The organism is Shewanella algae, assembly GCF_009183365.2.
GTDB classification, from domain to species: domain Bacteria; phylum Pseudomonadota; class Gammaproteobacteria; order Enterobacterales; family Shewanellaceae; genus Shewanella; species Shewanella algae.
The window spans coordinates 3,161,290-3,218,697 of record NZ_CP068230.1 but is presented as its reverse complement, the minus strand read 5'-3'; the positions used below and the strand labels follow the sequence as shown (position 1 = coordinate 3,218,697).

At 53.1% G+C, this 57,408-nt stretch carries 53 protein-coding genes and 10 tRNA genes (1 of these 63 only partly in view); 42 read left to right on the top strand and 21 right to left on the bottom strand.

Going from position 1 to position 57,408, the window contains the following annotated elements; genetic code table 11:
* The 4 genes from cysQ to E1N14_RS14465 all read left to right on the top strand — a co-directional run.
* Nucleotides 1-541, top strand: partial view of a 3'(2'),5'-bisphosphate nucleotidase CysQ gene (gene cysQ, locus E1N14_RS14480; RefSeq protein ID WP_081782955.1) — the 3' portion only. It extends 221 nt beyond the left edge of the window; 541 of the gene's 762 nt are visible here — the last part of the coding sequence; its start codon lies beyond the left edge, outside the window; the stop codon is at nt 539-541.
* Nucleotides 542-569: 28 nt separating this feature from the next.
* Nucleotides 570-1,472, top strand: a complete 903-nt coding sequence (gene mak / locus E1N14_RS14475) for a fructokinase (RefSeq protein ID WP_025010912.1) — start codon at nt 570-572, stop codon at nt 1,470-1,472.
* A gap of 196 nt (nt 1,473-1,668) precedes the next feature.
* On the top strand, nt 1,669-2,448 hold the full coding sequence (locus E1N14_RS14470) for a YdcF family protein (RefSeq protein WP_025010911.1): 780 nt from the start codon (nt 1,669-1,671) through the stop codon (nt 2,446-2,448).
* Nucleotides 2,449-2,516: 68 nt separating this feature from the next.
* Nucleotides 2,517-3,191, top strand: coding sequence for a DUF2982 domain-containing protein (locus E1N14_RS14465; protein ID WP_025010910.1), 675 nt, complete (start codon nt 2,517-2,519; stop codon nt 3,189-3,191).
* A 106-nt stretch (nt 3,192-3,297) separates the two neighbouring features.
* On the opposite strand, the gene E1N14_RS14460 is transcribed toward E1N14_RS14465, so the two are convergent.
* From E1N14_RS14460 to galU, 6 genes are all read right to left on the bottom strand, one after another.
* Nucleotides 3,298-5,565, bottom strand: a complete 2,268-nt coding sequence (locus tag E1N14_RS14460; RefSeq protein ID WP_025010909.1) for an OmcA/MtrC family decaheme c-type cytochrome — start codon at nt 5,563-5,565, stop codon at nt 3,298-3,300.
* 286 nt (nt 5,566-5,851) lie between these two features.
* Nucleotides 5,852-6,826, bottom strand: a complete 975-nt coding sequence (locus E1N14_RS14455; RefSeq protein ID WP_062793924.1) for a LysR family transcriptional regulator — start codon at nt 6,824-6,826, stop codon at nt 5,852-5,854.
* A 154-nt stretch (nt 6,827-6,980) separates the two neighbouring features.
* Nucleotides 6,981-7,385 (bottom strand): bactofilin family protein, encoded by a 405-nt coding sequence (locus E1N14_RS14450; protein WP_025010908.1) that lies wholly within the window; start codon nt 7,383-7,385, stop codon nt 6,981-6,983.
* Between the two features lie 117 nt (nt 7,386-7,502).
* On the bottom strand, nt 7,503-7,982 hold the full coding sequence (gene napF / locus E1N14_RS14445; protein ID WP_025010907.1) for a ferredoxin-type protein NapF: 480 nt from the start codon (nt 7,980-7,982) through the stop codon (nt 7,503-7,505).
* A gap of 2 nt (nt 7,983-7,984) precedes the next feature.
* A complete protein-coding gene (gene galE, locus E1N14_RS14440) occupies nt 7,985-8,998 on the bottom strand; it encodes a UDP-glucose 4-epimerase GalE (protein ID WP_025010906.1) in 1,014 nt (337 codons plus the stop codon).
* A complete protein-coding gene (gene galU, locus E1N14_RS14435) occupies nt 8,995-9,906 on the bottom strand; it encodes a UTP--glucose-1-phosphate uridylyltransferase GalU (protein WP_025010905.1) in 912 nt (303 codons plus the stop codon). Before galU ends, galE begins: the two co-directional genes overlap by 4 nt.
* A gap of 286 nt (nt 9,907-10,192) precedes the next feature.
* On the opposite strand from galU, the gene phhA reads away from it, so the two are divergent.
* The 8 genes from phhA (at nt 10,193) to E1N14_RS14395 (ending at nt 19,709) form a co-directional block, all read left to right on the top strand.
* Nucleotides 10,193-10,984 (top strand): phenylalanine 4-monooxygenase, encoded by a 792-nt coding sequence (phhA, locus tag E1N14_RS14430; RefSeq protein ID WP_025010904.1) that lies wholly within the window; start codon nt 10,193-10,195, stop codon nt 10,982-10,984.
* A 54-nt stretch (nt 10,985-11,038) separates the two neighbouring features.
* Nucleotides 11,039-11,377 (top strand): 4a-hydroxytetrahydrobiopterin dehydratase, encoded by a 339-nt coding sequence (locus E1N14_RS14425; RefSeq protein WP_025010903.1) that lies wholly within the window; start codon nt 11,039-11,041, stop codon nt 11,375-11,377.
* Between the two features lie 198 nt (nt 11,378-11,575).
* Complete coding sequence (gene tyrR, locus E1N14_RS14420; protein ID WP_025010902.1) at nt 11,576-13,114, top strand: transcriptional regulator TyrR; 1,539 nt, start codon at nt 11,576-11,578, stop codon at nt 13,112-13,114.
* A 261-nt stretch (nt 13,115-13,375) separates the two neighbouring features.
* Nucleotides 13,376-14,365, top strand: coding sequence for a fumarylacetoacetate hydrolase family protein (locus tag E1N14_RS14415; protein ID WP_025010901.1), 990 nt, complete (start codon nt 13,376-13,378; stop codon nt 14,363-14,365).
* A 165-nt stretch (nt 14,366-14,530) separates the two neighbouring features.
* A complete protein-coding gene (gene maiA / locus E1N14_RS14410) occupies nt 14,531-15,190 on the top strand; it encodes a maleylacetoacetate isomerase (protein WP_025010900.1) in 660 nt (219 codons plus the stop codon).
* A 461-nt stretch (nt 15,191-15,651) separates the two neighbouring features.
* On the top strand, nt 15,652-17,769 hold the full coding sequence (locus E1N14_RS14405; RefSeq protein ID WP_062793923.1) for a S8 family serine peptidase: 2,118 nt from the start codon (nt 15,652-15,654) through the stop codon (nt 17,767-17,769).
* A 10-nt stretch (nt 17,770-17,779) separates the two neighbouring features.
* Nucleotides 17,780-18,241, top strand: coding sequence for a hypothetical protein (locus E1N14_RS14400; RefSeq protein ID WP_025010899.1), 462 nt, complete (start codon nt 17,780-17,782; stop codon nt 18,239-18,241).
* Nucleotides 18,242-18,371: 130 nt separating this feature from the next.
* The gene (locus tag E1N14_RS14395; protein WP_062794030.1) at nt 18,372-19,709 is read left to right on the top strand and encodes an IS4 family transposase; all 1,338 of its coding nucleotides are present in this window, start codon (nt 18,372-18,374) and stop codon (nt 19,707-19,709) included.
* Nucleotides 19,710-19,736: 27 nt separating this feature from the next.
* Here the strand turns inward: E1N14_RS14395 and E1N14_RS14390 are convergent, their stop codons facing one another.
* Nucleotides 19,737-20,618: a LysR family transcriptional regulator gene (locus E1N14_RS14390; RefSeq protein ID WP_028781271.1), complete on the bottom strand. Its 882-nt coding sequence runs from the start codon at nt 20,616-20,618 to the stop codon at nt 19,737-19,739.
* Nucleotides 20,619-20,766: 148 nt separating this feature from the next.
* Between E1N14_RS14390 and E1N14_RS14385 the strand changes: the two genes are divergently transcribed.
* Nucleotides 20,767-22,029, top strand: coding sequence for an MFS transporter (locus E1N14_RS14385; RefSeq protein ID WP_025012076.1), 1,263 nt, complete (start codon nt 20,767-20,769; stop codon nt 22,027-22,029).
* Here the strand turns inward: E1N14_RS14385 and E1N14_RS14380 are convergent.
* The 6 genes from E1N14_RS14380 to E1N14_RS14355 form a co-directional block, all read right to left on the bottom strand.
* On the bottom strand, nt 22,008-23,375 hold the full coding sequence (locus E1N14_RS14380; RefSeq protein ID WP_062793991.1) for a sigma-54-dependent transcriptional regulator: 1,368 nt from the start codon (nt 23,373-23,375) through the stop codon (nt 22,008-22,010). The two genes, E1N14_RS14385 and E1N14_RS14380, sit on opposite strands and share 22 nt — an antisense overlap.
* On the bottom strand, nt 23,372-25,168 hold the full coding sequence (locus tag E1N14_RS14375; RefSeq protein WP_062793992.1) for a sensor histidine kinase: 1,797 nt from the start codon (nt 25,166-25,168) through the stop codon (nt 23,372-23,374). The genes E1N14_RS14380 and E1N14_RS14375 overlap by 4 nt, the downstream gene beginning before the upstream one ends.
* A gap of 87 nt (nt 25,169-25,255) precedes the next feature.
* Nucleotides 25,256-26,653: a TRAP transporter large permease gene (locus E1N14_RS14370; protein ID WP_025012077.1), complete on the bottom strand. Its 1,398-nt coding sequence runs from the start codon at nt 26,651-26,653 to the stop codon at nt 25,256-25,258.
* Nucleotides 26,654-26,661: 8 nt separating this feature from the next.
* Entirely contained in the window at nt 26,662-27,300 is a 639-nt protein-coding gene (locus E1N14_RS14365; RefSeq protein WP_025012078.1) for a TRAP transporter small permease, read from the bottom strand.
* 45 nt (nt 27,301-27,345) lie between these two features.
* Nucleotides 27,346-28,365: a TRAP transporter substrate-binding protein gene (locus E1N14_RS14360; protein WP_028781275.1), complete on the bottom strand. Its 1,020-nt coding sequence runs from the start codon at nt 28,363-28,365 to the stop codon at nt 27,346-27,348.
* 261 nt (nt 28,366-28,626) lie between these two features.
* Nucleotides 28,627-28,854, bottom strand: a complete 228-nt coding sequence (locus E1N14_RS14355; protein WP_025012079.1) for a hypothetical protein — start codon at nt 28,852-28,854, stop codon at nt 28,627-28,629.
* A gap of 265 nt (nt 28,855-29,119) precedes the next feature.
* On the opposite strand from E1N14_RS14355, the gene gltX reads away from it, so the two are divergent.
* From gltX to E1N14_RS14300, 11 genes are all read left to right on the top strand, one after another.
* Nucleotides 29,120-30,529, top strand: coding sequence for a glutamate--tRNA ligase (gene gltX / locus E1N14_RS14350; RefSeq protein ID WP_062793993.1), 1,410 nt, complete (start codon nt 29,120-29,122; stop codon nt 30,527-30,529).
* Nucleotides 30,530-30,635: 106 nt separating this feature from the next.
* A tRNA-Ala gene (locus E1N14_RS14345) sits at nt 30,636-30,711 on the top strand.
* A gap of 51 nt (nt 30,712-30,762) precedes the next feature.
* Nucleotides 30,763-30,838 (top strand) — tRNA-Glu (locus E1N14_RS14340).
* Between the two features lie 60 nt (nt 30,839-30,898).
* Nucleotides 30,899-30,974, top strand: a tRNA-Glu gene (locus tag E1N14_RS14335).
* A gap of 212 nt (nt 30,975-31,186) precedes the next feature.
* Nucleotides 31,187-31,262: transfer RNA gene (locus tag E1N14_RS14330), tRNA-Glu, on the top strand.
* A gap of 35 nt (nt 31,263-31,297) precedes the next feature.
* Nucleotides 31,298-31,373, top strand: a tRNA-Ala gene (locus E1N14_RS14325).
* A gap of 37 nt (nt 31,374-31,410) precedes the next feature.
* Nucleotides 31,411-31,486: transfer RNA gene (locus E1N14_RS14320), tRNA-Glu, on the top strand.
* A 61-nt stretch (nt 31,487-31,547) separates the two neighbouring features.
* Nucleotides 31,548-31,623, top strand: a tRNA-Glu gene (locus tag E1N14_RS14315).
* A gap of 35 nt (nt 31,624-31,658) precedes the next feature.
* Nucleotides 31,659-31,734 (top strand) — tRNA-Ala (locus E1N14_RS14310).
* Nucleotides 31,735-31,771: 37 nt separating this feature from the next.
* Nucleotides 31,772-31,847, top strand: a tRNA-Glu gene (locus E1N14_RS14305).
* A gap of 35 nt (nt 31,848-31,882) precedes the next feature.
* Nucleotides 31,883-31,958: transfer RNA gene (locus tag E1N14_RS14300), tRNA-Ala, on the top strand.
* A gap of 390 nt (nt 31,959-32,348) precedes the next feature.
* Here the strand turns inward: E1N14_RS14300 and E1N14_RS14295 are convergent.
* Nucleotides 32,349-34,178, bottom strand: a complete 1,830-nt coding sequence (locus tag E1N14_RS14295; protein ID WP_039033819.1) for an ABC transporter ATP-binding protein — start codon at nt 34,176-34,178, stop codon at nt 32,349-32,351.
* 278 nt (nt 34,179-34,456) lie between these two features.
* Here E1N14_RS14295 and E1N14_RS14290 point away from each other — a divergent pair, with 278 nt between their 5' ends.
* The 7 genes from E1N14_RS14290 to E1N14_RS14260 all read left to right on the top strand — a co-directional run bounded on the left by E1N14_RS14290 (nt 34,457) and on the right by E1N14_RS14260 (nt 42,192).
* Nucleotides 34,457-36,070, top strand: a complete 1,614-nt coding sequence (locus E1N14_RS14290; protein ID WP_025012085.1) for a DNA-3-methyladenine glycosylase 2 family protein — start codon at nt 34,457-34,459, stop codon at nt 36,068-36,070.
* 106 nt (nt 36,071-36,176) lie between these two features.
* Complete coding sequence (locus tag E1N14_RS14285; RefSeq protein ID WP_081737192.1) at nt 36,177-36,746, top strand: methylated-DNA--[protein]-cysteine S-methyltransferase; 570 nt, start codon at nt 36,177-36,179, stop codon at nt 36,744-36,746.
* An 87-nt stretch (nt 36,747-36,833) separates the two neighbouring features.
* On the top strand, nt 36,834-37,295 hold the full coding sequence (locus E1N14_RS14280) for a dual specificity protein phosphatase family protein (protein ID WP_025889437.1): 462 nt from the start codon (nt 36,834-36,836) through the stop codon (nt 37,293-37,295).
* Between the two features lie 84 nt (nt 37,296-37,379).
* A complete protein-coding gene (locus tag E1N14_RS14275) occupies nt 37,380-38,897 on the top strand; it encodes a phospholipase D family protein (protein ID WP_062794001.1) in 1,518 nt (505 codons plus the stop codon).
* A gap of 75 nt (nt 38,898-38,972) precedes the next feature.
* Nucleotides 38,973-39,869: a chemotaxis protein gene (locus E1N14_RS14270; RefSeq protein ID WP_025012086.1), complete on the top strand. Its 897-nt coding sequence runs from the start codon at nt 38,973-38,975 to the stop codon at nt 39,867-39,869.
* A gap of 141 nt (nt 39,870-40,010) precedes the next feature.
* Nucleotides 40,011-41,231, top strand: a complete 1,221-nt coding sequence (sstT, locus tag E1N14_RS14265; protein ID WP_025012087.1) for a serine/threonine transporter SstT — start codon at nt 40,011-40,013, stop codon at nt 41,229-41,231.
* Nucleotides 41,232-41,856: 625 nt separating this feature from the next.
* Entirely contained in the window at nt 41,857-42,192 is a 336-nt protein-coding gene (locus E1N14_RS14260; RefSeq protein ID WP_224866361.1) for a hypothetical protein, read from the top strand.
* Nucleotides 42,193-42,278: 86 nt separating this feature from the next.
* Here the strand turns inward: E1N14_RS14260 and E1N14_RS14255 are convergent, their stop codons facing one another.
* Together E1N14_RS14255 and E1N14_RS14250 are read right to left on the bottom strand one after the other, a co-directional pair.
* On the bottom strand, nt 42,279-42,932 hold the full coding sequence (locus E1N14_RS14255) for an RluA family pseudouridine synthase (RefSeq protein ID WP_044734802.1): 654 nt from the start codon (nt 42,930-42,932) through the stop codon (nt 42,279-42,281).
* 99 nt (nt 42,933-43,031) lie between these two features.
* Entirely contained in the window at nt 43,032-43,625 is a 594-nt protein-coding gene (locus E1N14_RS14250; RefSeq protein ID WP_028781043.1) for an acyl carrier protein phosphodiesterase, read from the bottom strand.
* Nucleotides 43,626-43,771: 146 nt separating this feature from the next.
* Here E1N14_RS14250 and E1N14_RS14245 point away from each other — a divergent pair, with 146 nt between their 5' ends.
* From E1N14_RS14245 to E1N14_RS14200, 10 genes are all read left to right on the top strand, one after another.
* Complete coding sequence (locus E1N14_RS14245) at nt 43,772-43,933, top strand: hypothetical protein (protein WP_156030645.1); 162 nt, start codon at nt 43,772-43,774, stop codon at nt 43,931-43,933.
* A gap of 58 nt (nt 43,934-43,991) precedes the next feature.
* On the top strand, nt 43,992-45,029 hold the full coding sequence (gene queA / locus E1N14_RS14240) for a tRNA preQ1(34) S-adenosylmethionine ribosyltransferase-isomerase QueA (RefSeq protein WP_025011472.1): 1,038 nt from the start codon (nt 43,992-43,994) through the stop codon (nt 45,027-45,029).
* Between the two features lie 149 nt (nt 45,030-45,178).
* Complete coding sequence (gene tgt / locus E1N14_RS14235) at nt 45,179-46,303, top strand: tRNA guanosine(34) transglycosylase Tgt (protein ID WP_028781041.1); 1,125 nt, start codon at nt 45,179-45,181, stop codon at nt 46,301-46,303.
* A gap of 28 nt (nt 46,304-46,331) precedes the next feature.
* A complete protein-coding gene (gene yajC, locus E1N14_RS14230) occupies nt 46,332-46,664 on the top strand; it encodes a preprotein translocase subunit YajC (RefSeq protein ID WP_025011473.1) in 333 nt (110 codons plus the stop codon).
* Between the two features lie 17 nt (nt 46,665-46,681).
* Nucleotides 46,682-48,532 carry a protein translocase subunit SecD gene (secD, locus tag E1N14_RS14225; protein WP_044734800.1) on the top strand — a complete coding sequence of 617 codons (1,851 nt, stop codon included), beginning with the start codon at nt 46,682-46,684 and terminating at the stop codon, nt 48,530-48,532.
* An 11-nt stretch (nt 48,533-48,543) separates the two neighbouring features.
* Nucleotides 48,544-49,491, top strand: a complete 948-nt coding sequence (gene secF, locus E1N14_RS14220; protein ID WP_028781039.1) for a protein translocase subunit SecF — start codon at nt 48,544-48,546, stop codon at nt 49,489-49,491.
* 249 nt (nt 49,492-49,740) lie between these two features.
* Nucleotides 49,741-50,058: a putative signal transducing protein gene (locus E1N14_RS14215; RefSeq protein WP_025011475.1), complete on the top strand. Its 318-nt coding sequence runs from the start codon at nt 49,741-49,743 to the stop codon at nt 50,056-50,058.
* A gap of 30 nt (nt 50,059-50,088) precedes the next feature.
* Complete coding sequence (locus E1N14_RS14210) at nt 50,089-50,448, top strand: rhodanese-like domain-containing protein (RefSeq protein WP_025011476.1); 360 nt, start codon at nt 50,089-50,091, stop codon at nt 50,446-50,448.
* Nucleotides 50,448-51,359 carry a precorrin-2 dehydrogenase/sirohydrochlorin ferrochelatase family protein gene (locus E1N14_RS14205; protein ID WP_025011477.1) on the top strand — a complete coding sequence of 304 codons (912 nt, stop codon included), beginning with the start codon at nt 50,448-50,450 and terminating at the stop codon, nt 51,357-51,359. Before E1N14_RS14210 ends, E1N14_RS14205 begins: the two co-directional genes overlap by 1 nt.
* 55 nt (nt 51,360-51,414) lie before the next feature.
* On the top strand, nt 51,415-51,963 hold the full coding sequence (locus E1N14_RS14200; protein ID WP_025011478.1) for a YaeQ family protein: 549 nt from the start codon (nt 51,415-51,417) through the stop codon (nt 51,961-51,963).
* Nucleotides 51,964-52,045: 82 nt separating this feature from the next.
* Here the strand turns inward: E1N14_RS14200 and E1N14_RS14195 are convergent, their stop codons facing one another.
* The 3 genes from E1N14_RS14195 to E1N14_RS14185 form a co-directional block, all read right to left on the bottom strand.
* Nucleotides 52,046-53,488, bottom strand: a complete 1,443-nt coding sequence (locus tag E1N14_RS14195) for a carbon starvation CstA family protein (protein WP_025011479.1) — start codon at nt 53,486-53,488, stop codon at nt 52,046-52,048.
* Between the two features lie 134 nt (nt 53,489-53,622).
* Entirely contained in the window at nt 53,623-54,333 is a 711-nt protein-coding gene (btsR, locus tag E1N14_RS14190) for a two-component system response regulator BtsR (RefSeq protein ID WP_025011480.1), read from the bottom strand.
* A complete protein-coding gene (locus tag E1N14_RS14185) occupies nt 54,330-56,006 on the bottom strand; it encodes a sensor histidine kinase (protein ID WP_025011481.1) in 1,677 nt (558 codons plus the stop codon). Before E1N14_RS14185 ends, btsR begins: the two co-directional genes overlap by 4 nt.
* A gap of 121 nt (nt 56,007-56,127) precedes the next feature.
* Here E1N14_RS14185 and E1N14_RS14180 point away from each other — a divergent pair, with 121 nt between their 5' ends.
* A complete protein-coding gene (locus E1N14_RS14180) occupies nt 56,128-56,370 on the top strand; it encodes a YecH family metal-binding protein (protein ID WP_025011482.1) in 243 nt (80 codons plus the stop codon).
* On the opposite strand, the gene E1N14_RS14175 is transcribed toward E1N14_RS14180, so the two are convergent.
* Together E1N14_RS14175 and E1N14_RS14170 are read right to left on the bottom strand one after the other, a co-directional pair.
* Nucleotides 56,364-56,714 (bottom strand): hypothetical protein, encoded by a 351-nt coding sequence (locus E1N14_RS14175; protein WP_025011483.1) that lies wholly within the window; start codon nt 56,712-56,714, stop codon nt 56,364-56,366. The genes E1N14_RS14180 and E1N14_RS14175 overlap by 7 nt on opposite strands.
* Entirely contained in the window at nt 56,701-57,369 is a 669-nt protein-coding gene (locus tag E1N14_RS14170) for an AAA family ATPase (RefSeq protein WP_025011484.1), read from the bottom strand. Before E1N14_RS14170 ends, E1N14_RS14175 begins: the two co-directional genes overlap by 14 nt.
* Nucleotides 57,370-57,408 lie beyond the last annotated feature (39 nt).

Here is a 57,408-nt window from a genome sequence, read left to right as displayed (position 1 = left end):
TATCGACCCTCTCGATGGCACCAAGGAGTTTATTAAGGGTAACGGCGAATTTACCGTCAACATTGCGCTTATTCACCGAGGCCAGGCGGTCGCCGGTGTTGTCTATGTGCCCGCCACAGCCGTGTGCTATTTGGGCGCGCTGGGACTCGGTGCCTGGCGTGAGACCCCAAATGCGACTGGGTACCAGCGTGTGGAATTGAATGCCAGGGCCGGGGTTAAGCGCCAGATCCCTGTGATTGTCGGCAGTCGCTCGCACTCGAGCCCGGGGCTTGGCGAGTATCTGCAGCAGTTTGGCGAGCACGAAATGAAGAGTGTCGGCTCATCACTCAAATTCTGCCTGCTCGCTGAGGGCAAGGCGGATATCTACCCCAGATTGGGCCCTACCAGTGAATGGGACACGGCGGCGGCTCAGGCCGTGCTTGAGAGTGCCGGTGGCCGAGTTTTGGAATATCCAGCCGGCAACAACTTAAAATATAACCAAAAAGAAACTATCCTCAATCCTTGGTTTATCGCATACAGTGCCGATTGGCCTTGCGATTGAAGCAGATATAAACACCGGAGTTGAAAGCATGATGCGTATCGGCGTTGATTTGGGCGGCACAAAGATTGAATTGGTGGCTCTGAGTGGCGAAGGGAGTGAGCTGTTTCGCAAGCGAATTGCCACCCCCAGAGACTATCAGGCGACCATTGAGGCCATCTGTGCCTTGGTCGATGAAGCCGAAACGCAGCTGGAAATGACAGGAACCATCGGCATTGGTATTCCCGGGGTGATCTCGCCCTTTTCCGGTTTGGTGAAAAACGCCAACTCCACTTGGTTAAATGGTCATCCGCTCGATAGAGAGCTCGAGCAGCACCTGGGGCGCAAAGTGCGGGTTGCCAATGACGCCAACTGTTTTGCGGTCTCCGAGGCGCTGGATGGCGCCGCCGCAGGCAAAGAGGTGGTGTTCGGGGTGATCATAGGCACAGGCTGCGGTGCCGGCATTGCCATCAATGGCAGGGTGCATCAGGGGGGCAATGGCATAGGTGGTGAGTGGGGCCATAATCCCTTGCCCTGGATACGCGCCGAGGAGTTCAACAGCACTGAGTGTTTTTGCGGCAAGCATGACTGCATCGAAACCTTTATTTCGGGAACAGGGTTTGTCCGCGACTATAACCAGGCCGCTGGGGCGCAGCTCAGCTCGGGCGCCGAGGTGATGGCATTGCTGGAGCAGGGGGATGCCGAGGCTAGCGCGGCCTTTGAGCGCTATCTTGACCGTCTGGCCCGCTCTCTGGCCCATGTGATCAATCTGCTGGATCCGGACGCCATAGTACTCGGCGGCGGTATGTCCAATGTGCAGGCCATCTATCCGGCATTGCCGGATAGACTCAAGCGCTATGTGGTCGGCGGCGAGTGCCGAACTCCTGTGTTGCCCAATCACTACGGCTGCTCCTCCGGGGTACGCGGCGCCGCTTGGCTGTGGGGCCAGGACTGAGTTTGGCGAGGTGCCCGGGCCGTGTTACAGGTATTCGACTGAGACACTTTAGACACTCTAGGCACTTTAGACAAAAGTGAAAAGCACTCGAACATGTATTGGGGCGAGTGAGCCTATAGCCCTTCGCCAATCACTGGTCAGCCGAGTAACGCTTCTGTAAGCTATGGCTACTTTTGCCAACCTTCGGATATCAAGCGTGTTCTGGCTGAAAAAAATCCTCTCTCAATTCTTTATGCCCATTCCTCTAACCTTGGTCACTCTGCTGCTGGCTTGCTTTTATATCCGTCGCAGGCCGGGAGTAGCGCGCGCCCTGGTGGTTTTTGCCATCACTTGGGTGCTGCTGCTTTCCAGCTCTATCGGCAGCAACACGCTGCTTGCGGGGCTTGAGCGTCAGTATCCACTTTATACCGCTGCACCGGCGCGCTCCTGTGTGGTGATGGTACTGGGTTCTGGCCATGATGATCAGGTTGGCGGACTCGCGCGACATATGTTGTCGGCAACGGCGCTTGAGCGTCTCAGTGAAGGGGTGGCGCAACTCAAGGCGGCCAACAGCAAAGATTGCCTGCTGGCGGTCAGTGGTTGGAGCGGCGGCCTTGAGCAGCAGAGTCATGCCCGGCGCATGGCCGAGGCCGCCATCGAGTTGGGGGCCGAGCCATCGCGAATTCTAATGCTGGAGTCGGCCCGCGATACCATAGAGGAAGCCCTGGCGTTGCGGCAGGCCTTCGGTGCCGGCACAGACGATAAAGGAATAGATGCCTTGGGTGGCAGACAACTGATCCTGGTCACTTCCGCCAGCCATATGCCAAGGGCGATGCGAATATTCCGCTCGACCGGGCTTGAGCCTCAGGCGGCACCGACCGACTTTCTGCTTAGGCGCGATCACTGGTGGCGCCTGACCACATCCAATCTGGATAAATCACAAAAGGCGCTGCACGAGTATCTGGGATTGGCCTGGTTGACTGTTACCGGCCGCTAATGGTTCTGAACCCTGGTCATGAAATGAATAAACGGCTGACAAGCCGCTGACAATAGAGCAAAAGCGTTATGGAAACTATCACAATAAGGCCGGGCAGCAAGCGCAATGGCATTACACTGACCCTGGCCGGAGGGCTGGGCGTTGTCCTGGGTTTGGTGCTGTTTATCGGTTGGCCCTGGATGTTTGCGCCCGGACTGGTTTGTTTCGCCCTCGGGGCCGTGTCATTGGTGCTGGGAATTGCCAAGCAGCTCGAGCCCCATGTCAGTCTTGAATTCAGCGCAGAAGGGCTGAGATTCTTTCATCGCCGCGGCAGCTTGTTTGTGGCCTGGGATAATATTCAGCGGCTGGATCAGCCCAGAGTCACCCAAGGTATGGAGCAACTGACGCTGCCCTATGTCGGGCTCAAGCTCAAACGTATCAATCCGCTGCTGGATGCCATTTCACCCAGGTTGGCGACCGGGCTCTTGTCGGAGCAGCGGCCCTTGCTGATGACAGCTGCCGCCCAGGATGAAGAGCTGCAAACACTGGAAGCGGCACTCAGCGCCGAGTTTGAAACCCTGACGGTCAATGATGAGCGTTACAGAGGCGTTTTGGCCATGTTTGGCCGCCGCTGCCTGACGCTGGACAAGTACTTGGGCTATCACCTCTATATTCCCGTGGATGCTTTGGATCAACCGCCGGAGAGCTTTGTTCGTAAACTGCGGCAACTGTGGCAGCAGAGGTTATCGGATACTGAGTTGTAATTTCTGGCTTGAGTAAGTTGAGAAAAGGCAAGGGGACCCGGTTGGGTCCCCTTGTTGTTGCAGAGTTGAGGGAGGGCCTTGCAGGGACAGCCCTCAAGGTACGGTACTAGTGAGCACCCCCTGCGTGTACCTTATCTACGCCATAGGTCTTGCCTTCGGCGTGACAGGTGGCACAGGACTCAACCGGCAGGTTGGCGTCTGTGGCAGCATCACCGGCAACGAAGGCACCATTGCTCTTGAAGTGGGCCAGAGCGGCCGCGTCAGAGTGAGCGTGACAGGTACGGCAGGATTCCGCAACCGGAGAGATATACTCGGTAGCCGAAATCTTGATTGCACGCTTGGCGGATGTCAGGCCACCATCGGCGGCGAACAGCGGTGTCTCGTCTTTGTGGCAGGCGGAACATTCGGTTTCCACACCTGGGTAGCCGTGCAGCTCGCCTGAAGCGTCACGGAAGATGGCGGCTTCACCCCAGTTACCACTGTGGAAGCGGTGGGCAACTGTCATCAGATCCCGGTTGGCATACAAGAGCTCGGGTACTTCAGCAAATATAGGATTGCCATCGGCATCCAGATTACCTGTGTTGTACTCGGAGGTGCCGTGATAGGAGCCGTAATAGCTGTTGTTATGGCAGTCCATACACTGATCGAAGGTGTAGGTGCCGTGGCGGGTACCCTTGATGTAGTCCAGGGTGCCGTGACAGGCATTACACTTGGCTTCACTGGCGCTCATCCGCTCAGCAATGGCAAAGCGGGCTGTTACTGCATCACCACCGTCAAGGTTATAGAACTTAACGCTTGAAGTGGCGCCAATCGGATTACCGGCATCGAAGGGCATGCCTTCGGCACAGGCGGCTATCTTACCTGAGTTATCGACACAGAAGTTGGCCTCGGTACCGACGTAAATGGTGCCCATCGCCTGAGTTTCCGGTACATCAGCAGTCAGGGTCAGCACGCCATTGGCGGCGCTGCCGCTGGCAAGACCGGGCCTGCTGCCCCAGCGGGTGACTTCACCCTTGGCATCCACATTACCCATCAGAGTGGCGTCTTTGTTGAGCACCGCCAGTTGAGCTGCGTCAGTCAGTGGTTGACCATTGAAGCTGACATTGGCTGTGATGGTGACCAGTTTATTGCCCGCCGTGGTAGAAGCCGCAGCAGTGGCAGAGGTGAACTCAACGGTCAACAGCTCGGCATATTCAGCTCGTTTACCCACCTTGTGAGCCTGCATAGGGCTGAGTGCTCCGCTGCCATGACAGGACTGACATTGACTGTCGTCGGTCTGGGCCAGGTTGAAGTCAGAGTGGCCTACGCCGGTTTCAAAGTTGACATTGATATGGCAGCCGACACAGGCTTCGCGGTAGATATTGGCGTTCCAGGAGTCACCGTTGTTGTGGCAACTGGCGCAGTTGTTGAGTTCTGCCGGGAAGCCGATTTCACCGAAGTACTCTTTGGCTTCACCGGAGAGGAAACTTGCGATGTGATGGCCGGCATGCAGCCTGTGAACCATGGGGCCGAAATCAAATACCCAACCTTCGGCTTTTTGGGCTTCGTCCGGTACCAGAGCCGGGTTGTGGCAGGCAACGCACTTCTCAGTGCTTTGGTAGTTGTGGTGTGCGTTTATCTTGGCGATACGGCCTTCGACTTCGCCGTGGCAGGCGATACAGGCGGCATCTGTTACCGTATCTTTACCTGTGGCTTCAACCAGCTCGCCGGATGCCGGAATATAATCCAGCGGCGTAGAGAGCACCTTGTCTGCAACCGCTGCGCCGCTGGCATCCTTGAGGTTATAGGCGCGCAGGAACAAGCGATGAGGTGCGCTGAGGTTGTCGTTGGCATTCATAATGGGGGCGACCCCGTCATGTTCCCAAGTGCCGGTATAGGTACCTGGCTCGGCCGGATCTTCAACTAGAAGACAGGCATCGCCAGTCTGACCTCTGGAGCTATAGGTGCCATCCAGGGTGCAATACATGGAGCTGCCCAGTTCCTGAGCCGTGGCATTATTGACCCATTGCAGCGGCGCACCGCTGCCCGAGTCATTGCTCATGGCGGTAATAGAGTAGAGGGCGACCTGATCCAGGCCCGTCAGAGGGACTCGCTCCCCTGAGCTGTTGGTGGCCGAGGCCTTGAACTTGAGGGCGAAGGCTTCGCCGCCTGCCAGTGTGTTGTCGGCCGGCACTATCTCGAAACTGACATCGCCGGCACTGATAATGGTGGAAGTACCTGAACCTGCGGGGGCTCCTGGCTGTCCGGGTTCGCCTGGTATGCCAGGTTCACCGGGGGCTCCGTCTTTTCCGTCCTCACCGTCCCCGCATGCGGTAAGGCACAATAGACTGGTCAGAGCCAGCGCCAGTAATGACTTATTATGGTTTTTCATCATAGCGTCCCTTTATTCAAATTATGGGTACTGCTTGTGCAGTAACTTGAATATACATACATCTAAAGTAGTAGTTTTGACTTATTGTTTTATTTGTGAATTGAGGGTTAAAAAATTGATAAAGAAATAACTGATGGTGAAATGGATAATTTCAGTTTTTGAAATTGCCGAATCTACAGGGCAGAAAACCCATACCAGGGACAAAGCGGTCAGCGGCTTTTGAGAGGTGGGCGAAGGGTGTCGGTGCTGGTGCGAGTAAAGGGGTCAGGCACAGGACCTGACTTAGTTTTCAATACTCGGCCTTGGGGTAGAGTTCTTGAGTGACCAGAGCCAGCAACTGCTTTCTTTGTTGCTCGGAGTAGCGGCGGTAGCTGGGGGCTTTTTCCACCAAGGAGTAGCTTGGCAGCGAAAATGCCCGGTGGAGTTTGGCCACCTCGGTTTCGGGCAGATGTTGCACCCGCAAACCCGGCATGCCCTTGATAAGCGCCATTTCGTTGGGAGTGCTGAAGGCTACACTGCCCATGGTAAGCAGGTGAGCGTGCCATTCTTCTCTGTCGTGTACGGCATACACCTGGGATAGGGGTATGCCTTCTTGCTGACAGAAGAGCTCCATGGGATCCATGCGTTCGTTGAAGCCCTTGATGGTCAAGTAAACGAAGGTGTATTGGCTGATATCTTCGAGGGTGATGGCCGGCGATCTCTGCCACAGGGGATGATCTTCTCGGCTGACCACACATACGCCCATGGTCTGCCCAAGTGAACTCAGAATGAGATCCAACTGCTCAGGGTGTTCGAGACAGATCCCCAAATCCAGTTGCCCACGGTGAATCTTCTCTGCCGAGTCGTCCTGCCAGGGGTAGAGCCTGACCTGACCCAACTGCTGTTGAATGTTTTTCAGCCCCAATTTCATCGCCAGTGCGGAAAGCAGTCCATGCGCCACGGCAATATGGATACAGATGTCGTTCGAGGGCTGACGGCTCTGATGAACCTGTTGCTCCAGCCGATGCACTGAGTGAATGAAATCACAGACGGGCTGATACAGGCTTTCGGCCAGTGGGGTAGGCTTGAGCTTTTGCTGGCGGCGATAGAAAAGCTCGTCATCAAAGGCCAGCCTGAGCGCGGCCAAACAGCGACTGACCTTGGGGGCGGAAACCGCCAAATCTCTAGCCGTACAGTTGGCATGCCCTGTCTCATAGATGTTCTTGAACACCATGAGAGTAAAGATATCCAATTCGCACAACTGCTTGAGTAATCGACTCGTCACTTACATCCATCCCGCGGCCTTATACCACTTAGGGGGTAGATGTTAGCTCTCCGAGCAGCGCATTACTGTGACTGAGCACCATTCTGTGCTGCTTTTGTATATTTTGTGAACAAAGTGTGATGGAGATCCTGTTGCAGGATCCCATACTTTAAACTCATTCCTGGGTTTGCAGCCTCAACTCGGTAGCCGTTTCGCTGTCATTACCCAGCTGTTTCAGCAGATTGACCTCTTCTTTGACTCTCATGCCGATAAATTGGCCACCTTCGAAGATCTCCATCGACTTACTGGCCACTTCACCTTCGACAGTCCCTGTGCCGCAGATGGTCAGTTTTTCACAGCAGAGCTTACCGCGAAACAGTCCGGAGACCTTGAGCTCCTGGCAGGTGAGTTCGCCATCAACCAAGCCGTTGGCTTCTATGGTCAGCTTGCTTTCGGCGTTGATTTTTCCATAAATGGCACCGCCAACCAGAGTCTCGCCATCGAAGTGACTCTCACCGGTGATTTTGCTGCCCTGGGCAATATATGTGAGCCCCGTCGTTTTTTTGCTTTTACCAAACATAATGCTTTTTAAGAGTTTTTTCTCAGGGAAGGCCCGATGTTACCCGTTATTGAAAAAGAACAAAACCACTAAAATTTGGCGCTGTGGGAGTCAGATTTTTGGCTCCCGGATGGGAAGTCAAGCGGGGTCTGGCTCTACCAGCTTGATGGCAGAGGCGGGGCAGGGGGCAACGCAGGCGCCGCAGCCGCTGCAGCGCTCAGCATCCAGTACAGGTAGAGCGGTAGCCCCTAAAAGGGGCGGAAAGCGGATCGCCCGCTCGTCGCAGGCATCCTTGCAGCTTTGGCAGACAATACCCTGGCGGGCGAGGCAGTTGTCGGCAAATTGGGCTATAAGCCGCCAAGGCGCTTCGCTAAGAGGCCTGAATACCGGCTCTGCACAGCTGGTGACACAGGCTTGGCAAAAGCTGCATTCGGCGCGCTGGAAGTTAAGCTCCGGAAAGCCGCCATCCCCCTTGATAAGCACTTGGGTCTCGCAGGCATCCACACAAGCGCCGCAGCGAGTACAGGCGTCGATAAATTCCGCTTCCGGTTTACTCCAGGGCGGCCTGACCACATTACTCTTGCGGCGACTGAACAGATGTCTGCGGGATAGATCCATGACTAACCCTTGTAACCGTTAGGATTGTTGGATTGCCAGTTCCAGCTGGAGTCGGCCATATCCTGCAGGCTGTGCTCAGCCTTCCAGCCCAGCTCTTTGGTAGCATGGGTAGGGTCGGCATAACAGGCGGCGATATCGCCGGGACGACGCGGGGCAAACTCGAAGGGGATCGCCTTGTTGCAGGCTTTCTCAAAGGCTTTGACCATCTCAAGTACGCTGTAGCCCTGGCCTGTTCCCAGATTATAGGTGACCAGGCCCGGATTGGTAGCGAGTTTATCCAGTGCCTTGAGGTGGCCTATGGCAAGGTCAACTACATGGATATAGTCACGCACACCTGTGCCGTCTACCGTGGGGTAGTCATTGCCGAATACGCTGAGTTTATCGCGCTTGCCGACGGCAACCTGGGCGATAAAGGGCATCAGATTGTTGGGGATATCGTTGGGATCTTCACCGATGCGGCCGCTCTTGTGGGCGCCGACCGGGTTGAAATAACGCAAGCGGGCGATGTTCCAGCTGGCATCGGCCGCGGCCAGATCCGCCAGAATATGTTCCACCATCAGTTTGGACTGACCATAAGGGTTGGTGGCGCCGGTGGGGAAGGCCTCGGTGATCGGCAGACTGGCGGGATCGCCGTAAACTGTGGCCGATGAGCTGAATACCAGGTTGCGAACGCCATATTCTTTCATCACCTGGCACAGAATAAGGGTGCCGGTGACATTATTTTCATAGTATCTGAGCGGCTGGGCGACGGATTCACCCACCGCCTTAAGGCCGGCGAAGTGAATAACGGCTTCGAAGCTGTGGTCACTGAAGACTTTCTGCAGGAATGCCTTGTTGAGAATATCGCCTTGATAAAAGAGCACGCTCTTGCCGCTGATCTCTTCGACTCTGGCCAAGGCTTCGACACTTGAATTGCTCAGGTTGTCTATCACCACAACCTCTTTGCCCGCGGCCAGAAGTTCAACCAGAGTGTGGGTGCCAATATACCCGGCTCCACCGGTGACCAAAATTGTCATGCTTTACTTCCTTTAACCAAATCGCCCAGATAGGCGGCAAATTCACGTCCAAGCTCGGGGTGGCGCAATGCATGTTCCACCGTTGCCTGCATATAACCCAACTTGTTGCCACAGTCATGGCTCTTGCCACGCATGTAGTAAGCGTTGACCTGCTGGCTTTGCATCAACATGGCAATGGCATCCGTGAGCTGGATTTCATCACCGGCACCGGCCGGCGTCTTGCCAAGCAAGGGCCAAATGGCGGCAGGTAGCACATAGCGGCCCACTACAGCCAAGTTAGAGGGGGCTTCGTCGACATCCGGTTTTTCAACCAGTTTGATAAGCGGCTGGGATTCGCCCGGCTTGAGATCGTGGCCGTTGACATCGGCTATTCCGTATTGGTCTACCTTCTCGTGAGGCACACCTTCCACCATTATCTGCCCGGTTCCTGTGCGGTCGAACAGGCTGACCATTTCGGCCAGATTATCGCGGGAAAGATCGCTGGCGGCATCGTCTATCAACACGTCCGGCAGCAGCACGGCGAACGGCTCATCACCTACTACCGGACGGGCACAGAGAATGGCGTGTCCCAGCCCTTTGGCCTGAGCCTGGCGGACGCTGATAACAGTGACATTTTGCGGACAGATAGACTGTACTTCATTGAGCAGTTGCCGCTTTACCCGGCGCTCAAGCTGGGCTTCCAGTTCAAAACTGGTATCGAAATGGTTTTCAATGGAGTTTTTACTGGCGTGGGTAACCAGCACGATTTCCTTGATGCCGGCGGCAATGGCTTCGCTGACAACATATTGGATCAAGGGTTTATCTACTACCGGCAGCATCTCTTTTGGAATGGCCTTGGTGGCCGGCAGCATTCGGGTGCCAAGACCCGCAACGGGAATTACCGCCTTGCGGATGGTGGTCGATTTTATCGGCATTCAGATACCTTGGGTGCTCGGGATAAAACAGCCCCTATTGTAATGCAGTGGCACCGAAAAGCCATTTGCAAAAAGGGCTAATTTCGCTGGGAATATGCAAAAAAGCCTGTTTGGAGCACAAAAATAAGCTTCTGAGCTCACAGAGTTAAATACCAATTTGTAACTCAATCTTTACAAATTTTCTTCACTGGTCGCCGGAAATAAAGTGTGACCTGGTTAACAAAAGTGCGGCCTTGAGTGAACATGAAATCAGAAACGATTCAGGCAGTGAGTATGGACTATGAGTAAAGCAACTCAATATGTGGCCCGTCACCCGGGCAGTGATGGCCGAATAGATTACCCGCAGGACGAGCACGCCATCTGGCAGGAGCTGTATGCCCGTCAGGAACACAACTTGCCGGGACGTGCCTGTGACGAATACATGCAGGGACTCAAGGCGTTGGACTTGCCCAAAGACAGGATCCCGCAACTGGGTGAGCTGGATACCGTGTTGCAGGACACCACGGGCTGGAAGACGGCGGCGGTACCGGCGCTTATCTCATTCGGGCGCTTCTTTGAACTCCTAGCCAACAAAGAGTTTCCGGTGGCAACTTTTATCCGCAGCAGGGAGGAGTTTGATTATCTGCAGGAGCCGGATATCTTCCATGAGATTTTCGGTCATTGTCCCTTGTTGACCAACCCGGCCTTTGCTCATTTCTCCCATATTTATGGTCAGCTGGGGCTTGATGCCAGCAAGGAAGACAGGGTCTTTTTGGCGCGTCTTTACTGGTTTACCGTGGAGTTTGGTTTGCTGCGTACCCAGACTGACGGCCTGAGAATTTACGGTGGCGGCATTTTGAGCTCGCCGGGCGAGACGCTGTACGCCTTCAGCGACACACCGGAGCGCAGACCCTTTGAATTGCTGGATGTGTTGCGCACTCCTTATCGGATAGACATTATGCAGCCCATCTATTACGAGATAGAACATATTGATTTTCTGGATGAAATCGCCCGCATGGACATTATGAAGGCGATTACCCAAGCCAAACGACTGGGACTCTTTACCCCCAAATTTCAACCCAAAGCCAGCTGATACTGGCGGTAATGGCCTGCGTGCAAGCATGCTGGCCACTTTCAAGGAGATGTTATGACTGAACTGGCCAATATGAAGTGCGAAGCATGCCGCGCCGATGCTCCCAAGGTGACAGATGCCGAGCTTGCCGAGCTTATTCGGATGATCCCGGATTGGGGCGTACAGGTGCGCGATGGCATCATGCAGCTGGAGCGGGTTTACAAGTTTAAAAATTTCCGGCAGGCAATGGCCTTTAGCAACAAGCTGGCGGACTTGGCTGAAGAAGAGTTTCACCACCCGGGGATCCTGACCGAATGGGGCAAGGTGACTGTGACCTGGTGGTCGCATTCCATTAAGGGGTTGCACCGTAACGACTTTATCATGGCTGCCAAGACAGACCAGTTGCTGGATTAATCTTTTCCTAATATATTCAGTGTGTTGATTGTCTCTTCACACTGAATCCTTTCCCTTTGTTACAAATCCGCTGTAAAGCGAGCTTGCCACTTGTGTCAGAACCTTCTAACGTATAGGGCGCATTTTTACATCGCCTGCCGACCTCTTCATGCAGGCGATAATCCCAAAGAATCTGAATTATAAAAGGGAATGACAGTTATGCGCTTGGAAGTCAGTTGTCAGGATCGCGTTGGTTTAGCCAAGGATATTTTAATGGTGCTGGAGCGATACGGGATTAACCTTATCGCTATCGACGCCAGCAACAAGGGATTCTTATATTTGCAGTTTGCCGAGGTCGGCTTTGAGACCTTGAGTGAGTTGATGCCCCAAATCCGTAAGGTGGAAGGGGTGCACGACGTCAGAACCGTTTCCTTTATGCCCTCGGAGCAGGAGCATTACGCCCTCAAAACCCTATTGAAAACCCTGCCGGATGCCGTGTTTTCCCTCGACGGTAAGGGACGTATTCGTATCGTCAACGAGTCGGCCTTGCTTATTCTGGAAATGGCCGAACATGAAGTAATAGATGAATCCCTCAATCACTGGGTGCAAGGCTTCAATTTTGGTCGCTGGCTCAGTGAGCCCAAGGTGTTGGCGCAGGCCACCCGGGTTGCTATTGGCAGCAACGAGTATCTGGCCGAGATGCTGCCCATTTATCTGCCGGATGAAAACGACAAGAGTATTCTCGCCGGCGCCGTGGTGGCACTCAAGTCACCTGCGCGGGTGGGCAAACAGTTCAACGCGCTGCAGAGCCAGAGCAGTGGCTTTGATTCCGTGCTGGCCGTCAGCGACAAGATGAAAGAGGTACTCAAGCAGGCCAAGCGTATGGCACAGCTGGATGCGCCTTTGCTGATCACCGGAGAAACCGGCACAGGCAAAGAGCTGATGGCCAGGGCTTGTCACGATGCCAGCATGCGGCGGGAGAAACCCTTTATTGCCATCAACTGCGCCGCCATGCCCGACAGTGCCGCAGAAGAGGAGCTGTTTGGTTATGTCAGTAAGGGGGAAGTGGTTAAGCGGGGTTTCTTCGAAGAAGCCAAGGGGGGCACCGTCTTCCTCGATGAAATTGCCGAGATGTCCAAGGCCGCTCAGGTTAAATTGTTGCGCTTGCTGCAGGATGGCAGTTTCCGCCGTATCGGCGGCGATGTAGAGGTGCGCGCCGATGTCCGTATCATCTGCTCGACCCAGAAGAATTTGGCGGAGCTTTGTCAGACCGGTGAGTTCCGTGAAGATCTCTACTACCGAATTCACGTACTGAGTTTCCATATGCCGGCGCTACGTGAACGCAGGGTCGATATTATCCCGCTGACGGAAATGTTCCTTGAACACTACAGCCAGCAGCTTTCCAGCCCGGTGCGGCGGATCTCTGCGTCCTGCCGCGATCACCTGTTGACCTATGCCTGGCCCGGTAACGTGCGGCAACTGAAAAACGCCGTGTTCAGAGCGGTATCCATGTGGGACGGTTCGGCCGAATTGACCATAGAACAGTTGAAGCTGCCTTCCTATGCCGAAGGTTTTGGCTATTTCGACAAGGAGTTTGAAGGCACCTTGGATCAGGCCATGAAACAGTTTGAAGCCGGTTTGCTGCGGCGTCTCTATCCGGCGTACCCCAGTACCCGCCAGTTGGCGAAAAAGTTGGGGGTATCCCACACCGCCATTGCCAATAAACTCAGGGAGTATGAGATCAGCAAGAAGCGCTGAAGCCCTGTAAAGCGGATTTGCCGCCGGAACGGCTGAAATTTAGGCTATCTTTGAGCGCAAAGCCTTTGCCGGCGCTTGCTGATGGCAAGCGTCAGTGAAAGTTTACAAACTCATTCCCGTGCGGGCTAAATGTGAAGTGAGTCACAGAGTTTTCATTGCCTGCGGCATGAGGTATTACTGGCGGGATAACAGAAACGGATTGAGCCGGGCACATAGCCTGATGAAAACCATTAATCCGGGCAGAGACAGGAAGGAGCAGGTATGAAATTAGCGACATATGACAATGGACGCCGCGATGGTCAACTCATGTTGGTCAGCCGGGATTTGAAGAAGACAGTGGCTGTCCCCGCCATAGCCCAGACCATGCAGCAATTGCTTGACAGTTGGTCACTGCTGGAACCTCAGCTCAGAGAGCTTTCCGATGCCCTGAATGCCGGCATGTTGGATAACACCCAGGACTTTGACGAGAGCCGTTGTTTGTCACCTTTTCCCCGCGCTTACCAGTGGGCCGACGGCAGCGCTTATGTCAATCATGTTGAGCTGGTACGTAAGGCCCGCGGCGCCGAAATGCCGGAGTCTTTCTGGACAGATCCCCTGGTCTATCAGGGCGGTTCAGACAGTTTTATCGCTCCCAGAGCCGATATCCCGCTGGCAAGCGAAGATTGGGGCATAGACTTCGAATCGGAAATTGCCGTGGTTACAGATGATGTACCCATGGGCGTGAGTGCTGAAAACGCCGCCTCTCACATCAAGCTGTTGATGCTGGTTAACGATGTGTCGCTGCGTAACCTGATCCCGGCCGAGTTGGCCAAGGGCTTTGGCTTTTTCCAGTCCAAACCTTCCAGCAGTTTTTCGCCGGTGGCAATCACACCGGATGAGCTGGGGGATAAATGGCAGGATACCAGGGTTCACCTGCCGCTGATCACCCATCTGAACAACGAACTGTTCGGCAAGCCCAATGCAGGGGTGGATATGACCTTCAACTTTGCCGAGCTGATCGCCCATGTCACCAAGACCCGCCCCCTGGGTGCCGGTGCCATCATAGGCTCGGGCACCATTTCCAACTATGACAGAAGCGCAGGTTCCAGCTGTTTGGCCGAAAAGCGCATGCTGGAAGTGATTGCCGAGGGCAAGGCGGTGACGCCATTTATGGGCTTTGGAGACAGGGTCAGAATCGAAATGCTGGATGATGCCGGGCACAGCATCTTCGGCACGATAGATCAGCAGGTAGTTGAGTATATAGCCGAGTAAAATAACTCGATAACAAAACGGGGCTCTCAATAAAGATGAAGCCCCGTTGGTTTTTATACCGGCTTGGTATTGCTTTCGAATGTGTCAGCGTTAAGGCTTTGGATAAAGCGTCACCAAGGCGGAGTCGCAATCTAAGGTTAGCGAGCTTTGGGAGAACAACTTATGTTGAAATTATATGGTTACTGGCGCTCCAGCGCCGCTTATCGGGTGCGAATTGCGCTCAACCTCAAGGGGCTTTGCGCCGAGCAGCTCTCGGTTCATCTGGTGCGCAATGGCGGCGAGCAGCATCAGGCTGCTTTCAAGGCGCTTAACCCGCAGGAGTTGGTACCGGCTTTGGTGGTGACGGATGAAACCGACGAGCGCGCCGAGTTGGTGTTGTCCCAATCGCTGGCGATCATTGAATATTTGGATGAAGCCTTTGGCGGTGAGGCGCTGTTGCCGGGTGATATTGAGCAGCGGGCGCTGGTCAGGGCCATGGCGATGGGGATTGCCTGTGAGATCCATCCTTTGAACAACTTGCGGGTGTTGCAGTATCTGACCGGGACGCTCAAGTTGGATGACGCGGCCAAGAATGATTGGTATCGCCACTGGGTCGAACAGGGCTTTGGTGCATTGGAGCAACAGCTGCAGCAGTACTCGGGCCGGTATTGTTTCGGCGACCAGGTCAGCCTGGTGGATATCTGTCTGGTTCCCCAAGTTTATAATGCTAAGCGTTTTAATATCGATTTGTCTCCTTATCCCAATATATGTCGTATTAATGATGAGTGCCTGACTCTGCCGGCCTTTATTGATGCAGCACCTGAAAATCAACCAGATGCCCAGTAGTTTTATTATTTTATAGTCATCTATGCGGTGACTATAAAATAACCTTAAAAATACCCCGCGCTTGAAAAACCTCTCTTATAAAATGATACCTTTCTGTTAATAACAGGCTTTTGAAAATAAAATCTGCTCAGCAATTTGTAACTAATTGTTTAAACAATATGCTGTTTTTATTACATTTGCGATCTGGCTTATATAGGAAATTGTTTTTAGATTTATAGGCTTACCATTTCTTTATTTAGTCTTTTATAAAATACCTCAAATAACGTATTTCGTATCATATGTAGGATTTTTCCTGCTTGTTGTTTTTCTCTTATTGAATTGGCTGTTACATGTGATACATATGTTAATGCTTGATTTTGACCAAGCTATAACAATAAAAAATACGCCATACCTATTAAACATTTGCTTCCGAAAACCTGTTTTCGGCGGTATGGCGTTTTATTATCAAAAGGAAAAGAAGTATGCATAAGTCGATTATTGCGCTGAGCATAGCCGCAGTCTTATTGGCGGGGTGTGGCAGTGACAACAAGAAGGCACCTGAGCCGGTTAATACAGCCCCTGAGAGTCAGGATGTGACCTATGACGTTCGTCAGTCGGTACGCCTGGATGGTCAACTGGAAGGAAGAGATGCCGAAGGAGGGATAACCTTTTCGTTAGTGGATCCCGGCGAAGTCAAGTTAGGGACTTTGACCATCAATGATGCGGCCAAGGGTAGCTTCAGCTACCAGACCGATGCGTTGGAAGGCACAGAAGTCGTGCGCTTCAAAGTCAGTGACGGCAAGAGCGAGTCTGTCTCAGCGCTGACATTGCGTATCGACGGTGGCGACCCTTTGTATCAGCATCAGTGGCACTTGAAAAACACAGGCCAAAATGCCTTTGCCAAGAATCGCGGTGTGGCCGGTGAAGACATGAATGTCAGTGATGCTATTGCCTCAGGTGTTACCGGTAAAGGCGTTATTGTTGCTGTGGTAGATGATGGTCTGGAGATTAGTCACCCAGATCTCAAGGCCAATGTTATTGAAGGCGGCTCCTATAACCTGATCACCGGCACTATCGATCCTACGCCATTTGCCGACAGTGCTTCGCACGGTACTTCTGTTGGTGGGATCATAGCCGCTGCCGGTTGGAATGGCCTTGGCGGCCGCGGTGTTGCCCCCGATGCCAACCTTATCGGCTTTAACTTCCTGGATAAGGATCCCAGCGGTAAGGTCAAGAGCGTACAAACCTTTGAGAACTTCGCCAAGTCCCACGGTGCCAGTGCTTACAGTGACAATGCCAGGGTGTTTAACCAGAGCTATGGTTATTCAGTGCCTTTCCCCCATGGATTTGATGAAGATGAAAATGAGGTCTATGGTGCTATTACCAAAGACAGTTTTGACGGCAAGGGCAGCATCTTTGTCAAGTCTGCCGGTAATGGCTACAAATATTACAAGGCGTTCAATACCTTCTGGATCCCCGGTGATTATTTCAGTGCGCCAAAAGAAGGCAAAGTGCCCAACCACGGTTTGCCCTTCCATAATGCCAACATGTCCTCCGACAATGCCAACGTATATAACCTCCTGGTATCGGCAATCAATGCAGCCGGTAAGCGCTCAAGTTATTCTTCTGTAGGTTCCAATGTGTTCGTTACTGCGCCGGGTGGGGAATATGGTGAGGATGATCCCGCCATTGTGACCACGGACAGAGCCGGCTGTGACAAGGGGAGTTCGGTTACCGAAGAGCGCCCATCAACGCCTTTTGACGGCGGCCTGCATCCACTCAATCTGGAATGTGACTATCGTTCTACCATGAACGGAACATCGTCAGCAGCGCCCAATACCAGTGGTGCAGTCGCCATGATTATGAGTGCCAACCCCTCTCTTTCCTGGCGTGATATTCGCCATATCTTGGCTTCGACTGCCACCAAGGTGGATGCCGATATACCCGCCAAGACGGTTGCTATCGGTGAGGGGGACAAGGCGCCTGTCTATGAGGCTATCTCAGCCTGGCAGGACAACGCCGCAGGATTTCATTTCCACAATGAGTATGGTTTTGGCAGGGTAGATGTCAGTGCGGCTGTAGCTATGGCCAAGGACTACAAGGCAGACTTGGGTGAGTATCTGTTGACTGACTGGATTGCCAGTGAAAAGGATCTTGATAAGGCGATTCCGGATGCCAGTCTTGCCGGGGTTTCAGACTCTCTTGAGGTTGCCGAGGATTTGGTGGTGGAAGCGGTGCAGATTGAGCTCAGCGCCGATCATCTGCGTCTTCCTGATCTGGCGGTTGAGTTGGTGTCTCCGGCAGGTACCCGCAGTGTGTTGATGACGCCTTTCAATGGCCTGGTGTATCAGGGCGTGATGGATCCCAACGATCCGGATGACCTGGTCAAAGGCTATGATAAGACGCCTATGCTCTCAAATGCTTTCTATGGTGAAAACACCAAAGGTGTGTGGACCATTAAGTTGATAGATGTGAACAGCGGTGAATATCAGTTCCTCAAATATGACAAGGGTTATATCAGTATTCCCAATGAGAGTAACGGTATGTTGAAGGGCTGGTCCATTCGTTTTCATGGCCACAAGGCCAAGGCAGCATCTTAAGGAGTAACAGATGAAGATTTCAACAGCAATGATGGCCATGGGGCTGACACTTTTGGCGGCTCCTGCAATGGCGCATGATAAAAATCCTTTTGAAGATAACGGCAAGCAGTATCAGCAACAGGGCGATAGAGCCGACTTCCTCGGACTGAAGGATACCTTTTATGTCAAGACAGACAAAGGTGTGCAGAAAGCCAGCAGGCTGAGCCAGGGAGAGCAACTGGTGACAGAGGCCGGCGAGCCTTTTGCGACAGTGACCGGAAAGCTGGTGGTCAAACTCAAGCCTGGTGTTGATGCCGCGGCCTTTGCTGCCGATTCAGGCCTGAGGTTGGATTGGCAAAATGACACTCAGCTGATGGTGTTGGCCGCCAGTGAAGGCAGCGATCTCCTGGCTGTGCTCGAAAAGCTGAAGCGGGATCCGCAAGTGATGAGAGTCAAGCTGGATAGGGCGGTACTTAAACACGAGCCTATGTGATCCACTGAGATGATCCACTCAGACGCAAAAAGGCCCGGGTTCCACCGCAACGTAGATCAGATAAGGATCGGTTGACCGATCCTCCTGATGAGAGACAATCGGAAACCTGTTTGTAGGTTTCCGATTTTTTATGTCTATTCAAAACTGCTTTGCCGACTTTCTTGAAGAGAGTCCTGTTGATGTCGCTCAGCTAACCACCTTCTCCGAGCATATTCCTGACGAGTGGATTGCTAAAGCGGTAACACTTTCCGATAAAGCGACGATTCGTCGACGTCGCTTACCGAGTGATATGGTTCTTTGGCTTATTGTTGGAATGGCGTTTTTCCGCAACGAACCGATTGCCGAAGTTGCACGGCGAATGAATGTCTGTGCCGAGGGGTTGGCTAATGAGGAGCTGTTAGCAAAAAGTGCTTTAACGCAAGCGAGGCAACGCCTTGGCAAAGCAGCCCCAGAATGGTTGTTTAGGCAATGCAGCCATAGGTGGGGGTTAGAGCGTTACCCTGAGGATACATGGCAAGGTTTGCAAGTCTTTGCTGTGGATGGTGCGCTTTTTCGAACCGCTGACACACCGGAGCTAAGAGACCATTTTGGATCGGGTAATACATCCAGCGACAGACAGACGCCTCATCCAGTATTAAGGGTGGTGACCATGATGAATGTTCGCTCTCATGTCATTGTCGATGCCGCTATAAGCCCTTATCGTCGAGGCGAAATTCCTCTTGCTATGCCCTTTATTGACTCCTTACCGGATAATTCCGTGACCTTATTGGATAAGGGTTTTTATGGAGCAGACTTGCTTCTTTCTCTCCAAAATAGTGGTGCTAACAGACATTGGTTGTTACCGGCGAAGAAAGGGGTGAAATACACCCTGCTGGACGATGAAGAGAGTGACGACATGCGAGTCGAAATGAAAGTCTCTCCACAAGCACGCAAGAAAAATCCTAACCTACCTGAAACATGGCAAGTGAGAGCCGTGACTTATCAGGTACAAGGTAAGCCAAAAACCGTATTTACGTCTCTTCCCAGAGAGCAGTACGATGCGGGAGCCGTCGCGGCGCTTTACCACGAGCGATGGGAAATTGAATTAGGGTATCGAGACATAAAAAGTTCGATGCAACACAATGCGTTAGTGCTGAGGAGTAAGACAGTCGAACTTGTCTATCAAGAGTTATGGGGGCTGCTGCTTGGTTATAACTTGGTGAGACGAGAAGCGAGCCAAGCGGCAGTAGAGCATGGTCGAATGCCCAATGAAATTAGCTTTAAGTACGCTTGTCAGTTCATCGCAAGTCAGCTCAAAGTCATGAGCAAAGCGGTGTCACCAGGTAATACGCCGAAGCGTCTAAACAGTCTGCGAGGAGACTTGTCCATCCTTTTTATAGACAAACGCCCTAAGCCAAATCGGCCCAGGGCGGTAAAAATATCAAAGACCCGATATCCTGTTAATCACAAGGCAGCTCCGCTTAAGTGAACTACGTTGCGGATCCCACCGGCCTTTTTACTTATTGGCCAGCAAAAACTCCACAAAGGCCCGGTCGGCCTGGCTTACCGGGCGCTGTTTCTTCCAGGCAATATGCAGGTCGAGATGTACAGGAGGTGCGAAGGGCAGGGCTATGATGTCATCTCTTTCATTGACCACCATTTCCAACACACTGGTGACGGCAAACCCTTGACTTACAATCTGTTTTATCAGGTTTATCAGGTTGGTTTCAAAGGCGATCCTAGGCTCGAGTTGCAGCTCTCTGGCTCGGCTCAGCATCCATTCACGATGAAAATAACCGGGTTTGAACATCACTAACTCATGGGCGAAAAACTGCTCCAGCGTTACGGCCTCATTTGTGGCCAAGGGGTGTTCAGGGCTTGAAGCTACCACCATCTGCTCTCTAATTAACAGACAGGACTCGAACTCAGGCTTGAGATCCTGGGCCGTGATAATCGCTATATCCACCTCTTCCTGCTCCAGCATCCTCAGGGCATCGCGGGTGCCTCCCTCAAACAGAGACAGCTTCAAATCCGGATACTGATGGCGAAAAGCCATCACCCGTGACGGCAGGTAGAAAGAGCCCAACATACCGGGCACGGCAATTCGCACTTCGCCCTTGGCCAGCTCGGCCATGGCCCGGATATGGGCCTCTGCCTGACTCAGCTGTTTGAGGATCAATACCGCATGTTGATGCAGCGCCAGCCCTTCGGCAGTGAGGCGAATGCCGCTTTCCTGGCGGCTGCCACTACGGTCGACCAGAGTGACGCCGAGAGATTGCTCCAGCCGCTTGATACTCTGACTGAGGGCGGGTTGGGCCAAATTCAGCTTCTCTGCAGCTCGGGTAAAACTGCCGTACTTAACCAGGTTATCCAGGTGTTTTAGTTGTCTGATGTCCACGTCTCGCCTTACTCTTGCGGATAATCTTGAGGAAGTTTTCCAAGCATAACAAAAATTGATGAAATCGATATTATTTATCTATTATTGTTATGTATTGCCCGGTGCTAACCTTGTTGTAGTGAATTCTTTGCTAATTTAAGAGGTCGGAGTGACTAAGGTCGAAGCCGTTGGCCGGCATGCGCGTGATACCCGTTTGATTTGGGCACTGTGCGTGGCATCAGTGGTGGTTTATATCAATCTGTATTTGATGCAGGGGATGCTGCCCTTGATTGCCGAGCATTTTCAGGTAACGGCGGCCAAGTCGACTCTGGTACTGTCTGTCACCAGCTTTACGCTGGCGTTTTCCTTGCTTGGCTATGCCATAGTCTCGGACAGGATTGGCCGTCACAAGCCGATAGTTATCAGCCTCTGGGCCCTGGCGCTGTCCAATATCTTGTTGGTATTTGTTAAAGATTTCAATGCACTGGTGGCGGTGAGGTTGCTTCAGGGGATATTGCTGGCGGCTGTACCGGCCATCGCCATGGCTTATTTCAAGGAGCAACTCAGACCTGAGACCATGCTCAAGGCCGCGGCGGTTTACATTACCGCCAACAGTTTCGGTGGCATTATCGGTCGGCTGTTTGGCGGGCTGATGTCGCAACATCTATTATGGCAGGATGCCATGTGGCTGCTGCTGGCGGTGAGTCTGTTTGGGGTGGCACTGGTCAGCTATTTACTGCCCAATGCCGTCAGCGCCGCCAAGCGAGAACGGCTGCCGAAACAGTGGCGTTTCTGGCGTGGTGGCAGTGAAGACCTACGGGGCTTTGTACATCACCTCAAGGATAGTCAGATGCGACTGGCTTACCTTATTGGTGGGCTGGCATTTATGATGATGGTCAACCAGTACAGCTTTATTCAGTTGCACTTGATGGCACCGCCTTATGATTGGAGCCGGTTTGAGGCGACACTGATTTTCCTCTGCTACTCAAGCGGCACACTGGCGTCTTATTACACCGCCAGGTGGATTGCCCGCCATGGGCAGTTGCCTCTGTTCAGAATTTCCTTGCTGCTGATGTTGTGCGGCAGTCTGCTGACTCTGCTGGATACCCAGGTGTGGATTTGCGTAGGCTTTTTGCTTACCTCCTGCGGTTTCTTTATTACCCACAGTTGCTGTAACTCCTTTGTGGCCATGCGCGCCAGCAGCCACAGGGCTAAGGCCACTTCATTGTATCTGTGCTGCTATTACCTTGGCGCCGCAATGGGAGGCCCTTTTTTGATGCTGTTCTGGCAGCGGGACGAGTGGCAGGGCGTGGTGATGGGCTCCATGGTTTTGCTGTTTTTGACATCGCTGGCGGTTTGGCGTCTTGGCTGGCGGCAAAAACAGCCGCTCAGCCAGGAGATGGATACGCCTCAGGGGGCATCGTTGAGGTAATCTTTACGCTCAAGACCATATTTGCGCATCTTGTCGTAGAGGGTCTTGCGCGGTAGCTCCAACTGTTCCATGGTCAGCTTGATGGAGCCCTTGTTGTGCGCCAGGGCTTCTTCAATCAGCAGTCTTTCGAAAAACTCCACCCTTTGAGTCAGTGACATGCCGCTTTGCAGGCTGTCACTGCTGCCTATGGCGCCGGCAAAGGCTGCCTCGGCGCCAAGCAGAACATAACGTTCCGCCAGATTTCTCAATTCGCGCACATTGCCGGGCCATTCATGGGTACTGAGACGGGCCTGCTGTTCACCGCCAAGGGCAATCAGCGCCTTGTGGTAGCGGGCCGAAGCAATACGGGCAAAGTGCAGAAACAGCAAGGGAATATCTTCCCGTCGCTCCCTCAGCGGCGGAATGGCTACAGTCACCAGATTGAGACGATAGAAGAGATCTTCGCGAAAGCTGCCCTGGCGGCACAGTTCTTTGAGGTCGACCTTGGTCGCGGCAATCACCCTGATATCCAGCGCTATGGATTTATTGGAGCCCAGACGCTCGACTCTCCTGTCTTCCAGTACACGCAGCAACTTGACCTGCAATGCCATAGGTGTGCTTTCAATTTCATCGAGGAACAGGGTACCGCCGTTGGCGTACTCAAATTTGCCAATCCGGGTCTTGTCGGCGCCGGTAAAGGCTCCTGCTTCTGCACCGAACAGCTCACTCTCTATGATGTTTTCCGGGATAGCGCCACAGTTGATGGCGACAAAGTTGGCGCCGTGTCTGGGGCTGTGATCGTGCAGGTAACGGGCAACCAACTCTTTGCCAGTGCCGGTTTCACCCTCGATCAGGATATCGGCCGGAGTATCCAGCACCTGGTGGATGAGATGGCGCATCTGACGGATGCCCGGACTGTTGCCGAGGATCCTGGGGCCTGGCAGGCTCTGGGATTCCAGCTCCTGCTTGAGCTTGCGGTTCTCCAGCGTCAGGCTGCGCTTGTCCAGTGCCCGCTTGACGACATCCAGAATATGCTCGTTGTTGAAGGGTTTTTCCAGAAAGTCATAGGCGCCCTGTTTAACGGCGCTGACCGCCATGGCGATATCGCCAAAGCCGGTGATCAGTATCACCGGTAGATCGGCATCCAGCTGTTTGATTTGCTGCATGACACTGATGCCGTCCATGCCGGGCATGTTGACATCGGTAATGACCACTCCCATCCATTCGCGGCTGAGGTGGCGCAAGATCTCTTTCGGTTGGGTCGATGCTTTGGCACTGATGCCTTCGAGTTCAAATAACTGGCTCAGCACTGTGCCTATATGGGGTTCGTCGTCCAGGATCAGGACTGTGTATTCTTGTTCGCTCATTGGGTTTCCTCGCCGTGGTACAGAGGCAACAGGATCTGAAATACAGCGCCACCTTCGGCGGCGTTGGCGACGCTGATGGAGCCCTGCATGGACTCGACAATTCGGCGGGAGATGGAGAGTCCCAGACCCAATCCCTGTCGTTGGCTGGTGGTAAAATAGGGTTCGAAAATTTTCTCCATCTGGCTTTCGTTGACGCCGGGGCCGGAATCCTGAATACGGATACACAGCATCTCTTCTACGCTGATGCTGATAGTCAACAAACGCTCATCGACTCGTTGCATGGCGACTATGGCGTTGCTGATAAGGTTCACCAGTACCTGTTGCAGGCGTATTTTATCGCCGTAGAAGCACCAGGGCTTACCCGGGAGCTGCAGTTCGAGCCGGACCCCCTGCTTGTCGATTTCCGGATGCACTATGGTCAGCGCCTCCTGCACGGTTTCATTGATACTGGTGGGCTTGTCCTGGCCCTGGCTCTTGCGGGTGAAGCTCTTGAACTGGGCAACTATTTCCGCCAAGCGGTCGGTCAGGCTGATGATGGTGACCAGGTTTTCCTGTGCCTTGTCATGCATGCCCCGACCAAGAAAGGTTTGAGTGTTTTGGGCATAACTGCGCAGCGCCGCCAATGGTTGATTGATTTCATGGTTGATGCTGGCAGACAGACTGCCGATGACAGTCAGCTTGGCGGCCTGGATCAGTTCATCCTGGGTTTGTTTCAGTTGGGTGTTGGCATCTTCCAACTCCCGGGTACGTTCTTTGACCCTATGTTCCAGCTGGCTCTGGGCTTGGCGCATGCGTCTTAGGTTACGGCGCCGCTCGAGACTGAACAGCAGCCCCAATGCCAGCAACAGAAAAATACTGGCGGACAGCAACATCACAGGGGGCAGTGAACGATACAAAGGTGCAACAGGTGTCAGCACATGCACATACCAGCCTACCTTGGTCATTTCATTGCGAGTATCCAGATATTGGGCCTGGCCCTGATCGTTTTCTATCCGATATAGTGTCCTGTGGGCGGGTGTTTCCTGCCGGTAGGGCGGATCTATCCTGAGTTCCTGCAGCTTACGGTCGGCATAACGGCGGCTAAGGGTTATCTGCTGTAACCTTTCCGCAGCCAAGGGTTGCAGTGACCTCAGGCGCCAATTGGCAATACTGGCCAGAAAGATGACTTCATCCTCACCGCTGATGGCCAGTTCATACTGGCCCGCCTTGGCCAGCCCCGTCATCTGCTCTTCAATATCGGCAATATCGACCTTGACCACTATGACACCGAGTACTCTACCCTGATCGTAAATCGGGTAGGAGAAATAAAACCCCCTGGTGTTGGACGAGGTGCCGACGGCGTAATAGCTGCCCAGCCTGCCGGCTATGGCTTCTGTGTAGTAGGGGCGAAAGGCATAATTCTGACCGATAAACGAATAGGCTTGCTGCCAGTTACTGGCGGCAATAGCATCCCCTTGGCTATTGAGCAGATAGATATCAGAGGCTTCGGTGACATGCTGTATCTCTTCAAAGTATTTGTTGATTTTGCTGATTTCGCTCTTGTCTGCGCTACTCTTGATTACCCGGGCCAGCATGGGGTTGGTGGACAGCACATGGGGAATACTCTCATAGCGAATGAGTGCGCCTTCAATAAAGCTTATGACTTCGCTGAGCTGTTTGTCTGCCAGGGCCTGGTATTGGGTGAATCCCTTATCCAGATGGTACCAGTAGGTCAGTTTGAGGGTAATAAACAGACCCGTCACCAGCATGGTGGTGATAAGCAGGCGCTTTCGGGTCTTGTTGTTGAGCGGCATCTTATTGTCCCGGCGTTATTCGGTGTAGTTCCGGCGTAAGAAATCGGCGAGTCTTAGACTCGCCGATAGCCCTGATGATTTCAAGGATTAAAAGCCCCGCAGCGAATCCAGATACTCAGGCAGGAACAGAGATACTTCAGGAACATAGGTGATCAGAATAAGGAACCCCAGTAACAGCAGCAGCCAAGGCAGGCAGGCATGGATTACCCAACCTATGCTCTTGCCTGTGATCCCCGAGGTCACAAACAGATTAAGCCCCACCGGCGGCGTCAGCATTCCTATCTCCATATTGACCACCATGATGATCCCAAGGTGAATGGGGTCGATCCCCAACTGGGTGGCGATGGGGAAGAGGATGGGCGCCATAATAAGCAAAATGGCTGATGGCTCCATAAAGTTACCTGCGGCCAGCAACAACAGGTTGACTATGATGAGAAAGCCCCAGGCCGGCAGGCCCATGCCGACTATGTTTTCGGCAATCATGTGAGGGATCCGCTCTGTGGTCAATACATGGGCGAACAGCATGGCGTTGCCTATGATAAACAGCAGCATAATGCTGACTTTGGCGCCATCCCTGACGACGGCGCGTATCTCTCTGTCGGCCGGTGTCTTGAGTAACCCCAGTAAGCTGTATCCCAGATTGCGGCCTATGGCTTTAACTATAGACTCACCAGGATTGCGCCAGGCGACATTTTTCAGTGGCCCGATATCGCGATAGCCGAAGACGGCAATGAAATAGGCATAGATACAGGCGACCGCCGAGGCTTCCGTGGGGCTGGCGACCCCGCCGTAAATGGAACCCAGCACTATGACAATCAGCATCAGGCCACCCAGCGCCTTGGCCGTTGAGATAGAGAGCTTGCGAATGCCGGGGAAGGGCAGGGAAGGTAGTCCCTTGATACGGGCCACTATATAGATGGCCAGCATGATCAGCATCCCCGCCAGTAACCCAGGGATCAGCCCGGCCATAAACATCCGCGCCGCGGACACTTCGGTAGCGGCCGAATAAACCAGCATCACAATCGATGGTGGGATCAGTATTCCCAGGGTACCTGAGGTGGTAATAACCCCGGCGGCAAATTTTTCCGGATATCCGGCGCGGATCATGCCGACGATAACTATGGAGCCGATAGCTGCCACTGTGGCCGGAGAAGAGCCGGAGACGGCGGCAAACAGCATACAGGCCATGACCGAGGCCATGGCCAAACCGCCGCGGATATGGCCGACACTGTCCATGGCGAAGTCGATGATCCGCCTGGCGACGCCGCCGGTGGAGAGAAAGGCCGAGGACAGAATAAAGAAAGGGATCGCCAGCAAAGTGTAGTGCTCTGAAGTGGACTCATAGAGTTTCAGGGCCACAGAGGCCAGCGAATCGTTGGAAAACAGTAAAATAGTCAGCATGCTGGAGAAACCCAGTGCAATGGCAATGGGCATGCCGAGCAGCATACAAACAAATAAGACGATAAAGAGGGTAGCTATTGTCATGGCGTTACCTACTCATGCTTGGAGTTGTTTTTGTCTTCGCCGGCTTCGTTTTCGTCTGCCAGGTGCATGCTTTCCTTGGCTTCATCGTGGAAGCTGAATCCTTGTGAGCGGTTGGTCAGAATGGCAAAAAACAGTTCAATGAAACGCCAGGTCAACATGGCAAAACCGATAATCAGAATGCTTTGGGAGATCCACAGCGGTACTGCCGGATCTTCCACATCTATGCGCAAGGTTTCCCAGGCAAAGTCGGGGTCCAGTTTGGCAACCAGGGCATGGGGGAAGTCGATATCTTCCATGGGTATCCCAATCTGATACATCTGGCTGAGATAATCCCAGCTGCCTTTAAGGAACAGGCCGCAATAGATCAAACAGATGACAGCAGCCAGCATGGCGGCGTATTTGCGGCCTGTCCTGGGAAGCTTTTTGACGAAGGCATCGACACCTATATGGGCACCGACTTTAACGCCGTATGACATGCCAAAGAGGACAAACCAACCACAGAGGGTCAAGGTCAGCTCCTGCATCCAGAGAAACCCTGTATTGAAAAAGAAGCGGGCAACGACTTCGACAAAGACAAGTACCGTCATCAGGGTGATCAATAAGTTGAGAAAGCCTTCCTCAAAGTAGCCCAAGGCGCGTGAAATCATATTGCTCTCCGCAGAAATTGCGGGGGCCGGAGCCCCCATACTGACTTACTGGTTGGCGGCCACGGCGGCATCTATCACGTCTTTGCCGATTTGGTCTTCAAATTTGGCCCATACCGGCTTCATTGCATCAACCCAGGCCTGGCGTTGCTCTGGGGTGAGCTCAACTACCAAAGAGCGTTTGGAGTCGATGATCAACTGGCGGTCCTGGTCATTCTTGTCACCGGCAATCTTGTTGCCATAGGCAATGGCTTCATCGAGCGCTTCCTTGATGATTTTCCGCTTATCGCCGGGCAGACTCTTCCAGAACGTGTTGGAGGTCACCACCATGTAGTCGAGCACACCATGGTTACTTTCGGTGATATGGCTCTGCACCTCGAAGAATTTTTTGGAGTAGATATTGGACCAGGTGTTTTCCTGACCATCTATGGCGCGGGTTTGCAACAAGGTGAACACCTCGGAGAAGGGCTTTTTCACTGCAGTTGCATCAACGGCGGCAAACTGGGCCGCCAGCACGTCAGAGGCCATAACCCGGAATTTTTTGCCGCTGGCGTCCTTGGGCAAAAGCAGCGGCTCATTGGCAGAGAACTGCTTCATACCATTGTGCAGATAACCGAGGCCAACAACGCCTTTTCGCTTCATGGAGTTCAGCAGCTTTTGCCCGGCTTCACTCTGCTGGAACTTGTCGACAGCGGCCATGTCTTTGAACAAAAACGGCAGATCGAACAGCTGCAGTTTTTTGGTGTAACGCTCGAACTTGGAAAGTGATGGCGCAACCAACTGCACATCGTTGAGCAGCAGTGCGGCCAGTTCATTGTTGTCTCCGAAGAGTTGTGAGTTGGGGAACACACTGACCTGATATTCACCCGGCAGGCGTTCTTCGACCAAGGCCTTGAACTTCAGTGCCATCTGGCCCTTGGGGGTGTTTTCTGCCACAACGTGGGAAAACTTAATCTCTACCGGTTCTGCCAGAACCGAGAAGCTCGCCAATGCGCCGGCCAAAGCTGTCACTTTGGCAAGGGTTTTCAGTGGCTGGGTAAAGAGTTTGGATGGATTGAATGCACTCATGATGTGTCCTTTTTATATGCTCTTGAGTTATTGAAAAATACGTACCCCAAAGTGCGTATCTCCAGCGGGAATACAGCCGACTTTCCCTAAGGTCTGTATTGGGTAAGGCAAGTAGTGCGCCAACTTGATTACTTTTTTGTAACTCATTGGTTGCTAAAGTGTAGTTTATTTGATGTCCGTCACGCCTTTTTGCTGTTTGGGTGAGATCTTGCTCACGGTGTTGTCGACTTTGGGTGGAAAACCGCCTATTGCGACTTTGATTTACTTGGGGGGATCTATGCGCTTGAGCACGGCGTCACTGGGCAGTAGCTCCAGGTGCCCCTGCTCGTCAAAGTACCAGCCGGTAATAAAGCCTTTCTGACGCATAGTCACCAGGTTATGCATCACTTCTCTGGCTTCTTTTTGCGCCGTTTGCTCGTCATAGTCGTTGGCGTGCTTCAAATAGGCCGCAATGCTGGCGAGGGAAGCCGATTGACTGATTCCTGTCATAGCCTCTGTTCCACAAAAAAGATGCTTTCCTGAAGCGTAGTTGAAAATTTAGCCAGCGTGAAAGAAGCGCTGGTATTACAGCCTGAGGCGCTATCCGGGTGTGTCTTACCCTGGATATGGCTCGGCAGGGCAATTCAGGGCCGCAATATCTATCTTGTGACTGTCGGCCAGAGCTCTTTTCCCCTGTAGGGTTAGGCTGCTAGAATATGCACACTTTTCATTTGCCTGCCTGGCAGGCGTTTATTCTTAAGGTTAGTGTTCAATTATGACCACCAAGACGCGTTTTGCTCCCAGCCCTACCGGCTTTCTTCATGTGGGCGGTGCCCGTACGGCTCTATACTCCTGGTTGCACGCTCGTGCCAATAATGGCGAGTTTGTGCTGCGTATCGAAGATACGGATCTTGAGCGTTCTACTCAGGAGGCGGTTGATGCCATTCTGGAAGGGATGGAATGGTTGGGCCTGAATTGGGACGAAGGTCCTTACTATCAGACCAAACGCTTCGATCGTTACAACGAGATCATCGCTCAGATGTTAAAAGAGGGCACGGCTTACAAGTGTTATTGCTCTCGTGAGCGCATTGAAGCTCTGCGTGAAGAGCAGGCCGCCAAGGGTGAACGCCAGAAGTATGATGGCTGCTGCCGTGATGCCGCTCCCCGTGATACAGATGAACCTTATGTAGTGCGTTTCAAAAACCCACAGGAAGGCAGCGTGGTTTTTGATGATCATGTTCGCGGCCGGATTGAAATTGCCAACGAAGAACTGGATGACCTAATCATTGCCCGCAGCGACGGTACTCCTACTTATAACTTCTGTGTGGTGGTTGATGACTGGGATATGGGTATCACTTGCGTGGTTCGCGGTGAAGACCATATCAATAACACCCCGAGACAGATCAACATTCTCAAGGCCCTGGGTGCACCTGTCCCTGAGTATGCCCACGTATCCATGATCCTGGGTGACGATGGTGCCAAGCTTTCCAAGCGTCACGGCGCAGTGAGCGTAATGCAGTATCGTGATGACGGTTATCTGCCGGAAGCCTTGCTGAACTATCTGGTGCGTTTGGGCTGGTCTCATGGCGATCAGGAGATCTTCTCTCTGGAGGAGATGAAGCAGTTCTTCAAATTGGACGATATCAACAAGGCGGCTTCGGCATTCAATACCGAAAAGCTGATTTGGTTGAACCAGCACTATATGAAGTCGCTGGATCCAGAATATGTGGCCGGTTTCCTCGAATGGCACATGCGTGATCAGCAGATAGATACCAGTAATGGCCCGGCACTGACTGAAATCGTTACTGCATTGGCAGAGCGTAGCAAGACACTCAAAGAGATGGCTACCTCCAGCCGTTACTTCTATGAAGACTTCGAGGCGTTTGATGAAGCACAGGCCAAGAAGCACTTGCGTGGGGTAGCATTGGAACCCTTGCAACTGGTGCAGCAGAAGTTGGCAGCTTTGCCTGAGTGGACCGTGGAAGCGATTCACAATGCCATTGAGTCAACTGCGGCCGAACTGGAGGTGGGAATGGGTAAAGTCGGCATGCCTTTGCGGGTTGCCGTGACAGGTGCGGGCCAATCTCCTGCTCTGGATTTAACCTTATTTCTCATTGGGAAAGCTCGTTGCGAGCAAAGAATCTCCAAAGCGGTTGAATTTGTAGCAGCCAGAATAAATTCCTAAAAAAGGCGTTGACACATTTGGGTGTGCTGCATAGAATGCGCCTCGCAGTTGAGACACAGGGCAGCAAGTTGCTGGCAGTACACTCAAATGTAATGAGAGATAGCTTGGGGCTATAGCTCAGCTGGGAGAGCGCTTGCATGGCATGCAAGAGGTCGACGGTTCGATCCCGTCTAGCTCCACCAACTTCTCTCAATAAGCTCTTTTTAAGCCGAGTTTAAATGCTTAAGTCCGGGGTCCCCTTCGTCTAGAGGCCTAGGACACCGCCCTTTCACGGCGGTAACAGGGGTTCGAATCCCCTAGGGGATGCCATTTTCGCAGTGTTTAGTAAAACCTGTACTCTTATCACAGAGGTTAAACAGTGAGTCCGGGGTCCCCTTCGTCTAGAGGCCTAGGACACCGCCCTTTCACGGCGGTAACAGGGGTTCGAATCCCCTAGGGGATGCCATTTTCGCAGTGTTTAGTAAAACCTGTACTCTTATCACAGAGGTTAAACAGTGAGTCCGGGGTTGGTTTAGCCTAGAGGCCTAGGACACCGCCCACTTTCCTTGGGGAGAGAATCGGCGGTAACCGTGGTTCGAATCCGCTAAGGGATGCCACATTTTGCAGTGTTTCGCAAAACCTGTACTCCTTTCACAGAGTCTAAAACGTGAGTCCGGGGTCCCCTTCGTCTAGAGGCCTAGGACACCGCCCTTTCACGGCGGTAACAGGGGTTCGAATCCCCTAGGGGATGCCACATTTTTCGAGAGATTTTGTTTTTGACAGAATTTCGGGGCTATAGCTCAGCTGGGAGAGCGCTTGCATGGCATGCAAGAGGTCGACGGTTCGATCCCGTCTAGCTCCACCAAATACTCTTATCACAGAGGTTAAACAGTGAGTCCAGGGTCCCCTTCGTCTAGAGGCCTAGGACACCGCCCTTTCACGGCGGTAACAGGGGTTCGAATCCCCTAGGGGATGCCACATTTTGCAGTGTTTCGCAAAACCTGTACTCCTTTCACAGAGTCTAAAACGTGAGTCCGGGGTCCCCTTCGTCTAGAGGCCTAGGACACCGCCCTTTCACGGCGGTAACAGGGGTTCGAATCCCCTAGGGGATGCCACATTTTCCGAGAGATTTTGTTTTTGACAGAATTTCGGGGCTATAGCTCAGCTGGGAGAGCGCTTGCATGGCATGCAAGAGGTCGACGGTTCGATCCCGTCTAGCTCCACCAAATACTCTTATCACAGAGGTTAAACAGTGAGTCCGGGGTCCCCTTCGTCTAGAGGCCTAGGACACCGCCCTTTCACGGCGGTAACAGGGGTTCGAATCCCCTAGGGGATGCCACATTTTCCAAGAGATTTTGTTTTTGACAGAATTTCGGGGCTATAGCTCAGCTGGGAGAGCGCTTGCATGGCATGCAAGAGGTCGACGGTTCGATCCCGTCTAGCTCCACCAAAGATTCTCCTTCAAGAGAAACACTAACCACCTCAGGGTGGTTTTTTGTTATCTGTCCTTTAACGTTTGCTTCCTATCAAAACAGCACGCTCTAACCCCGAATGGATTGATTGTTAGAGTATTTGTCCAACCATGTATCGAGACATGGCCCCAAAATGCAGATCTTATTAACTGCTCTTATCAGGCTCAGGCTTCACTACCGATACGCCAGATTGTTTTGCCCGGATACCCGCCGAGTTACTACTTGAGTAAAAAGTCGCTACTCGAGTAAGCAAGTCACTGTTAGTCAAGGTAAGTGTCTCTTTACATGGAAGGCTAAAAAAACAGGAAGCCGCGATGGCTTCCTGGAATGTTGTTCTATGCTGAAAAGCAGGGCGGTATATAGATATTTTAGTCTACACCAATAAAACCGCCTGTTTGGTGGGCCCACAGCTGGGCGTAAATCCCTTTGCTGCGGATCAGTTCCTGATGGCTGCCTTGTTCGACGACTTTGCCCTGATCCAGCACTATCAATCTATCCATAGCGGCTATGGTTGATAGCCTGTGAGCGATAGCGATAACGGTTTTTCCTTCCATCAGTTGATAGAGGCTTTCCTGAATTGCCGCTTCCACTTCCGAGTCGAGTGCCGAGGTGGCTTCATCCAGGATCAGGATTGGCGCATCTTTCAATAGCACTCTGGCGATGGCAATACGCTGCCTTTGACCGCCGGATAATTTGACACCCCGTTCACCCACCTGGGCATCCAGCCCGGTATTTCCCGACGGATCTGTCAAAGAGGCGATAAACTCACTGGCCTGGGCCTTAATGATAGCCTGCTCCAGTTCCTCTTCCGTGGCATCGGGACGACCATAAAGAATATTTTCTCTGATGGATCTGTGCAGCAAGGAGGTATCCTGAGTCACCATGCCTATCTGTGAGCGCAGCGAATCCTGGGTGACTTTACGTATATCCTGACCATCTATCAGAATTTTTCCCTTTTCCACATCATGAAAACGCATCAGCAGATTGACCAAGGTGGACTTACCGGCACCCGAGCGACCCACCAGTCCGACTTTTTCACCTGGCTTGATCTGTAAATCCAGGCCTTCCAGCACGCCGCTCTGTTCTCCATAGTGAAAGCTGACCTTATCGAAATCGATTTGCCCTTGCTCAACCAAAATGGCTTTGGCGTCTTCAGCATCCAGAATGCGGGTGGGTTTGGACAGGGTGCTCATACCATCGGCCACTGTCCCTATATTTTCAAACAGTGAGCTGATTTCCCACATTATCCATTGCGACATGCCGTTGAGGCGCAGAGCCAGGCTGACGGCAATCGCTATGGCGCCGACACTGATGGCACTGTCGCTCCAGAGCCAGATGGATACGGCTGCCACGCTAAAGGCCAGGAAATAGTTCAGTAGCTGCACACTGACGTTAATTCCGGTGACCAGACGCATCTGCCGGTGCACGGTATCCAGGAAGGTTTTCATGCTCGACTGAGCGTATTCGGCTTCCTGTTGGGTGTGGGAGAAGAGTTTGACCGTGGCAATATTGGTGTAGCTGTCGACGATTCGACCCGTCATGGTTGAGCGGGCATCGGCCTGCTCGGTAGACACGGCTTTCAGCTTGGGCACGAAATACCACTGCAGGCCGATATAGATGGCAAGCCATGCCAACATGGGCAGCATCAAGCGCATATCGGCACTGGCTATCATCACCAACATGGAGGTGAAATACACCATTATGTAGACCAGCACGTCCAAGAGTTTCATCACGGTTTCCCGCACCGCCAGAGAGGTTTGCATCACCTTGGTGGCAATGCGGCCGGCAAAGTCGTCCTGATAGAAGGAAACACTCTGTTTCAACAGGTATTTGTGCGCCAGCCAGCGGATAGCCATCGGATAGTTGCCCAGCAGACTTTGGTAGACAATCAAGGCGTGCAGCAAGATGAGTACAGGCAAGAGCACGAGTACCAGCAAGGTCATGCCGAGTAACTTGAGTCCTTCATCCTGCAGCAGGGTTTGTGGATCCTTGTCTACCAGCCAATCAACCAACTGCCCCATAAAGCCAAACAGCGACACTTCCAGCATGGCCAGAATTGCGGTCAATATTGACATCAATATCAGCGGTCGCTCGAAACCTTTGGTGTAGTGGCGGCAAAAAGCATAGAGCCCTTTGGGCGGCGGAGATGGTTCTATATCCGGCAGTGGATCCGTCCAGTGTTCAAAGCGGGAAAACAACGTCTTTATCATGGCCTTCTCTTGGCAAACTGTTATGGGCGATTTATCTCTTGGCAAAGAATGATTCTTGCCCGGTTATGCGGGCAGACATCGGGCCTTGCGGATCTGGAGTGATTTTTATTCAAGCCGTTCCAGCATACCCAATTTTTATCTGTAGGGCAGCTATTATTCCGGATCAATAGTTTGGGTTTGGTCTCGGGGTTCAGTTCCGTTTTCCGCTGGTTTCCCCCGTGTTCGCGGGGTAATCTGCATCCAGGTTATAGACGATAGCGAAACAGATGATGACGATTTTTACCGAGCTCAGCACCGACACCTGTCGCCGGGCGAGACTTAGTCGCGATCCCAGGTTTGATGGCCGCTTCTTTATCGGGGTGAAGACGACGGGGATCTATTGCCGGCCTATCTGCCCGGCGGTGGCGCCGAAAGAGGAAAATGTCGATTACTTTTTCTCGGCCGCCGCCGCGGCAAATCAAGGTTTGCGCCCCTGTTTGCGTTGCCGGCCGGAAAGCGCGCCCGGCTCCTGTGCCTGGAAAGGCACGAGAACCACGCTGGAGCGGGCGGTAACCCTGATAGAGCAGGGCGCCTTGAGCGGCGAGTCGGCGAAAGGTGTCGAGCACTTGGCACAGCGCCTCGGGATCAGCAGTCGTTATCTGCGCAAGCTGTTTGTCGAAGCGCTGGGCCTGTCTCCCAAGCAATACGCTGCGTTTCAGCAGTTGATGTTTGCCAAGCAGCTGCTGCACCAAACCCGGCTCCCTATCACGCAGGTGGCCTTGGCTGCGGGATACACGAGCATTCGCCGCTTCAACGAAGTGTTTCAGAGTCAGCTGCAGCTTACCCCGTCGGCGCTCAGACGCAGCGCTGATACGCAAATGGACGACAGTAACAGGCTGCAACTTTTTTTGAGTTACCGGCCGCCATATGCCTGGCAAGCGTTGCTTGATTTCTATCGCCTGCGGGCGGTAACAGGAATGGAGTGGTTTGAACTTGATGGCCGCCAGGGCTATGGTCGCAGCCTGTTACTCAACAGCGACAAAGGCGGGTTCAAAGCTTGGTTTTTTGCCGAGTTGCAGGCCTCGCAAAATAGAGTCGCAGTTACCCTGGCATTGGAAGAGGGCGCCGAGTTTAGCTTGTTACCGGTATTGGTCAATCGGATAAGAAGGATATTGGATCTCGACGCTGATATGCAGCAGGTTGAGCAAGTGTTGCAACCTCTCACACTGGCAGACTCCACCTTTGGTTGGGAGCCGGGGCTGAGGCTGCCGGCAGTAGGCTCTCTGTTTGAAGCCGGGGTGCGGGCTGTTCTGGGCCAGCAGGTCAGCGTTACCCAAGCCACAAAACTGTTGGGGCAGTTGGTGGCTGTCAGAGGTGAGAGGCGAGTTATCGCCGGGCGCGAAATCAGCTTCTTTCCCGAGCCAGAAAGCATGTTGGCGGCGGACTTTGACGAGTTGAAAATGCCCGGAAGCAGAAAGACGGCATTGGCTGAGTTGGCGCGTTTTCAGCTTGAGCATGGTGATACCGAGCCCGAGGCTTGGCTCAGTTTGAAAGGGATTGGCCCCTGGACCATAGCCTACGCCAGAATGCGCGGGTTGTCGGATCCTGATGTGTTGCTCGGCGGCGATTTGATAATCCGTAAACGTCTGCTGACGCTGTTTGGTAAAACGGCAATCTCGACCGGGGTAAACGGGAACTTGGCTCAACTCAACCCGGATTCGGCTAAACAAGGTGCAGTTGGTCAGCATAAAGGCAAGAAAAGTGCTGACAAGAAAAGTATGGACAACAAGAGTGACGCCAAGAAAAGTGCGGCCCATTACCAAGCGTTACTGCAAGGTGTCACTGAAGCGGCGTCGCCCTGGGGCAGTTATCTTACTCTACAACTTTGGCAGTCGGCATAGAACCCATTAATAGCAATGAATGAAGAGCTCTGAGATGGGTTGCAGAGGTGACAGGCATCAGGGTCAAACTCCTATTCAAAAGCCATAAAATCAAGGGATTAATCCTATGAATACACAAGATAAACCGAGCTTGGCCGTATCGCTGAGTAAAGAGTGGCCGGCAGCAGAATTGGTGCCGGTAGCGGAGCTTATCATGGATTCGGCTGTGGGCCGGCTATGGCTTGCTGCGGGGCCCCATGGGCTGTCACATCTGTCGGTTTTGACGGGGGATGACAGAGAGCGCCGGATCCCGCTGGCGAGCGCGAATGCGGCGCAAAAGGCGCGGGCTGAGGCGATATTGGCGCAGACCAAGAGCCAGCTATTGGAGTATTTTGCCGGTGCCAGACAGGTCTTCGAGTTGCCTTTGGCTCCCAAGGGGACACGCTTTCAACGCACCGTTTGGCAGGCGTTGGTGGGTTTGTCCTACGGCAGCTTCACCAGTTACGGCGAGCTGGCCATAAAGATTGATAACCCGAAAGCGGTCCGCGCAGTCGGCACTGCCAATGGCGCCAACCCGATAGCGATTATCGTGCCTTGTCACAGAGTCATAGGCAAGGATGGCAAGTTGACCGGTTATGCCTGGGGCCTGGCCATGAAGCAACAACTGCTTGACTTGGAAGCAGGTCGTCCAAGTTAATCTTTTGGCATAAATCAACGAAATCCTCTGGCGATTTGAGGTATTCTGAAGCCTGACTGAAGTCGCGTATTACTGAGGAAAACACAGATGCAACCACTCTTTTGGCTGGAAGAGGGAGAGTTGGCAGGAAGCCGGGGCCCAGCAGGCCAGAACTGGGATCTCGATGAGCTGCAGCGCTCCGGGATAGGCGCGATTCTTTCCCTGGCTGAAAATGTGGCGGCCGATTGGCCTCAGTCGCCATTTGAGTTTGCCTGTATCCCTTTGCCGAGTGGAGAAACCCCGCTGGATGCCGATTTACGGCTCTGTGTCGAGCAGTTGCCCAAGGCGCTCGACTTTATCAAGCGCCAGCGTGCAGCCGGGCTAGGGGTACTGGTTCATTGCGAGTCTGGGCAAAACCGTACCTGTCTGTTGCTGGCCTACTATCTGATGGAACATGGTGTGGCACCGCTGCATGCGGTTGCCCGTATTCGAGCGGTGGCCGATGCTGCCTTTGAATCCCATGGCTGGGATCAGTTTGTGTTCGATGTGCTCTATGCTTTACAGGAATAGCAAGCCAGAGCTGGAGGCGGGAATGCTGGATCCCGGAACGAATTAATGCTTGAATACTCTTCACTATTTCGAAGAATATTCAAAATGTTGCCACAGTTTGGAATACTGTTGATCCTCTTGTCCTTGCTGAGTGCCTGTAGCTCGGCACCGACACGAGATCCCGCTTACAGCGACTCCAGCTATCTGGCAACGCCGGAGAGTTCTGTCTTGCTGGATTATCTGGAACCTCAATTGTCCATCCACCCATCGCAGACGGGCGTGCTGCCGTTGGCCGAAGGTGTCGATGCCTTTATTGCCAGGTTGGCGCTTATCCGCAGTGCCCAGAGCAGTATCGATCTGCAGTACTACATTTATCGGGCCGATGAAACCGGCAAAACCTTGGTGTGGCAACTGTTGGAAGCCGCTGAGCGCGGTGTGCGGGTAAGGCTGCTGCTGGATGACACCACGAGTGCGCCGCTCGAATCCGGACTGGCGGCCTTGAATCATCATCCCAATATTCAGGTTCGCCTCTATAACCCGGTATATTCCCGCACCTTCAGAGGATTGTCTTGGCTGTTCAGTTTCGCCCGCTTGAACCACAGAATGCACAATAAGTCGCTGACGGTGGACAACATGGTTTCTGTGGTGGGAGGGCGCAACATAGGCAATGAGTACTTTTCTGCCAACGATGAACTTGAGTTCGGTGACTTTGACTTGCTCGCCATAGGAAAAGCCGTACCGGCTATCTCTGATCAGTTTGATCTTTACTGGAATGCGCCGCTGACCATTCCACTTGAGCAGCTGCTGCCCAAGCGTCTGACCCGGGAAAAACTGCTGCAGGCCGATGCCAAGATGCGGCTGGAGCAGCAGGCGATGCAGGATCACCCTTATTATCAGCGCCTGTTGCAGAGCCAGTTGATAACCAACATGGAGCAGCAGCAACTCGACTGGTATTGGGGCGAAGCCAAGGTGTTGTTTGACCCGCCCGATAAGCTGCGCAGCGCCGAGCCCGAGAGTTGGATGCTGGCCGATATTGGTCGTTTTCTGTCCCAGGTTGAAAACAACATACTGATCATCTCGCCCTATTTTGTGCCCACCGCCAAAGGGGCCGATGCCCTGGCACAGGCGGTAGCCAATGGCATTGAGGTTACTGTGGTGACCAATAGCCTGGCAGCCACAGATGTAGTGGCCGTGCATGCCGGCTACAAGAAGTATCGTAGGCAACTGCTGGAAGCCGGTGTCAGCCTCTATGAAGTCAAGGCCGACCCTGACCATAAGCCTTCTTCATGGCGCGGCAGCTCACGCACCAGTCTACATGCCAAAACTTTTGTGCTGGACGATAAAGATGTGTTCGTCGGCTCGTTCAATTTTGATCCCCGCTCTGCCTGGATCAATACTGAAATGGGAATTCTGCTACATCAGCCCAAGCTTGCCGAACACATGCAGCGGCAACTGGGCGGCGCCTTACTGCGCAATGCTTACCGATTGGCGCTGGAGGAGGATGAGCTTGTGTGGCACGACGATGCCAAACAAGAGGTGTTCTATAATGAGCCTGCCGCCGGTTTCTGGCGCCGTCTCAGTGCCGATATCCTCAGCCTTTTGCCTATTGAGTCGCAATTGTGAACTGCAGTAGGCCACCATAGGTTCAAGCCTGTGTTATCCTGAAGCGTTTAACTTATTGTCTGTTATGGTGTTGTTATGAAGAGTAAGGCCAATCAATCTCAGGGACTGCTGCTGTTTCATCTGTCGGCAAGCCAGCTGTTTGCCATCGGCACCTTGAAGATCCGTGAGTTGGTACCTTATATGCCACTAAACCAGATCCCCCAATCTCATTCAGCTGTGATGGGTGCGGTAAACTTCAGAGGACACACTATTCCCGTAGTGGATATGGCGGCGGCCGTTGGTTATCGCCCGGTCACCGCAGAGGAGCGCAAGAGCTGTTTTATCATCATCACAGATTGTCAGCGGATGGAGATAGGCTTTCTGGTTCGCGGCATAGACAAGATCCTCGAATGTAACTGGCGTGATATTGAATCACCACCGGATAATCTGGGACGCAATGCCTATCTGACCGGGGTGACCCGTTACGACAATAAGCTGGTGCAACTGCTGGATGTTGAGTTGCTGCTGTCGAAGATTTTCCCGATTGCGGCCCAGAGTGTGGCCATGCTGACCGATGTGCAAAGGGAAAGGTTGAAACCGCTGCGGATCTTGCTGGTAGACGACTCCAAGGTGGCCAGAAAGCAACTGTCCGATGCGCTGGACTCCATAAATATCCCCTATGAAGTTACCTCAAACGGTGCTCAGGCTTTGGCCATCATGGAAAAGGCCGCGGCCGAAAAGCGCCCTGTGGATCTCCTGGTGAGCGACATCGAAATGCCGGGTCTGGATGGTTATGAACTCGCCTTTGAGGTGAGAGACAAACCGGCACTCGCCGGAGCTTATATTATTCTGCATACCTCGCTTTCCAGTGAGATCAGTGTCAGCCAGGCGCACCAGGTAGGTGCCAACGAAGCCCTCACTAAGTTCGATGCCCATGAACTTATTGATGCCATGCTCAGAGGCGCCCAAATTGCACAAGATAGTCAAAAATGACATCACTGTTGCCAAAATGCGTGCTCAGGGTTATCCAGACGACACAAATAGGCTTCAAAGCTAGACATTAGCGGTTTCATCCGCTAAAAACGTAACTCCTGTGGCACTGGTGCCAGAAAGATAATAACGACAGGTCAGGCAATGAACCAATCTTCTTTACTTTTGGCCCGATTGGCCAAGAGCAGTCTTGTACTGCAAATCCTTTTGGGGATCATCGCGGGCATGGGGCTCGCACACTTTGCTCCGGAATGGGCAAAGAGCGTTTCTTTCCTTGGAGATCTTTTTGTCGGCGCGCTTAAGGCGATAGCGCCGATCCTGGTATTTCTGCTGGTGGCGGCATCGATTGCCAATCAGAAGAAAAATACCAAGAGCAATATGCGGCCAATTATCGCCTTGTACCTGTTCGGTACTTTTGCCTCGGCACTTACAGCTGTGGTAATGAGCTTTATGTTTCCCACCACACTCAAGCTCAGGGCGCCTGAACAGTTACTGTCGCCGCCGCAAGGTATTCTGGAAGTTCTCAATACTCTGTTGTTCAAATTGGTCGACAACCCAGTCAATGCTCTGATGAATGCCAACTATATCGGTATTCTGGCTTGGGGTATTGGTCTTGGATTGGCACTGCATCATTCCAGTGATTCGACCAAACAGGTATTTGCCGATGTCAGTCATGGGATCTCACAGATGGTGCGCTTTATTATCCGCTTGGCGCCGATAGGCATTTTCGGTCTGGTGGCCGTGACCTTTGCCGAGAGCGGTTTTGAGGAAGTGTACAATTATGGCCGTCTGCTAGGCGTCTTGCTGGGAAGCATGGCTATCATAGCCCTGGTCGTGAATCCGCTCTTGGTGTTCTACAAGACAAGACGCAATCCTTACCCGCTGGTGTTCGCTTGTCTGAGAGAGAGCGGCGTAACCGCCTTCTTTACCCGTTCGAGCGCCGCCAATATTCCGGTGAACATGGCCTTGTGTGAGCGTCTCAAACTGCATAAAGACACCTATTCGGTTTCTATTCCTCTGGGGGCCACTATCAACATGGGCGGCGCGGCAATTACCATTACCGTACTGACCCTGGCAGCTGTGCATACCACAGGCACCAGTGTCGACCTGCCTACCGCCTTGCTGTTGAGCCTGGTGGCCGCTGTGTCGGCTTGTGGTGCCTCCGGGGTAGCCGGTGGTTCACTGCTGCTGATCCCTCTGGCTTGTAGCTTGTTTGGCATCAGCGACAGCATCGCCATTCAGGTGGTGGCTGTTGGCTTTGTTATTGGGGTCATTCAGGATGCGGCCGAAACTGCGCTGAACTCTTCCACCGATGTGTTGTTTACCGCGGCAGTCTGCCAGGCCGAAGAGCGCAAGCTAAGCTAAGGAAGGTGCGAACAAGCCCCATGTGTGCTCTGCGTCGACTTACAGGCCTGGATGCAAGGCGTGGTTCGCAGCAAATGGCCCTAGTCCTTTGCAAGAAGCACAACACAGCAGGCAGGCCTGTAAGCCACGCCCTTCGGGGCTTTCACAGCAACCGGCTCTCTGCGTTATCCGACTTCGACAGGCCCCGGCATGCCTTCAGTCAGATGCCTTGAACGCCAATTGCTGTGCAAGCCAGAGTGCCACGAGGACTTATTCGCACCTTCCCTAAGAAATATTGTTGAAGATAAAGGGCGGCCTTGGGGCCGCCCTTTATTTTTGGCCTCCATTTGCCATGGTGTGACCGTTCAAACGGCCGACGGGAAGGGCATTGTGTGAGTCATTTCATAAATTGCTTAAATTAGCCGCAATAAGTGATCTTGATCACACTTTTATTTTCTCACTGGGCTACACTGCGCACATTCGAGAGATTTTATTCTAACTTATTGGTTTTTAATGATTTGGAATCAAATTTTTCACTTTTATGTTACTTTTGGCCGGGTAAAGGGGCACTATGAGTTCTATGCTTAATGTCATGCATTTGGGGTCAGCTAAAGAGGCTGGGCTGACATGGTTTAAAGGTATGGATATGTCTGGAGTAGAAAAGCGCAAGCGTCTGCACCGACAGAACGAACAACAGCGAGAATTTCTTGGTTGTTGGCAGGATAGTCGCCCCGGCAGTGGTGAAGAGCTGACTCTGTATCGTGAAGGTGGCAAGCTGTTTCTGGAAACCTGGTTCAGCGATGGTTGCCACAGCGTGGATGAGATGAAGTCCAAACAGACCAATGCCGGTTTATGTCTTGAAGATATGGGTGGTAACCTGTTTGGTGAGTACTTTATTTTAACCGCAGAGGGCAAGCTGCAGTTTTGCACAGAAGGAGGCGATAGCTTCAGTCTGGAACCCAAATCTGTGATGAGTGCCTGATAGCAGTCTGACTAAGTCTTGAAAAGAAAACGCCTGCTTAGCGGGCGTTTTCTTTAGCTGTTTTTTCTAAGGCTGTCTTGTAAGGGTCAGAAAGGTGACAGGCTGACAAAGTGCATCTCGGCGCCCGAGTAAGGGTGGCAAAATGCCAGGCTGGCAGCATGCAGACAGAGCCGCGGACGGGCATTTTCAATCTCACACCCACCATAGAAATCATCCCCTAAAATAGGATGCCCCAATGCGAGCATGTGGACTCTGAGCTGGTGAGTCCGGCCGGTTTCCGGTTGCAATGCCACCAGGCTGGAATCTTCACGGTGCTCAAGTACCTTGTAGTGAGTGACCGCTCTCTTACCTTGCTCCGAGACTTGCTGCAGAGGTGGATTGGCCTTGTCCGCTGCCAGTGGCAAGTCAATGACACCGGCTGGCTGTTCAAGATATCCTGCCACCTCGGCCACATATAGCTTATCGCTTTGCCGCTCCTGAAACTGAGTCTTGAGGCTGGACTCGGCGGCCTTGTTGCGGGCGAAAACCATGATCCCTGAAGTGGCGCAGTCCAGCCTGTGCACCAATATGGTTTCCGGATACAGGCGTTGCAAGCGGGTGAGGGCGCAGTCATGGGTTACGGCGGCGCGACCAGGGTTGGACAATAGCCCGGATGGCTTGTTGATGATAATAATATCGCGATCCAGATAGCGGATATCGAGCCAGGGCAGGGCCGGTGGGCGGTACTCAAAAACTTGCATGAACTCTCCTTCGTGAAGGCGCAATTCTAACAAAGCCATAGGCCCGGCAAAAGTGGCTTTGTGGGTTCACCGAACGTGGCAGTTGGCACTTTGCCTCAATCAGAGAAATTCTGCCGGGGTCTTTCTGGCCCATATCCGGCTGTAAGCCATCAATTGTGGGTAAAAGGTTCGAAAGGCGATTTCAATTTCGGTATCGAGTTTTTGCAGCGCCTGTTGGGCGCCGTTGAACAGCTCAGGTTTTGAAAGGCGACGACTCACACCTGTCACCGCACTGTTGAGTCCCTGGCGGCTTTGATAACTCAATAGCCAATTCTGCTGTTCCATCACAGGCGCCAGTTTGGTTAAGCCTTCGGGTAGGGAGGGAGTTTGCCTTAGGCTCTCGTACGCCTTGTTGCAAAAGGCAGCTAAAGGTTGATGATGATATTCCTCCCAGTATTTGGCCAGCATATGGTCAAAGGCCAAATCCATCAGTACAGGCGCCACTCTGGCAAGCGGCTTGGGGAAAGTACGCACTAACTCGCGGGTTAACTCGTGGCTATCGGTCAACTTGTCTATCTGTCTGTGGAGCCAGAGCCCTTGTTGCAAATGTTTGGGGAACTGTTGGATATTGCCTTTGGCAAAGTCGCCGGCGAGATTGGCGCCGAGAGAGGTTTGGCTGATATCGGCCAGATGCAGGTGTGCAAGGAAGTTCATATTGGCTACTGGGTGTCGAATTCGCCCTCAAGTTACCATGACAAGCCGGCAAATGAAAACAGTCTCTGGCGCCTCGATGAATGTTCTCTTTTTGCTCAGTGAAATAAGATGCTACGCTTAGCGTTCGGTGACGCAGAGGATCAAGGATGATTTGGGACTGGTTCAATAAACTTATCAACAAAACGCCACGGCCCCAGAGACGCAGGGTCGAGGTGGACATTCCGTTCGAGCAACTCGAATATCGGCGCGAGCCCTTCGATGACAACAAGCCCCTTGCCGAAACGGCAAACGAACCGCTGGAGCCTTGATCTTAACGCCTCAAATCCCTAGACTAGCCGCCGTTTCCAGCTAAGCCGAGGCCCATTCATGCGTGTAGCAGACTTTTCTTTCGATCTTCCAGAGGAACTGATTGCCAAGTTCCCTATGGAGAAACGCAGTGCGTCCAGATTATTGACTCTGGATGGTAACAGCGGGGCCCTTAGCGACTGCCGCTTCACCGAATTGTTGAACCTGGTTCAGCCCGGCGATCTCATGGTCTTCAACAATACCCGGGTTATTCCGGCGCGCCTGTTCGGGCAGAAGGCAACCGGCGGTAAGCTGGAAATCCTGGTGGAGCGGATGCTGGATGATAAGCGGGTGCTTGCCCATGTGCGCAGCTCCAAGTCGCCGAAAGAAGGCAGTGAAATTTCACTCGATGGCGGCTTCAAGATGTTGATGAGAGCGCGTCACGATGCGCTGTTTGAACTTGAACTGGTATCCGGTTCGAGTGTGCTCGAAGTGCTTGAGCAGGTGGGCCATATGCCGTTGCCACCCTATATCGACCGTCCCGATGAAGATGCCGACAAAGAGCGCTATCAAACAGTTTATAACCAAACCCCGGGCGCGGTTGCGGCGCCGACAGCCGGTTTGCACTTTGATGACAATATGTTGGCCGAGCTGAAAGCCAAAGGCGTGGATATTGCCTTTGTGACCCTGCATGTTGGCGCCGGTACTTTTCAGCCGGTGAGGGTCGATAACGTACTGGAACACAAGATGCATTCTGAGTGGGCCGAAGTGCCGGCCGAGGTGGTGACAAAAATCCACAACACCAAGGCGGCAGGGAAACGGGTGATCGCGGTTGGCACCACTTCGGTGCGCTCGCTCGAGAGCGCAGCCCGCGCCAGTGAAGGCGAACTGCAGGCCTTCAAAGGGGATACAGATATTTTCATCTATCCCGGATATGAGTTTCAGGTAGTGGATGCCATGGTCACCAATTTCCACCTGCCGGAGTCGACGCTCATCATGTTGGTCAGTGCTTTTGCCGGCTTTGATGAGGTGATGAACGCCTATCGGCACGCTATTGCCGAAAAATACCGCTTTTTCAGTTACGGTGATGCCATGTTTGTGACTAAAAAAGCTCACTGATTACGACTTTTGTTTTAAAATACCCGCCTCAATGAGCGGGTATTTTGTCTTAAGGGTGAACCTTTTGCCTTTTTGACCCTCTGTTGTCTATACGCTGCGGCCTAAGTCCGCGTAATTAAGGTCAGACTGTTTCTCTGACGAGGTAAATCATGAAATTTGAATTGGATACTACTGATGGCCGCGCACGCCGGGGCCGATTGATTTTTGACCGTGGCACAGTCGAGACCCCGGCTTTTATGCCGGTTGGAACTTACGGCACTGTGAAGGGGATGACTCCGGAAGAAGTGCGCGCCACCGGAGCCGATATTCTACTGGGAAACACTTTCCACCTCTGGCTGCGCCCAGGTGAAGAGATCATGCGTAAGCATGGTGACCTGCACGATTTCATGAACTGGCAGCGGCCGATTCTCACCGACTCGGGTGGTTTCCAGGTTTTCAGCCTCGGTGATATCCGCAAGATCACCGAAGAAGGAGTGCATTTCCGCTCGCCCATTAACGGCGAAAAGATTTTCATGGATGCCGAGAAGTCGATGCAGATCCAATATTCGCTCGGCTCGGATGTGGTGATGATTTTCGATGAGTGCACGCCGTATCCGGCCACTCATGACGAAGCCCGCAAGTCGATGCAGATGTCACTGCGCTGGGCAAAACGTTCACGGGACGAGTTCGACCGCCTGGAAAACCCCAACTCACTGTTCGGGATTATCCAGGGCAGTGTCTATGAAGATCTGCGTGATGAAAGCCTCAAGGGCTTGTTGGAAATAGGTTTTGACGGTTATGCCGTCGGCGGCTTGGCTGTAGGGGAACCCAAGGCGGACATGCACAGAGTACTGGAGCATGTTTGTCCGCAGATCCCAACAGACAAGCCCCGTTATTTGATGGGGGTAGGCAAACCGGAGGATCTGGTTGAAGGCGTACGTCGCGGTATCGACATGTTTGACTGTGTGATGCCAACCCGTAATGCCCGCAACGGCCACCTGTTTGTCACAGAAGGTGTTATCAAGATCCGCAACGCGCGGCATCGTGACGACACATCACCGCTGGATCCGGAATGTGACTGCTATACCTGTAAGAACTACTCACGGGCGTATCTGTACCATCTGGACCGCTGTAATGAAATTCTCGGGGCCCGTCTCAATACCATACATAACCTGCGTTACTACCAAAGGTTAATGGAAGGTTTGCGCGGCGCCATTGAGACAGGTACATTAGACGCCTTTGTGAAGGACTTCTATGGTCGTCAAGGCCGTGAAGTACCTGAATTGGTGGATTGATTTTATTTGCTGATAAGAAGAGAAAAATATGTTTATTTCAAATGCTTACGCTAGTGCGGCCGGTGCTCCTCAGTCTGGCGGCACCATGGAATTGGTGTTCATGCTGGTGATCTTCGGTCTGATCTTCTATTTCATGATCTTCCGTCCTCAGTCCAAGCGTGTTAAAGAGCACAAAAATCTGATGGCGTCCCTGGGTAAGGGCGACGAAGTCCTGACCAGCGGTGGCATCATAGGCAAAATTGCCAAGATCAGCGACGAGAATGATTATGTTCTGCTGAGCCTGAACGACAGCACCCAGATCACCATCAAAAAAGATTATATCGCGGCGGTATTGCCAAAAGGCTCTATCCAGTCGCTATAAGCCAAGGGGGCTGAGGCGTGTTAAATAAGTATCCTTTATGGAAGAACCTGATGGTGGTGATTATCATCGCCATCGGGGCTTTCTATGCCGTACCTAACCTCTTTGGTGAGGATCACGCGGTACAAGTGGTGGGCACCCGCGGTGCGGATGTGACTGTCACTACCCAGACACAGGTTAACGACTTGCTGCAAAGCAAGGGGATAGGTGTCAAGCGTTCCGAGTTGGAAAACGGTCAGTTACTCGTCAGAGTCAACAATGCCGAACAGCAGTTGTTGGCCAAAGAAGCGATAGCCGAAGCCTTGGGTGACAAGTTCAGCGTGGCGTTGAACCTGGCACCGGCCACACCGGCTTGGCTCGAGTCTCTCGGTGGTTCACCGATGAAACTGGGTCTTGACCTTCGTGGTGGTGTGCACTTCCTGATGGAAGTGGACATGGGCGAAGCCATTCGCAAGATGGAAGAAGCCAAGATCGCCGATTTCCGCAGTCAGCTGCGGGAAGAGGGGATCCGCTACTCGGGTGTCAAGGCTACGGCCAAAGGTATTGAGATCAAGTTCCGCGATGCCGAGAACCTGGCCAAGGCCGAGAGTTTCCTCAAAAGTCGCTCCAACGATATGGTATTCAGCGATGCCAGCGAGGGCAGCAACTTTGCCCTGATGGCCACCATGAGCGAAGTCTACCTCAAGCAGGTGAAAGAAGACGCTCTGTCGCAGAACATCACCACTATTCGTAACCGGGTGAACGAACTTGGGGTTGCTGAACCCGTAGTACAACGTCAAGGCGCCGAGCGCATTATCGTTGAACTGCCTGGGGTACAGGATACGGCTCGCGCCAAAGAGATCCTCGGGGCGACCGCTTCCATTGAATTCCATATGGTCGATGAGAAAGCCGACATGAACGCGGCGCAATCGGGACGGGTACCACCCGGTTCCGAGGTGTATCCTCGTCGTGAAGGCGGTATTGCCGTATTGAAGAAAGAAGTGATGCTGACCGGTGATCATATTACCGGCGCTCAGCCAAGCTTTGACCAATACAGCCGGCCTCAGGTGAGTATCAGCCTAGACGCCAAGGGCGGCAGTATCTTCTCCAACGTGACCAAGGACAACATCGGCAAACCGATGGCGACCCTGTTCATCGAGTATAAGGACAGCGGCAAGCGTAACCCTGACGGAAGCGTGAAGATGGATAAGATAGAGGAAGTGATCTCTGTCGCAACCATTCAGGCTCGCCTCGGCCGTAACTTTGTTATCACGGGTCTGTCTCATGGTGAAGCCCAGAACCTGGCGTTGCTGCTGCGTGCCGGCGCGCTGATTGCACCTGTATCCATAGTGGAAGAACGCACCATAGGCCCAAGCCTGGGTGCCGAAAACATTGAAAATGGGATGCAGGCGATGCTCTGGGGTATGGCAGTGGTATTGATCTTCATGCTGATCTACTACCGCGCCTTTGGTGTTATTGCCAACCTGGCGCTGTGTGCCAACCTGATCATGGTTGTTGGTGTGATGTCGATGATCCCGGGCGCAGTACTGACTCTGCCGGGTATCGCCGGTATGGTGCTGACAGTGGGTATGGCGGTGGATGGCAACGTGCTTATCTATGAGCGTATCCGTGAGGAGCTTCGCGCAGGTCGCAGTGTTCAGCAGGCTATTCATGAAGGTTATGGCAACGCGTTCTCCACCATTGCCGATGCCAACATTACCACCTTCATCACCGCACTTATCCTGTTCGCAGTGGGCAGCGGCGCCATTAAAGGCTTCGCCGTGACCCTGATGATAGGTATCGCGACATCCATGTTTACCGCTATTGTCGGCACCCGGGCGATTGTAAACGCCATGTGGGGCGGAAAGCGCGTGAAAAAACTGTCGATCTGAGGAAGCTGATTATGTTGCAGATTTTATCATTTAAAGGCTCTATCAACTTCCTGCGTCACGCTCTGCCCATCAGTATTATGTCGGCAGTGCTGGTAGTGGCTTCCCTGGCTTCCCTGGCAACCAAGGGGATCAACTGGGGACTGGATTTCACCGGTGGCACCTCTGTCATCATGGAATTCAGCAAACCCGCTAACCTGGACGAGCTGCGTCTTGCCCTGGACACTGAGCTGACCTCGGGCGCCGTGGTACAGAACTTCGGCTCCAGCCGCGATGTGGTAGTGCGCCTGCAGGTGCGAGAAGGCATCAAGAGCGACCTTCAGGTCAAGGAAGTCTTCGCCGCTGCAGCCAAACAAGACCCGGCTGTGCAGCAAAAGAGTGTAGAGTTTGTCGGCCCTCAGGTCGGTAAGGAATTGGCAGAGCAGGGCGGCCTGGCGGTACTGGTTGCGCTTATCTGTATTCTTATCTACGTCTCTTTCCGGTTCGAGTGGCGTCTGGCCATGGGCTCGGTTGCCGCATTGGCGCACGACGTGATAGTGACACTGGGCTTGTTCTCCTTCCTGCAGTTGGAGTTTGACCTGACGGTACTGGCAGGCTTGCTGACCGTGGTGGGTTACTCGCTCAACGATACTATCGTGGTGTTTGACCGTATCCGTGAGAACTTCCTCAAGATGCGTAAGGCAACACCTGTGGAAGTGGTGAATACCTCAATCACCCAGACCATGAGCCGTACCATTATCACCACCGGAACCACGCTTATTACTGTGGTTGCGCTGTTCCTCAAGGGCGGCACTCTGATCCATGGCTTTGCCACGGCATTGCTGATGGGGATTTTGGTGGGTACTTACTCCTCCATCTATGTGGCGAGCTTCCTGGCAATTAAGCTTGGGATCAATCGTGAGCATATGATGCCGGTGGAAGTAGAGAAAGAAGGCGCCGATCAGCCCTCGCTGATGCCCTGATAAACCCAAGTTGAGAAAGCCACCCGCGGGTGGCTTTTTTGTGTCTGGATAGCTGGAAACGATTTTGAAGTCAGGCTCCCCAATCAGTTTTTGGTGTAGATTTGCAGTTTTGTTATCAAAAAGTAAATTCACTTAATTCTGTCACTCGACAGTCCAGGCGTTTATCAGTAGCATGGGCAGCGGATCCTTCCACAGGATCCATTCCTTAATTTCTCTGCTGCGGCAGAGCCTAAAGTTGTCGGAAGAAACATGGAAGAACGAAAAGTCATGGTAGCCGGTGGTAATCTGCTGCAGGCTCATACCTGGAAGGGAATGCTTGAGACCTCAGGATTGAGGGTCGAACTGCGTGGTGAAGCTCTGCTGGGCGGTGTGGGAGAGTTGCCGGTTGATATGCAAACCGTTGAACTTTGGGTCCCGGAATCTCAGCAGGAGCAGGCTCAATCGCAGCTGGCCAGTCTCAATGCCGATAGACCCCAGTGGCAGTGCCTGCAATGTCATGAATTCAACGATGCCAGTTTTGAGCTCTGTTGGCAGTGCAGCGCCGAACGCAGCGAGTGCCATAATTAAGTTATCGCTGGCACAGCCGGAGAGTGGCAAATGACAAACAGCCTTGATTTTATGGCCTTGGTCGAACAGGCAAGAGGCCAGGTCCGTGAGCTGAGCATTGAAGAGTATCAGCAGGACGACGGTTGGCAACTCATCGATGTACGTGAAGATCATGAGTGGCTCATAGATCGTCTGCCGCTGGCCAAACACTTGTCCCGCGGCATACTGGAGCGTGATATTGCCAAGCGATTTCCGGACAAGTCGGCCGCACTGTTACTCTATAGTGGCGGTGGGCAACGCGCCTTATTGGCAGCACTGAGCCTGCAACAGCTGGGATACCGAAATGTGGCCTCGCTTGCCGGTGGTTATCGAGCCTGGTGCGCCCACGAACTGCCTTTGGTACAGGATTAATGCAATATTTTCCCCTTTTTGTTGATACATCGCGGATAAGAGTGCTGCTGGTCGGTGCCGGTGAAGTGGCCAGCCGCAAACTGGATCTCTTGGCCAGAACCGAAGCCGAAATTCACGTTGTGGCGCCCAAGGTGAGCGCCGAGGTGGAAGCCTATGCGGCCAGCGGCCGAATTTGGCTGTCGCGCCGATGCGCAGAGGAGCGGGATCTTGCCGAGCGAGAGCTGGTTTATCTGGCTACAGCCGACAGTCATCTGAACCAAACCCTGGCGTCCAAGGCACGCGAGCTTGGCGTATGGGTCAATGTGGTCGACACCCCATCCGAGTGTGATTTTATCACCCCCTCAATCGTCGATAGAGGGCGACTGGTAATGGCTATCAGCACAGCAGGCGCCGCGCCTGTGTTTGCAAGAGACTTGCGAGCCAAACTTGAAACTCTGCTGCCGCCAAGCCTCAGCCCTTTGCTGGATTTTATCGCCGAGCACAGAGAGGAAGTGCAGCAGCGCCTGCCTTCGGTGGATGCCAGGCGGCGCTTCTGGGAGCATTTCTTTAAGCTCAATGGTGACAGGTTTGACGCCAGCACCCGGGAGAATTTCGAGTTGAGCTTTGCCTTAGGTGAAGCCCAAGGGGAGTTACTGCTGTTGGCAGATGATTGTCATCTGCAGTTGTTGCCGCTGGCCGCGATGCCTATGCTGCAGCGGATAGACAGCCTGATAACAGATGCCGCCCCTACGGCTGAGTTGCTGGAGCTTATCCGCCGGGACGCGTCACGTACTGCGCCCATGGCAGACAGCGGCCTGTTGGCATCCTATCAAGCCGGTATGCGGATGTTGCGTCTTGCCGACGCAAACGAAGTCGCCAGGCTCAAGGCGGCGTTTCCGTTCGCCAAACATTTGCGCCCCGGCGCTATTTAACCCCTTTATTTCCTTATTGAGGCAGCATCAGCCTCCTTATCACAGAGAAGTTATCATGGCCTTGAAGGCGAGTATTTTTAAAGTTCAGCTCAGTATTGCTGACATGGACAGGCATTATTATCAGGATCATCAACTGACCATTGCCCAGCATCCGTCGGAAACCGACGAGCGTATGATGGTGCGCTTGCTGGCTTTTGCGCTCAATGCCACTGACAGTTTGGCCTTCAGCAAGGGCTTGTGTGTCGATGATGAGCCTGAACTGTGGGATCGCGAGCTCAACGGTGATATTCGTTTGTGGGTCGAGTTTGGCCAGAGCGATGAAAAATGGCTGCGCAAGGCCAGCGGCCGCGCCGGCGAAGTGCAGCTGTTTGCCTATGGTGGCCGCAGCGTGCCTATATGGTGGCAACAGAATCAGCATGCCTTTAACCGTTATGCCAACCTCAAGGTGTGGGAGATACCCGAAGAGCAGGTGAAGGAGATGGCGCAATTGGTCAGCCGCTCAATGAAACTGGGCTGCAATATCAGCGACGGGATTATTTACCTGAGCAACGACAGTGCCAGTGTGATGGTGGAGCCCAAGGTGTTGAAGCCCTTGGCGCTGTGATTGTTTCGGTTGCTGTGAGTTGTTTTAAATAACAAGAGCCGCCTCAAAAGGGCGGCTCTTGGGTTATGCAGGTTTCCTGAGCTTAACCCTCTTCAGGGATCACCTCATCGACCTCGTTACGGCCTTTGGCCTTTATTATCACCAGGGCGGTTACCAGCAGGGTCACCACTATGCCGCTGATGGTGGATACTGTCATTGGCAGACCGGCACCCAGGGTACTGGAGTTGAGCAGGAAGCTTATCACTACCGTGGTCATAAACATTGCCGGAATGGTACAGATCCAGTGCAGCTTGTTGTGACGCAGCAGGTAGGCCGAGGCTGTCCACAGCATCATTACCGCTGTTGCCTGGTTGGCGACCCCGAAGTAGCGCCAAATTACACCGAAGTCTACCTGAGTCAGTATCGCCCCTATGATGAACAGCGGAATTGCTAGCATCAATCGCTTGGGCATCTCTGTCTGAGGCATATTGAAGTACTCAGACAAGATCAGCCTGGCAGAGCGGAAGGCGGTATCGCCGGAAGTGATAGGCAGAATGATGACTCCAAGCACCGCCATAAAACCACCGACAGCACCGAGAAGACCGGTTGAAGCACCGTAAACCACGTTGGCAGGGTTGCCGTCCATACCGGCTTTAAGCCCTTCGACGCCGTCGAAGAAAGACAGGGCCACCGCACACCAGATAAGGGCAATGATACCTTCGCCTATCATGGCGCCGTAGAACACGAAGCGGCCATTGGATTCATTTTCAACACAGCGGGCCATCAAGGGAGACTGGGTTGCATGGAAACCTGAAACGGCACCACAGGCGATGGTGATGAAGAGCGCCGGCCACAGTGGGGCATTGTCCGGATTCAAGTTCTGCAGGAAGTCACCGGCTTCAAAGCCCGGCAGCAGAGTATGCTCACTGGACAGCACTATGGCTATGGTCAAACCGACAGACATGAACAGCAGCAAGGCGCCGAAGAAGGGATAAAGGCGACCTATGATTTTGTCTACCGGCACTATGGTGGCAATCAGGTAGTAAACAAAGATGATGCCGACAAACAGGCCGACGCTGCCGCCGGTGAGTTTACCGAGCAAGCCGGCCGGAGCTGAGATAAACACCACACCCACCAACAACAGCAGTATGATGGCGAAGATGTTCATAAAATTCTTGGCGCCTTTGCCAAGGTATTTACCCGCCAGGTTAGGCACTGACTGACCGCCGTTACGTACCGACAGCATGCCGGAGAAGTAGTCATGCACGGCACCGGCAAAGATACAGCCGATAACAATCCACAACATGGCCGCCGGGCCGTAAAGGGCCCCCAGAATAGGGCCGAAAATAGGGCCCACACCGGCTATGTTCAGCAGTTGGATAAGGTAGACTTTGCCCTTGGACATGGGCACATAGTCGACACCATCTGTTTGGGCGTAGGCGGGTGTTTGTCTTTTATTGTTAATCCCGAATATTTTTTCTACAAAAGTACCGTAGATGAAGTAGCCGCCGATCAACAGACCGACACACAGCAAAAACCACATCATAGTTGTTATCTCCCCGATTTGAGTTGACGCAATTGTAAACACTTTGGTTACAAGGCCCAGCGGGAACTGGGTCAGCGGTCAAAAGTCGGGGGTGAGCGGTTATCTAGGGCGCCGAGCGGTTGTTAGCTTGTGCTTTACTGGTAACCAAACAGCTGTTTCAGCGGCTTGAGAAAGCGTCTCGATACCGGGATCTTGGCGCCGCTGCGGGTGGTGACCTCGGCGCCTGTTTCCAGCAGTTCTATCTCGGCAATGGCAGTGGGCGCCACCAGATACTGGCGATGGCATCTGAGCAGCGGGGTTTTTTCTTCCAGTAGCTTCAGTGTTAACTGGGTATGAACCTTCTCCCTGGCGGTCGCCACATGCACCCCACTGAGATCGCTGAAGACAAACTCCACCTCGGTGACAGGGACCACCTTGAGACGGTTGCCGCTGAAGCAGGGCAGGTGTTGCAGTTGTTGCGGCGCTATGGCCGACAGCGACTGAGGCCTGAGATCCCGGCGAAGCTTATCCAGGGTCTGGCTGAGGCGCTTCTCATCCAGGGGTTTGAGCAGATAGTCGAAGGCATGGTTATCGAAGGCCTTGACGGCAAATTCATCGTAGGCGGTAACAAACACCACTCTGGGCATATTGTCGGGATCCAGCATGGCGATAAGCTCCATGCCGCTGATCCTTGGCATTTGAATATCCAGGAACAGCAATTGAGGCTTGAGCTTGGCTATCGCTTGCATGGCCTCTATGGCGTTGCCACATTGGCCGAGAATTTCAATGTCGCCGGCCTGAAGCAGCAGCTCTGCCAACTCTTCTCGGGCAAAAGGTTCGTCATCGACAATAAGGCAAGTGATCACAGGGCTGTTTCCGTTATGGGTAAATGTATGCTGACTCTAGTGTAACTGTCGCACCGGCATTCGACACTGACACCGTAATCTGTGCCGAAGAGATTCTGTATTCTTTTGTGCACCAGGTTCATCCCCAGGCCGTCGGATTCTTCGGCGGGTTGATAGAGCCCTGCATTATCCGTGACTTCCAGTATGAGTCTGTCATCGGTGCGGCGGCCTTCTACCTGAATACGGCCAGTGTCTATCAGATGCGAAGTGCCGTGTTTGACCGCGTTTTCTATGATGGGTTGCAGGGTAAAGGCCGGCACTCTGATCGCCAGTAGAGATTCGGGAATGGCAATATCTACCTCAAGCTTGTCAATGAAACGGGCTTTTTCTATGGTGAGATAGGCTTCGATATGCTCAAGCTCATCTCCCAGGGTCACCAGGCCGGCAGTACGCTTGAGGTTAATCCGTAAAAACTGACTCAGCTGTTGCAGCAAGGTTCTGGCCATGGGCGGATCGCGACGAATGATAGCCCCTATGGTATTGAGCGCGTTGAACAGGAAATGCGGGTTGACCTGAGCTTGCAACAGTTTGAGCTCGGCCTGGGTCAGCAGGTTTTGCTGCTGCTCGAAACGGCCGTAGAGAATCTGATTCGACAGCAGGCGGGCGATACCTTCCCCCAGAGTACGGTTGATATTGAGAAACAGCTTGTTCTTGGGTTCATACAGTTTAATGGTCCCTATGACCTCGTTGTCGCTGCGAAGCGGGATCACCAAACTGGAGCCTAATTTACAACCGGGGGAGATGGAGCAGGCATAGGGAACCTCTACTCCGTCGGCAAACATCACCTTATTCTGCTGTATGGCATCCAGGGTTATTTGGGACGATATCAGGGTGCCGGGCAAGTGGTGATCGGCTCCTATGCCGATAAAGGCCAAGAGTTTTTCCCTGTCTGTGATGGCCACGGCGCCGACACTGGTTTCCTCTATGACTATCTTGGCAACCTGGGTGCTGGTTTCCTCGTTGAAGCCGGAGCTCAAGAGGCCCACACTGCGCTCGGCGATTTTCAGCGCCTTGGTAGAGAAACTGGACGAGAGTTTATCGAACATGGTTTTTTGGTCCCGCACCATGCTCATAAACAGGGCTGCGCCTATGGAGTTGACCAGCAACATGGGCGGGGCTATTTGACGCACCAAATCCCAGGCTTCATCAAAAGGCTCTGCCAGTAGCAGGATAATGCTCATCTGCATCATCTCGGCATAAAAGGTGATAAGACACACCAGAATGGGATTGAATACCAACTCGGCCTTGCCCTGACGGCGCAGATAATAGCTGATCATCCCGGCGGATAAACCTTCCAGGGTGGTGGAAACCGCGCAGGCCAGATCGGTAAAACCACCCAAGCTATACCTGTGTAAACCTCCTGTCAGGCCGACCAGCAAACCTGTTGTCGGGCCGCCGAGCAGGCCACCGAGTACGGCGCCCATGGCGCGGGTATTGGCGATGGCACCATGGGTCTGCTCACCAAAGTAAGTGGCCATGATGCAAAAGCCGGAAAATACCAGATAGAGAAAGATCTTATGGGGCAGCCGGGTCGATGCCTCAGTAAACAGCTTGAACAAAGGGGTCTTGCTGACCAGATAAACAATCACCAAATACAGGCTCATCTGTTGTGTCAGCAATAGAATAAGGGACATGAAAACTCCTCTTGCGCAAGCAAACCGCCGCCATAATGACAAACAAGTTGCGCAAAATCAGGGAATGCTGCAGCAAAATCCGTTAAAAATCGGCAGCGACTCATTATTTTGTGGAGGATACATGAATTCTTCGGTACATGGCCATCAGGTGCTGCAGTTGTTGCTGGAACAAACCGCTCCCATTCAGAGGAACAATCTCAAGGCACTGATGCAGGAGCGTTTCGGTAAAGACGCCCGTTATCATACCTGCAGCGCAGAGGGAATGGATGCCGACGCCTTGCTCAACTTCCTGGCCGCCAAGGGCAAATTTATCGAATCACCTCAGGGGCTGCGCACCCTTGAGAGCAAAATTTGCCGTCACTGAGTTTCGCCTGCCTCATCTCGGGCGATCATTTCGGCCTGGGCTTTATCGCTCAGGTTATGAAAGTCGCGAATGAAGATCCGCAGTAGCCTGGATTTGGCAATACCTGTCTTACGGGCGATGCTGTCCAGCTGGCTGATGCTGGCTTCGGTCAAGGTAAAAGTGGCATGGCGATAGAGACGGGTGGATTTTTTATCCAGACCCGTTTGGGATTTGGCGGCCGCTATCCCGGTTAAGCGGCTGGGTTTCCCATGGGCATAGTTGTTGGCATCTTCGATAAAATCCTCGACAGAGACCTTCTTTGCCTTGGGTTTGATCTTTTGGCGTTTGAGATCAGTTAAGCTCATAAGAGTTTTCCGGCGGAATGGCTAACAGCTCGTCGGCGATATTGCGAATTTCCTCGGCGGCTTTTCCATCGGGCTCAATTTCGATGACCGAGGAGCCTTTTTCTTCGCTGTCATCATAAATGTTACGGCTGAAGGTCACTGAATCCAGCACCCTGAGACCGAATGAGTTGACCACATCCTTGGCTTCAAGAATGCGTTTGAACTGTGAGGGCAGGGCCGGGCATTGGGTCAGTACAATTGTCGCCACCATCTTGGGATTGACCATCTTACAGGTGCTGAGCATATCTTCCATATGCGGCAAGGTCTTCAAATCGCGCCGCTTGGGCCTCAAGGGGATCACCACATAGCTGGCAACCGACATGGCGGCGCGCATTGCCAGGTTGTCCTGACCGCCACAGTCGACTATCACATAGTCGAAACGTTCATCGAGACTCAGGAGATCGTTGCGGATCTTGCCGTAGAGCTGAATACAGTTGATGGCCGGCAGGGAAGGGTCATTGTTACGGGCCTGGATCCAGTCGGATGTGGTGCGCTGTGGGTCACAGTCGACCATCAGTACATTGGCCTGATATTTCTGGGTAATGTGTACAGCCAAATTCTGGGCCAGGCAGCTCTTGCCACTACCACCTTTCTCCCCACCTACGAGCAGTATCATGAATTTTCTCCCCGTGTCCTCGGTACTTATGTTGAATTA

Coding starts and splice junctions, on each gene's coding strand:
- mak (WP_025010912.1), top strand. CDS start 570: ATGATGCGTATCGGCGTTGATTTGGGCGGCACAAAGATTGAATTGGTG.
- E1N14_RS14465 (WP_025010910.1), top strand. CDS start 2,517: ATGGAAACTATCACAATAAGGCCGGGCAGCAAGCGCAATGGCATTACA.
- E1N14_RS14460 (WP_025010909.1), bottom strand. CDS start 5,565: ATGATGAAAAACCATAATAAGTCATTACTGGCGCTGGCTCTGACCAGT.
- E1N14_RS14450 (WP_025010908.1), bottom strand. CDS start 7,385: ATGTTTGGTAAAAGCAAAAAAACGACGGGGCTCACATATATTGCCCAG.
- napF (WP_025010907.1), bottom strand. CDS start 7,982: ATGGATCTATCCCGCAGACATCTGTTCAGTCGCCGCAAGAGTAATGTG.
- galE (WP_025010906.1), bottom strand. CDS start 8,998: ATGACAATTTTGGTCACCGGTGGAGCCGGGTATATTGGCACCCACACT.
- phhA (WP_025010904.1), top strand. CDS start 10,193: ATGAGTAAAGCAACTCAATATGTGGCCCGTCACCCGGGCAGTGATGGC.
- E1N14_RS14425 (WP_025010903.1), top strand. CDS start 11,039: ATGACTGAACTGGCCAATATGAAGTGCGAAGCATGCCGCGCCGATGCT.
- tyrR (WP_025010902.1), top strand. CDS start 11,576: ATGCGCTTGGAAGTCAGTTGTCAGGATCGCGTTGGTTTAGCCAAGGAT.
- E1N14_RS14415 (WP_025010901.1), top strand. CDS start 13,376: ATGAAATTAGCGACATATGACAATGGACGCCGCGATGGTCAACTCATG.
- E1N14_RS14405 (WP_062793923.1), top strand. CDS start 15,652: ATGCATAAGTCGATTATTGCGCTGAGCATAGCCGCAGTCTTATTGGCG.
- E1N14_RS14400 (WP_025010899.1), top strand. CDS start 17,780: ATGAAGATTTCAACAGCAATGATGGCCATGGGGCTGACACTTTTGGCG.
- E1N14_RS14395 (WP_062794030.1), top strand. CDS start 18,372: ATGTCTATTCAAAACTGCTTTGCCGACTTTCTTGAAGAGAGTCCTGTT.
- E1N14_RS14380 (WP_062793991.1), bottom strand. CDS start 23,375: ATGAGCGAACAAGAATACACAGTCCTGATCCTGGACGACGAACCCCAT.
- E1N14_RS14375 (WP_062793992.1), bottom strand. CDS start 25,168: ATGCCGCTCAACAACAAGACCCGAAAGCGCCTGCTTATCACCACCATG.
- E1N14_RS14370 (WP_025012077.1), bottom strand. CDS start 26,653: ATGACAATAGCTACCCTCTTTATCGTCTTATTTGTTTGTATGCTGCTC.
- E1N14_RS14365 (WP_025012078.1), bottom strand. CDS start 27,300: ATGATTTCACGCGCCTTGGGCTACTTTGAGGAAGGCTTTCTCAACTTA.
- E1N14_RS14360 (WP_028781275.1), bottom strand. CDS start 28,365: ATGAGTGCATTCAATCCATCCAAACTCTTTACCCAGCCACTGAAAACC.
- E1N14_RS14355 (WP_025012079.1), bottom strand. CDS start 28,854: ATGACAGGAATCAGTCAATCGGCTTCCCTCGCCAGCATTGCGGCCTAT.
- gltX (WP_062793993.1), top strand. CDS start 29,120: ATGACCACCAAGACGCGTTTTGCTCCCAGCCCTACCGGCTTTCTTCAT.
- E1N14_RS14290 (WP_025012085.1), top strand. CDS start 34,457: ATGATGACGATTTTTACCGAGCTCAGCACCGACACCTGTCGCCGGGCG.
- E1N14_RS14285 (WP_081737192.1), top strand. CDS start 36,177: ATGAATACACAAGATAAACCGAGCTTGGCCGTATCGCTGAGTAAAGAG.
- E1N14_RS14280 (WP_025889437.1), top strand. CDS start 36,834: ATGCAACCACTCTTTTGGCTGGAAGAGGGAGAGTTGGCAGGAAGCCGG.
- E1N14_RS14275 (WP_062794001.1), top strand. CDS start 37,380: ATGTTGCCACAGTTTGGAATACTGTTGATCCTCTTGTCCTTGCTGAGT.
- E1N14_RS14270 (WP_025012086.1), top strand. CDS start 38,973: ATGAAGAGTAAGGCCAATCAATCTCAGGGACTGCTGCTGTTTCATCTG.
- sstT (WP_025012087.1), top strand. CDS start 40,011: ATGAACCAATCTTCTTTACTTTTGGCCCGATTGGCCAAGAGCAGTCTT.
- E1N14_RS14260 (WP_224866361.1), top strand. CDS start 41,857: ATGTCTGGAGTAGAAAAGCGCAAGCGTCTGCACCGACAGAACGAACAA.
- E1N14_RS14255 (WP_044734802.1), bottom strand. CDS start 42,932: ATGCAAGTTTTTGAGTACCGCCCACCGGCCCTGCCCTGGCTCGATATC.
- E1N14_RS14250 (WP_028781043.1), bottom strand. CDS start 43,625: ATGAACTTCCTTGCACACCTGCATCTGGCCGATATCAGCCAAACCTCT.
- E1N14_RS14245 (WP_156030645.1), top strand. CDS start 43,772: ATGATTTGGGACTGGTTCAATAAACTTATCAACAAAACGCCACGGCCC.
- queA (WP_025011472.1), top strand. CDS start 43,992: ATGCGTGTAGCAGACTTTTCTTTCGATCTTCCAGAGGAACTGATTGCC.
- tgt (WP_028781041.1), top strand. CDS start 45,179: ATGAAATTTGAATTGGATACTACTGATGGCCGCGCACGCCGGGGCCGA.
- yajC (WP_025011473.1), top strand. CDS start 46,332: ATGTTTATTTCAAATGCTTACGCTAGTGCGGCCGGTGCTCCTCAGTCT.
- secF (WP_028781039.1), top strand. CDS start 48,544: ATGTTGCAGATTTTATCATTTAAAGGCTCTATCAACTTCCTGCGTCAC.
- E1N14_RS14215 (WP_025011475.1), top strand. CDS start 49,741: ATGGAAGAACGAAAAGTCATGGTAGCCGGTGGTAATCTGCTGCAGGCT.
- E1N14_RS14210 (WP_025011476.1), top strand. CDS start 50,089: ATGACAAACAGCCTTGATTTTATGGCCTTGGTCGAACAGGCAAGAGGC.
- E1N14_RS14205 (WP_025011477.1), top strand. CDS start 50,448: ATGCAATATTTTCCCCTTTTTGTTGATACATCGCGGATAAGAGTGCTG.
- E1N14_RS14200 (WP_025011478.1), top strand. CDS start 51,415: ATGGCCTTGAAGGCGAGTATTTTTAAAGTTCAGCTCAGTATTGCTGAC.
- E1N14_RS14195 (WP_025011479.1), bottom strand. CDS start 53,488: ATGATGTGGTTTTTGCTGTGTGTCGGTCTGTTGATCGGCGGCTACTTC.
- E1N14_RS14185 (WP_025011481.1), bottom strand. CDS start 56,006: ATGTCCCTTATTCTATTGCTGACACAACAGATGAGCCTGTATTTGGTG.
- E1N14_RS14180 (WP_025011482.1), top strand. CDS start 56,128: ATGAATTCTTCGGTACATGGCCATCAGGTGCTGCAGTTGTTGCTGGAA.
- E1N14_RS14175 (WP_025011483.1), bottom strand. CDS start 56,714: ATGAGCTTAACTGATCTCAAACGCCAAAAGATCAAACCCAAGGCAAAG.
- E1N14_RS14170 (WP_025011484.1), bottom strand. CDS start 57,369: ATGATACTGCTCGTAGGTGGGGAGAAAGGTGGTAGTGGCAAGAGCTGC.